Annotated in this window: 55 protein-coding genes, 1 tRNA gene and 1 pseudogene (2 of these 57 only partly in view); 34 read left to right on the top strand and 23 right to left on the bottom strand. The window is 70.1% G+C overall.

The features are described from left to right. Positions 1 to 281, bottom strand: the start of a protein-coding gene (locus tag OG912_RS20600) for a 5-formyltetrahydrofolate cyclo-ligase (RefSeq protein ID WP_327713488.1). 304 nt of this gene lie to the left of the window's left edge; 281 of the gene's 585 nt are visible here — the first part of the coding sequence; the start codon lies at positions 279 to 281; its stop codon lies beyond the left edge, outside the window. 116 nt (positions 282 to 397) lie between these two features. Between OG912_RS20600 and galU the strand changes: the two genes are divergently transcribed. The 7 genes from galU to OG912_RS20635 all read left to right on the top strand — a co-directional run bounded on the left by galU (position 398) and on the right by OG912_RS20635 (position 5,935). After that, positions 398 to 1,300 (top strand): UTP--glucose-1-phosphate uridylyltransferase GalU, encoded by a 903-nt coding sequence (gene galU, locus OG912_RS20605; RefSeq protein ID WP_326736732.1) that lies wholly within the window; start codon positions 398 to 400, stop codon positions 1,298 to 1,300. Between the two features lie 4 nt (positions 1,301 to 1,304). Beyond that, positions 1,305 to 2,615 carry a molybdotransferase-like divisome protein Glp gene (gene glp, locus OG912_RS20610; protein WP_327710648.1) on the top strand — a complete coding sequence of 437 codons (1,311 nt, stop codon included), beginning with the start codon at positions 1,305 to 1,307 and terminating at the stop codon, positions 2,613 to 2,615. Between the two features lie 122 nt (positions 2,616 to 2,737). Continuing rightward, complete coding sequence (gene moaC / locus OG912_RS20615) at positions 2,738 to 3,238, top strand: cyclic pyranopterin monophosphate synthase MoaC (RefSeq protein ID WP_326736730.1); 501 nt, start codon at positions 2,738 to 2,740, stop codon at positions 3,236 to 3,238. Next, positions 3,235 to 3,753 (top strand): MogA/MoaB family molybdenum cofactor biosynthesis protein, encoded by a 519-nt coding sequence (locus OG912_RS20620; protein WP_327710649.1) that lies wholly within the window; start codon positions 3,235 to 3,237, stop codon positions 3,751 to 3,753. The genes moaC and OG912_RS20620 overlap by 4 nt, the downstream gene beginning before the upstream one ends. 17 nt (positions 3,754 to 3,770) lie before the next feature. Beyond that, the gene (locus OG912_RS20625; protein WP_326736728.1) at positions 3,771 to 4,412 is read left to right on the top strand and encodes a GNAT family N-acetyltransferase; all 642 of its coding nucleotides are present in this window, start codon (positions 3,771 to 3,773) and stop codon (positions 4,410 to 4,412) included. A gap of 163 nt (positions 4,413 to 4,575) precedes the next feature. Next, complete coding sequence (gene sepX, locus OG912_RS20630) at positions 4,576 to 5,763, top strand: divisome protein SepX/GlpR (RefSeq protein WP_327710650.1); 1,188 nt, start codon at positions 4,576 to 4,578, stop codon at positions 5,761 to 5,763. 98 nt (positions 5,764 to 5,861) lie between these two features. Then, positions 5,862 to 5,935: transfer RNA gene (locus OG912_RS20635), tRNA-Ala, on the top strand. Between the two features lie 714 nt (positions 5,936 to 6,649). On the opposite strand, the gene OG912_RS20640 is transcribed toward OG912_RS20635, so the two are convergent. Together OG912_RS20640 and OG912_RS20645 are read right to left on the bottom strand one after the other, a co-directional pair. Further along, positions 6,650 to 6,979 (bottom strand): hypothetical protein, encoded by a 330-nt coding sequence (locus OG912_RS20640; protein ID WP_327710651.1) that lies wholly within the window; start codon positions 6,977 to 6,979, stop codon positions 6,650 to 6,652. After that, on the bottom strand, positions 6,969 to 7,127 hold the full coding sequence (locus OG912_RS20645) for a hypothetical protein (RefSeq protein WP_327710652.1): 159 nt from the start codon (positions 7,125 to 7,127) through the stop codon (positions 6,969 to 6,971). The genes OG912_RS20640 and OG912_RS20645 overlap by 11 nt, the downstream gene beginning before the upstream one ends. A 204-nt stretch (positions 7,128 to 7,331) precedes the next feature. Between OG912_RS20645 and OG912_RS20650 the strand changes: the two genes are divergently transcribed. The 4 genes and pseudogenes from OG912_RS20650 (at position 7,332) to OG912_RS20665 (ending at position 10,816) form a co-directional block, all read left to right on the top strand. Next, complete coding sequence (locus tag OG912_RS20650) at positions 7,332 to 7,841, top strand: effector-associated constant component EACC1 (protein ID WP_327713489.1); 510 nt, start codon at positions 7,332 to 7,334, stop codon at positions 7,839 to 7,841. Next, positions 7,834 to 8,556, top strand: a pseudogene (locus tag OG912_RS20655) (caspase family protein); the annotation flags it as partial. The gene OG912_RS20650 and the pseudogene OG912_RS20655, both read left to right, overlap by 8 nt. A gap of 303 nt (positions 8,557 to 8,859) precedes the next feature. Then, on the top strand, positions 8,860 to 10,185 hold the full coding sequence (locus OG912_RS20660; protein ID WP_443061098.1) for a M16 family metallopeptidase: 1,326 nt from the start codon (positions 8,860 to 8,862) through the stop codon (positions 10,183 to 10,185). 211 nt (positions 10,186 to 10,396) lie between these two features. Continuing rightward, the gene (locus tag OG912_RS20665) at positions 10,397 to 10,816 is read left to right on the top strand and encodes a hypothetical protein (RefSeq protein WP_327710653.1); all 420 of its coding nucleotides are present in this window, start codon (positions 10,397 to 10,399) and stop codon (positions 10,814 to 10,816) included. Positions 10,817 to 10,910: 94 nt separating this feature from the next. Here the strand turns inward: OG912_RS20665 and OG912_RS20670 are convergent, their stop codons facing one another. The 4 genes from OG912_RS20670 to OG912_RS20685 all read right to left on the bottom strand — a co-directional run bounded on the left by OG912_RS20670 (position 10,911) and on the right by OG912_RS20685 (position 14,877). Next, on the bottom strand, positions 10,911 to 12,161 hold the full coding sequence (locus tag OG912_RS20670; RefSeq protein WP_327710654.1) for a hypothetical protein: 1,251 nt from the start codon (positions 12,159 to 12,161) through the stop codon (positions 10,911 to 10,913). Continuing rightward, positions 12,161 to 13,027 carry a YwqG family protein gene (locus OG912_RS20675; protein ID WP_327710655.1) on the bottom strand — a complete coding sequence of 289 codons (867 nt, stop codon included), beginning with the start codon at positions 13,025 to 13,027 and terminating at the stop codon, positions 12,161 to 12,163. The genes OG912_RS20670 and OG912_RS20675 overlap by 1 nt, the downstream gene beginning before the upstream one ends. Before the next feature lie 113 nt (positions 13,028 to 13,140). Next, positions 13,141 to 13,674: a hypothetical protein gene (locus OG912_RS20680; protein WP_327710656.1), complete on the bottom strand. Its 534-nt coding sequence runs from the start codon at positions 13,672 to 13,674 to the stop codon at positions 13,141 to 13,143. A gap of 216 nt (positions 13,675 to 13,890) precedes the next feature. Beyond that, positions 13,891 to 14,877 carry an aldo/keto reductase gene (locus OG912_RS20685; RefSeq protein WP_327710657.1) on the bottom strand — a complete coding sequence of 329 codons (987 nt, stop codon included), beginning with the start codon at positions 14,875 to 14,877 and terminating at the stop codon, positions 13,891 to 13,893. 200 nt (positions 14,878 to 15,077) lie between these two features. Here OG912_RS20685 and OG912_RS20690 point away from each other — a divergent pair, with 200 nt between their 5' ends. Then, positions 15,078 to 15,899: an SAM-dependent methyltransferase gene (locus tag OG912_RS20690; RefSeq protein WP_327710658.1), complete on the top strand. Its 822-nt coding sequence runs from the start codon at positions 15,078 to 15,080 to the stop codon at positions 15,897 to 15,899. Next, positions 15,896 to 16,741, top strand: coding sequence for an alpha/beta fold hydrolase (locus OG912_RS20695; protein ID WP_327710659.1), 846 nt, complete (start codon positions 15,896 to 15,898; stop codon positions 16,739 to 16,741). Before OG912_RS20690 ends, OG912_RS20695 begins: the two co-directional genes overlap by 4 nt. Here OG912_RS20695 and OG912_RS20700 read toward each other — a convergent pair. Continuing rightward, a complete protein-coding gene (locus OG912_RS20700; RefSeq protein WP_326736702.1) occupies positions 16,738 to 17,220 on the bottom strand; it encodes a GNAT family N-acetyltransferase in 483 nt (160 codons plus the stop codon). The genes OG912_RS20695 and OG912_RS20700 overlap by 4 nt on opposite strands. Positions 17,221 to 17,269: 49 nt before the next feature. Here OG912_RS20700 and OG912_RS20705 point away from each other — a divergent pair, with 49 nt between their 5' ends. Further along, entirely contained in the window at positions 17,270 to 18,085 is an 816-nt protein-coding gene (locus OG912_RS20705; protein ID WP_327710660.1) for an exodeoxyribonuclease III, read from the top strand. Positions 18,086 to 18,109: 24 nt separating this feature from the next. Here the strand turns inward: OG912_RS20705 and OG912_RS20710 are convergent, their stop codons facing one another. Beyond that, positions 18,110 to 18,751: a MerR family transcriptional regulator gene (locus OG912_RS20710; protein WP_327713491.1), complete on the bottom strand. Its 642-nt coding sequence runs from the start codon at positions 18,749 to 18,751 to the stop codon at positions 18,110 to 18,112. A gap of 194 nt (positions 18,752 to 18,945) precedes the next feature. Between OG912_RS20710 and OG912_RS20715 the strand changes: the two genes are divergently transcribed. The 4 genes from OG912_RS20715 (at position 18,946) to OG912_RS20730 (ending at position 22,613) form a co-directional block, all read left to right on the top strand. Next, a complete protein-coding gene (locus tag OG912_RS20715) occupies positions 18,946 to 20,472 on the top strand; it encodes a flavin-containing monooxygenase (RefSeq protein WP_327710661.1) in 1,527 nt (508 codons plus the stop codon). After that, positions 20,469 to 21,398, top strand: coding sequence for an alpha/beta fold hydrolase (locus OG912_RS20720; RefSeq protein WP_327710662.1), 930 nt, complete (start codon positions 20,469 to 20,471; stop codon positions 21,396 to 21,398). Before OG912_RS20715 ends, OG912_RS20720 begins: the two co-directional genes overlap by 4 nt. Then, complete coding sequence (locus tag OG912_RS20725) at positions 21,395 to 22,297, top strand: SDR family oxidoreductase (protein ID WP_327710663.1); 903 nt, start codon at positions 21,395 to 21,397, stop codon at positions 22,295 to 22,297. The genes OG912_RS20720 and OG912_RS20725 overlap by 4 nt, the downstream gene beginning before the upstream one ends. Before the next feature lie 91 nt (positions 22,298 to 22,388). Then, positions 22,389 to 22,613, top strand: coding sequence for a hypothetical protein (locus tag OG912_RS20730; RefSeq protein WP_327710664.1), 225 nt, complete (start codon positions 22,389 to 22,391; stop codon positions 22,611 to 22,613). A gap of 120 nt (positions 22,614 to 22,733) precedes the next feature. On the opposite strand, the gene OG912_RS20735 is transcribed toward OG912_RS20730, so the two are convergent. The 4 genes from OG912_RS20735 to OG912_RS20750 all read right to left on the bottom strand — a co-directional run bounded on the left by OG912_RS20735 (position 22,734) and on the right by OG912_RS20750 (position 29,202). Beyond that, on the bottom strand, positions 22,734 to 23,117 hold the full coding sequence (locus OG912_RS20735; RefSeq protein ID WP_327710665.1) for an XRE family transcriptional regulator: 384 nt from the start codon (positions 23,115 to 23,117) through the stop codon (positions 22,734 to 22,736). Between the two features lie 504 nt (positions 23,118 to 23,621). Beyond that, a complete protein-coding gene (locus OG912_RS20740; protein WP_327710666.1) occupies positions 23,622 to 24,308 on the bottom strand; it encodes an RES domain-containing protein in 687 nt (228 codons plus the stop codon). 239 nt (positions 24,309 to 24,547) lie between these two features. Next, complete coding sequence (locus OG912_RS20745) at positions 24,548 to 26,860, bottom strand: WD40 repeat domain-containing protein (RefSeq protein WP_327710668.1); 2,313 nt, start codon at positions 26,858 to 26,860, stop codon at positions 24,548 to 24,550. Continuing rightward, on the bottom strand, positions 26,857 to 29,202 hold the full coding sequence (locus tag OG912_RS20750) for an ATP-binding protein (RefSeq protein WP_327710669.1): 2,346 nt from the start codon (positions 29,200 to 29,202) through the stop codon (positions 26,857 to 26,859). Before OG912_RS20750 ends, OG912_RS20745 begins: the two co-directional genes overlap by 4 nt. Before the next feature lie 18 nt (positions 29,203 to 29,220). Here OG912_RS20750 and OG912_RS20755 point away from each other — a divergent pair, with 18 nt between their 5' ends. Continuing rightward, complete coding sequence (locus OG912_RS20755) at positions 29,221 to 30,723, top strand: esterase/lipase family protein (protein WP_327710670.1); 1,503 nt, start codon at positions 29,221 to 29,223, stop codon at positions 30,721 to 30,723. 54 nt (positions 30,724 to 30,777) lie between these two features. On the opposite strand, the gene OG912_RS20760 is transcribed toward OG912_RS20755, so the two are convergent. Further along, a complete protein-coding gene (locus tag OG912_RS20760; protein WP_327710671.1) occupies positions 30,778 to 31,245 on the bottom strand; it encodes an Lrp/AsnC family transcriptional regulator in 468 nt (155 codons plus the stop codon). A 94-nt stretch (positions 31,246 to 31,339) separates the two neighbouring features. Between OG912_RS20760 and OG912_RS20765 the strand changes: the two genes are divergently transcribed. From OG912_RS20765 to OG912_RS20775, 3 genes are all read left to right on the top strand, one after another. After that, a complete protein-coding gene (locus tag OG912_RS20765) occupies positions 31,340 to 32,191 on the top strand; it encodes an LLM class flavin-dependent oxidoreductase (protein WP_327710672.1) in 852 nt (283 codons plus the stop codon). Next, positions 32,188 to 32,619, top strand: a complete 432-nt coding sequence (locus OG912_RS20770; protein ID WP_327710673.1) for a nucleoside deaminase — start codon at positions 32,188 to 32,190, stop codon at positions 32,617 to 32,619. The genes OG912_RS20765 and OG912_RS20770 overlap by 4 nt, the downstream gene beginning before the upstream one ends. A gap of 103 nt (positions 32,620 to 32,722) precedes the next feature. Then, positions 32,723 to 33,289, top strand: a complete 567-nt coding sequence (locus tag OG912_RS20775; RefSeq protein WP_327710675.1) for a hypothetical protein — start codon at positions 32,723 to 32,725, stop codon at positions 33,287 to 33,289. 114 nt (positions 33,290 to 33,403) lie between these two features. On the opposite strand, the gene OG912_RS20780 is transcribed toward OG912_RS20775, so the two are convergent. After that, entirely contained in the window at positions 33,404 to 33,607 is a 204-nt protein-coding gene (locus OG912_RS20780; RefSeq protein ID WP_327710676.1) for a DUF397 domain-containing protein, read from the bottom strand. Beyond that, positions 33,588 to 34,439: a helix-turn-helix domain-containing protein gene (locus tag OG912_RS20785; protein WP_327710677.1), complete on the bottom strand. Its 852-nt coding sequence runs from the start codon at positions 34,437 to 34,439 to the stop codon at positions 33,588 to 33,590. The genes OG912_RS20780 and OG912_RS20785 overlap by 20 nt, the downstream gene beginning before the upstream one ends. A 120-nt stretch (positions 34,440 to 34,559) precedes the next feature. Here OG912_RS20785 and OG912_RS20790 point away from each other — a divergent pair, with 120 nt between their 5' ends. Both OG912_RS20790 and OG912_RS20795 read left to right on the top strand, forming a co-directional pair. Then, a complete protein-coding gene (locus OG912_RS20790; RefSeq protein WP_327710678.1) occupies positions 34,560 to 34,778 on the top strand; it encodes a hypothetical protein in 219 nt (72 codons plus the stop codon). A 5-nt stretch (positions 34,779 to 34,783) separates the two neighbouring features. After that, a complete protein-coding gene (locus tag OG912_RS20795) occupies positions 34,784 to 35,188 on the top strand; it encodes an ATP-binding protein (RefSeq protein ID WP_327710679.1) in 405 nt (134 codons plus the stop codon). Here OG912_RS20795 and asnB read toward each other — a convergent pair. Further along, complete coding sequence (gene asnB / locus OG912_RS20800; RefSeq protein ID WP_327710680.1) at positions 35,178 to 37,007, bottom strand: asparagine synthase (glutamine-hydrolyzing); 1,830 nt, start codon at positions 37,005 to 37,007, stop codon at positions 35,178 to 35,180. The two genes, OG912_RS20795 and asnB, sit on opposite strands and share 11 nt — an antisense overlap. A gap of 284 nt (positions 37,008 to 37,291) precedes the next feature. On the opposite strand from asnB, the gene OG912_RS20805 reads away from it, so the two are divergent. Together OG912_RS20805 and OG912_RS20810 are read left to right on the top strand one after the other, a co-directional pair. Further along, positions 37,292 to 37,414 carry a hypothetical protein gene (locus OG912_RS20805; RefSeq protein WP_327710681.1) on the top strand — a complete coding sequence of 41 codons (123 nt, stop codon included), beginning with the start codon at positions 37,292 to 37,294 and terminating at the stop codon, positions 37,412 to 37,414. A gap of 293 nt (positions 37,415 to 37,707) precedes the next feature. After that, positions 37,708 to 37,977 (top strand): hypothetical protein, encoded by a 270-nt coding sequence (locus OG912_RS20810; protein WP_327710683.1) that lies wholly within the window; start codon positions 37,708 to 37,710, stop codon positions 37,975 to 37,977. A 179-nt stretch (positions 37,978 to 38,156) separates the two neighbouring features. On the opposite strand, the gene OG912_RS20815 is transcribed toward OG912_RS20810, so the two are convergent. Continuing rightward, positions 38,157 to 39,194 carry a MarR family transcriptional regulator gene (locus OG912_RS20815; protein WP_327710685.1) on the bottom strand — a complete coding sequence of 346 codons (1,038 nt, stop codon included), beginning with the start codon at positions 39,192 to 39,194 and terminating at the stop codon, positions 38,157 to 38,159. Positions 39,195 to 39,655: 461 nt separating this feature from the next. Then, complete coding sequence (locus OG912_RS20820; RefSeq protein ID WP_327710686.1) at positions 39,656 to 40,294, bottom strand: TetR/AcrR family transcriptional regulator; 639 nt, start codon at positions 40,292 to 40,294, stop codon at positions 39,656 to 39,658. 72 nt (positions 40,295 to 40,366) lie between these two features. On the opposite strand from OG912_RS20820, the gene OG912_RS20825 reads away from it, so the two are divergent. Beyond that, the gene (locus OG912_RS20825; protein WP_327713492.1) at positions 40,367 to 41,989 is read left to right on the top strand and encodes an FAD-dependent monooxygenase; all 1,623 of its coding nucleotides are present in this window, start codon (positions 40,367 to 40,369) and stop codon (positions 41,987 to 41,989) included. A gap of 36 nt (positions 41,990 to 42,025) precedes the next feature. Here OG912_RS20825 and OG912_RS20830 read toward each other — a convergent pair whose 3' ends face one another. Beyond that, positions 42,026 to 45,310, bottom strand: coding sequence for a S41 family peptidase (locus OG912_RS20830; protein WP_327710687.1), 3,285 nt, complete (start codon positions 45,308 to 45,310; stop codon positions 42,026 to 42,028). A 167-nt stretch (positions 45,311 to 45,477) separates the two neighbouring features. Here OG912_RS20830 and OG912_RS20835 point away from each other — a divergent pair, with 167 nt between their 5' ends. Together OG912_RS20835 and OG912_RS20840 are read left to right on the top strand one after the other, a co-directional pair. Next, entirely contained in the window at positions 45,478 to 46,050 is a 573-nt protein-coding gene (locus tag OG912_RS20835) for a TetR/AcrR family transcriptional regulator (RefSeq protein ID WP_327710688.1), read from the top strand. 164 nt (positions 46,051 to 46,214) lie between these two features. Next, complete coding sequence (locus tag OG912_RS20840) at positions 46,215 to 48,452, top strand: MMPL family transporter (protein WP_327710689.1); 2,238 nt, start codon at positions 46,215 to 46,217, stop codon at positions 48,450 to 48,452. A gap of 201 nt (positions 48,453 to 48,653) precedes the next feature. Here OG912_RS20840 and OG912_RS20845 read toward each other — a convergent pair whose 3' ends face one another. Further along, the gene (locus OG912_RS20845; RefSeq protein ID WP_327710690.1) at positions 48,654 to 49,007 is read right to left on the bottom strand and encodes an SsgA family sporulation/cell division regulator; all 354 of its coding nucleotides are present in this window, start codon (positions 49,005 to 49,007) and stop codon (positions 48,654 to 48,656) included. Between the two features lie 187 nt (positions 49,008 to 49,194). Here OG912_RS20845 and OG912_RS20850 point away from each other — a divergent pair, with 187 nt between their 5' ends. From OG912_RS20850 to OG912_RS20870, 5 genes are all read left to right on the top strand, one after another. Further along, entirely contained in the window at positions 49,195 to 50,295 is a 1,101-nt protein-coding gene (locus OG912_RS20850; RefSeq protein ID WP_327710691.1) for an energy-coupling factor ABC transporter permease, read from the top strand. 1 nt (position 50,296) lies between these two features. Continuing rightward, entirely contained in the window at positions 50,297 to 51,058 is a 762-nt protein-coding gene (gene cbiQ / locus OG912_RS20855) for a cobalt ECF transporter T component CbiQ (protein WP_326736676.1), read from the top strand. After that, complete coding sequence (locus OG912_RS20860; RefSeq protein ID WP_327710692.1) at positions 51,055 to 51,834, top strand: energy-coupling factor ABC transporter ATP-binding protein; 780 nt, start codon at positions 51,055 to 51,057, stop codon at positions 51,832 to 51,834. The genes cbiQ and OG912_RS20860 overlap by 4 nt, the downstream gene beginning before the upstream one ends. Before the next feature lie 66 nt (positions 51,835 to 51,900). Next, positions 51,901 to 53,061 carry a serine hydrolase domain-containing protein gene (locus tag OG912_RS20865; RefSeq protein ID WP_326740639.1) on the top strand — a complete coding sequence of 387 codons (1,161 nt, stop codon included), beginning with the start codon at positions 51,901 to 51,903 and terminating at the stop codon, positions 53,059 to 53,061. Next, positions 53,058 to 53,852: an SDR family NAD(P)-dependent oxidoreductase gene (locus OG912_RS20870; protein WP_327710694.1), complete on the top strand. Its 795-nt coding sequence runs from the start codon at positions 53,058 to 53,060 to the stop codon at positions 53,850 to 53,852. The genes OG912_RS20865 and OG912_RS20870 overlap by 4 nt, the downstream gene beginning before the upstream one ends. A 76-nt stretch (positions 53,853 to 53,928) precedes the next feature. Here OG912_RS20870 and OG912_RS20875 read toward each other — a convergent pair whose 3' ends face one another. Both OG912_RS20875 and OG912_RS20880 read right to left on the bottom strand, forming a co-directional pair. Beyond that, positions 53,929 to 54,375: a DoxX family protein gene (locus tag OG912_RS20875; protein ID WP_327713493.1), complete on the bottom strand. Its 447-nt coding sequence runs from the start codon at positions 54,373 to 54,375 to the stop codon at positions 53,929 to 53,931. Between the two features lie 19 nt (positions 54,376 to 54,394). Continuing rightward, positions 54,395 to 55,478, bottom strand: partial view of a discoidin domain-containing protein gene (locus OG912_RS20880; protein WP_327710695.1) — the 3' portion only. 674 nt of this gene lie beyond the right edge of the window; only the last 1,084 of its 1,758 coding nucleotides appear in the window; its start codon lies off the right edge, out of view; its stop codon occupies positions 54,395 to 54,397.

A 55,478-nucleotide genomic window follows, 5' to 3' on the forward strand; every position in this document is an offset into this window, starting at 1 on the left:
AGGCTGTCCGCCCCCTCGTACGGCGCCCAGTCCAGGTCGTTGTCCGCCAGGAGCACCGGCAGCAGGACGCGTACGCCCCGCGTGTGCAGCGCGTCCAGCAGGGCGCGGGTCCCCGGCTCGCGCCCCACCGAGACGTAGGCGGCGACCGTACGGGCCCCGGCGACCTCCGGCAGTTCGAGTGCGCGACGGGCCAGAACCGCGGCGGCCCGTTCGACGTCCTCACCGGTCAGGAGGCGTCGTGCGGCGAGCAGATCACGCCGCAGCAGTGCCTTTGCGGACATGTCGGTGTTCAACAGGGCACCTATGGCTCTCATAGCTCTCTCGTACCGGCATATTTAAGTACAAAGTTAACCGGAGGCTCACCTTCCGCCCATCTGCGCCGGTTAGGGTTCTGCGCATGACTCAGTCGAACCTCAGGATCAGCAAGGCTGTCATCCCGGCGGCAGGCCTCGGTACCCGCTTTCTGCCGGCCACCAAAGCCACTCCCAAGGAGATGCTTCCTGTAGTCGACAAGCCTGCCATCCAGTACGTCGTCGAGGAGGCGGTCGCCGCCGGACTCTCCGACGTCCTGATGATCACCGGTCGCAACAAGCGTCCTCTGGAGGACCACTTCGACCGCAATTACGAACTGGAGTCGGCGCTGACCCGCAAGGGCGACGCCGAACGGCTGCGCAGGGTCCAGGAGTCGAGCGACCTCGCCACCATGCACTACGTCCGCCAGGGCGACCCGAGGGGCCTCGGTCACGCGGTGCTGTGCGCGGCTCCGCACGTCGGTGACCAGCCGTTCGCGGTCCTCCTCGGCGACGACCTGATCGACCCGCGCGACCCGCTGCTGGCGCGCATGGTGGAGATCCAGGAGCGCGAGGGCGGCAGCGTCATCGCGCTCATGGAGGTCGCGCCCGAACTGATCCACCAGTACGGCTGCGCGGCCGTCGCGCCGACCGCCGAGGGCGACGTGGTGCGGATCACCGGCCTGGTCGAGAAGCCCGAACCGGCCGACGCACCCAGCAATCTCGCCATCATCGGCCGTTACGTCCTGGACCCCGCGGTCTTCGACATACTGCGCCGGACCGAACCGGGCCGCGGCAACGAGATCCAGCTGACGGACGCCCTTCAGCTCCTGGCCGAGGACGAGAAGATCGGCGGCCCGGTGCACGGCGTGGTCTTCAAGGGCCGCCGCTATGACACCGGTGACCGGAGCGATTACCTCCGTGCCATTGTCAGACTCGCGTGCGAACGTGAAGACCTGGGCCCGGAGTTCCGGACCTGGCTCCGCAGTTACGTCACCGAGGAGATGTAGCACCTTGAGCAGCACGATCTGGTCGGTGGACGAGCACCTGGAAGACATCCTCGCCGCGGTGAGGCCGCTCGAACCCATCGAGCTGCAACTGCCCGAGGCGCAGGGCTGCGTCCTGGTCGAGGACGTCGTGGTGGAGATCGCCCTGCCGCCCTTCGACAACAGCTCGATGGACGGTTACGCGGTCCGCGTCGCCGATGTGGCGGGCGCCACCGAGGAGTTCCCCGCCGTCCTCACCGTTATCGGGGACGTCGCGGCGGGCGACGCCGGCCTGCTCGGCGACCAGCGCGTGGGGCCGGGCGAGGCCGCCCGCATCATGACGGGCGCCCCGCTTCCGGCCGGTGCCGAGGCGGTGGTCCCGGTCGAGTGGACCGACGGCGGTACGGGCGAGGGGCCCGCCGCCACGATGCGCGCCCACAGTGATGCCCCCGAGGGCGCGCGCGGCGAGGTCCGCGTCCACCGCCCGGCCGAGGCCCGTGCCCATGTCCGGGCCCGCGGGAGCGACGTGCGGCCGGGCGATCTGGCGCTGCGCGCCGGTTCCGTGGTGGGGCCGCCGCAGATCGGCCTGCTCGCCGCGATCGGCCGCTCGACGGTGAAGGTGCGGCCCCGGCCGCGCGTCGTCGTCATCTCCACCGGCAGCGAACTGGTCCAGCCCGGCGAGGAACTGACCGGCGGCCAGATCTACGACTCGAACAGCTTCGCGCTGACGGCCGCCGCACGCGAGGCCGGAGCGATCGCCTACCGGGTCGGTGCCGTGTCCGACGACGCCGAGACGCTGCGGGCCACGATCGAGGACCAGCTGATCCGGGCCGACATCGTCGTCACCACGGGCGGCGTCAGCGTGGGCGCGTACGACGTCGTCAAGGAGGCCCTGTCCCCGTCCGGCGACGAGGACGAGCCGGGCGGCGGCGTCGACTTCCGCAAGCTCGCCATGCAGCCCGGCAAGCCGCAGGGCTTCGGCTCCATCGGCCCCGACCACACCCCGCTGCTGGCGCTGCCCGGCAACCCGGTCTCCAGCTACGTGTCCTTCGAGCTGTTCGTACGGCCCGCGATCCGCACCCTGATGGGCCTGCCGGACGTGAACCGCCCGACCGTCAGAGCCTCGCTGGTCACCGACAAGGCCCTGTCCTCACCGGCCGGCAGGCGGCAGTTCCTGCGCGGTACGTACGACGCCCAGGAGGGCACCGTCACCCCGGTCGGCGGTTCCGGTTCGCATCTGATCGCCGCGCTCGCCCAGGCGGACGCGCTGATCGTGCTGCCCGAGGACGTCACCTCCGCCGAGCCCGGCGCCGACACCGAGGTGATCCTGCTCCGCTGACCGGCGCCCGGTGGCGGTACGGTATCTGCCGCTGTGCCTTCCGGGGGACACCCCCCGGACCCCGGACCTGCACCCCGGTGCAGCACCGGGGCAACCGGCGCCCTACCGCTAGGCGGAGTTAGTTGAGTACGCAGAACAGGCTGACGCACATCGACGAGGCGGGCGCCGCCCGCATGGTCGACGTCTCCGCGAAGGACGTCACCGCCCGCGTCGCCCGCGCCAGCGGCCGGGTCCTCGTCTCGCCGCGTGTCATCGAGCTGCTCCGGGGCGAGGGGGTCCCCAAGGGCGACGCCCTCGCCACCGCGCGCATCGCCGGGATCATGGGTGCCAAGCGCACCCCGGACCTCATCCCCCTCTGCCACCCCCTCGCCGTCTCCGGAGTCACGGTCGACCTGGCCGTGGCCGACGACGCGGTGGAGATCACGGCCACCGTGAGGACGACGGACCGCACCGGTGTGGAGATGGAGGCCCTGACCGCGGTCTCGGTCGCCGCACTCACCGTCGTCGACATGATCAAGGCCGTCGACAAGGCCGCGGTCATCACGGACATCCGGGTCGAGGCGAAGTCGGGCGGCAAGTCCGGCGACTACCGGCGCAACGCGCCCGGCGGGGCGGACGCATGAGCGCCCCGCAGGCACCTTCCGCCGGCTACCGCGCCCTCGTGGTGACCGCGTCGAACCGGGCCTCCGCCGGGGTCTACGCCGACAAGGGCGGCCCCCTGATCGCCGAGGCACTGGCCGCACTCGGCTTCACCGTCGACGGCCCGCAGGTCGTCGCCGACGGCGACCCGGTCGAGCAGGCCCTGCGGGCCGGAGTGGCCTCCGCGTACGACGTCATCGTGACCACCGGCGGTACGGGCATCTCACCCACCGACCGCACCCCCGAGGCCACCCGCCGCATCCTGGACCACGAGGTCCCCGGCATCCCCGAGGCGATCCGGGCCGAGGGCCGGGACAAGGTCCCCACGGCCGCGCTCTCGCGCGGTCTGGCGGGTGTGGCCGGCCGTACGCTCATCGTCAATCTGCCCGGCTCCACCGGCGGGGTGCGTGACGGGCTCGCGGTCCTGAACCGACTCCTGGTGCACGCCGTCGAGCAGCTCCGCGGCGGCGATCACCCCCGACCGGGGAGCCCGAGCTGAACGTCCCGACCTGGCCGGTGATCCTGGTGGACGGCGACGTAGCCCTCCGGCCGATAAAGGTGCGCGACCAGCGCATGTGGCGCGAAGTCAACCGGCGCAACCGGGACTGGCTGCGCCCCTGGGAAGCGACCGTGCCGCCACCCGCCCCCGGCGGGCCGGTGGCGCAACGCCCCACGTACCGCCAGATGGTCCGTCATCTGCGCGCCGAGGCCAACGCGGGCCGGATGCTGCCGTTCGCCATCGAGTACGAGGGCCGGCTGGTCGGTCAGCTGACCGTGGCCGGGATCACCTGGGGCTCGATGTGCTCGGGCCACGTCGGCTACTGGGTGGACCAGGAGGTGGCGGGCCGGGGGGTGATGCCGACCGCGGTCGCCCTCGCCGTCGACCATTGTTTCCGCGCGGTCGGACTGCACCGCATCGAGGTGTGCATTCGCCCGGAGAACGGGCCCAGCCGACGGGTCGTGGAGAAACTCGGATTCCGGGAGGAAGGGCTCCGGCCTCGCTATCTCCACATCGACGGCGCCTGGCGGGACCATCTGATCTACGCGCTCACCGCGGAGGAGGTGCCCGACGGGCTGCTCAGGAGGTGGCACCGAGCACGTCCGCAGCCTCCGAGGCCTCCGGAGCCTCCGCAGCGTCCGGAGTTTCGCGCGAAATGAAATGTGTGTTCGAAATTGATCGGGCGATGACTGCTAACGAGCGCGTGCAAGCCGACTGTTGATCCGAACAATCACAAAAAAAGTCCGTGATATCAGCCAGATCGTGCGACACACCGCGCCAATTGGCGGATGCCTCCACGCAAACCCCTCTACGGTGTGAGATGTGAGCAGCAGCGGCCTGATCTACGCAGTCATTGTCGGGGCCTGGGCCGCCTACTTGGTACCGATGTGGCTCCGCAGGCAGGACGAGCTCAACGAAGCCCGTCCGACGGAACGCTTCAGCACCGCCATCCGGCTGCTGTCCGGACGGGCGGCGATGGAGCGCCGGTACGCCAAGGAGCTGCGGGAGCGCACCGATGAGGAGGCGGCGCCCGACGCCGACCCGGACTCAGTCACGGACCGAATGGATTCCGTCGACGTCCGGGCCTTTTCCGCGCCTCCGGCGCACACCGAGGCCCGGGTGCACGACCCGGCTCGTACGCCGGAGCTCTCCGCCCAGGAGCGCGCGGCGCAGAAGCGCGCGGCCCGCGAACGGCCCGCGCCCCCCACCGATTCCTCCGAATCCGCCTCCGCACCCGCCTCCGTACCCGCCCGGCGTCCGCGCCCCGGCGGAATCGACGCGGAGCGCGCCCGGCGTGCGCAGCGCCTGCAGGTCCTCGCGCGCCGTCGGCGTACCACCGTCGTCCTCTTCCTCGGCTTCACGCTCGGCGCGGTCGTCGCCGCGGTCGGCGGCCTCCGCCTTCTCTGGGCTCCCGCGGTTCCCGCGGTGCTGCTGAGCACGTACATCGTGCATCTGCGCGCCCAGGAGCGGCGCAGGTTCGCCTTCACCATGGACCGGCGCCGTGCGGAGGTCGCGGCCCAGCGGCTCCGCGAGAGCCGCCCCCGCCGCCACCAGCCGGCCGCGACGGCCCCCGCCGAGTCCGACGAGGACCCCGAAGCCCGTCACCCCGCGCCCGAACCCACCCCCACGGTCTCGCCACAGGAGGCGGGCCGCCGCGCCCTGGTCGAGCAGACGGACCACGCGGAATGGGTCGACCAGCAGCGCGAGCGTGGCCGGGTCCAGGGCGACAGCTGGGAGCCCGTCCCCGTACCGCTGCCGACCTACGTCACCGCCCCGGTCGCCCCGCGCGCCACGGGTGGCATCGAGGTCGGCAACCCGGAGACCTGGAGCGCCGCCCGCTCCAGCACCGCCGAGCCCACCCCGTCGGCCACCCCGCAGACCGCGGCCACGCCGGTGGACCCGGCGCCCCGCCAGCGCTCCGCCCAGTCCCGCCGCGCCCGCGAACGGGGCCGGACGCCGCTCTTCGACCAGTACGACGAGGACGACCGCCCCCGCGCGGCCAACGAGTGAGACGCCCGCCCCGCCCACTGCGACGGCGACTCGGCTGACCAGCGCGGAACGGATTACCGAGCACCCCGGTCGGGGTGCTAAAGTTTCACTCGTTGCAAGGGCCTGTGGCGCAGTCTGGTAGCGCACCTCGTTCGCATCGAGGGGGTCTGGGGTTCAAATCCCCACAGGTCCACCTGCACGACTGTTCTTGAGTCAGCTCAAGAACAGTTCACAAGATCCCGTCCGATCTGATTGATCGGGCGGGATCTTGGCGTTTCCGGGGGTTGTTCGAGGAGTGATCCGAACGCGATCGGTGCCGGAGGCGGTCGTCGACCTGCTCTTTCGGGGTGGTTCGGGTGCGTGGGGCGTTTCTGGGCGGGCGTGCGTGATCCCGGCCCGTACTGCTGGGGGCTCAGACGGTCTCGCGGATCTCCGGCCCTCGGGGCGGCGGCAGCCCGGCCGCGTCGAGGACTGTCCTAAAGATTGGACAACTGATCCCCTCGGTCCTGCTGCGGCTGTTCATCGACCGGCCCTCACGTCACGGAGAGGTGGCGACTTCCGTTACTGCACTCGGTTTGGTGTCAGTCGGCCCGTTGGGCGGTGACGTCCATGCGGAAGAGTGTCCGGGATCCGTCCCCGGTGTGGGCCCGAAGGAGGATGCCGGTGCGGGGCGAGGGGGAAGTGGCAGATGAGCCCTTCTTCAGGGGCCCAGGCGCTGCATGGGAAGGACCGTATCGGCCGTGCCGTGGCCCTCACCGAGGTGGGCTCGGCCGTGGTGACCTCTGCGAGGTGCGACACGACGCGGGCCGGACTGGGCAGTGTTTGCAGCACCCGTCGGCGGGCCGATGACCGCCCCGCCACCCCTCGGGCGGGGCGAGGTTTTCGACGGCCGGGCCGACGGGGGCATTCAGTGTCGCGGTGCCGAGTTCAGGACATCGCGCTTGGCCAGCGTCTCCACTCCGGTTCCTGTGAGCGTCACCTTGCCGGAGTGAACGGTGTCCAATTGCTCGACCTGCTTCCCGTACCACTCAATGGCGGTCAGCAAGAACCCTGGCGCGGCCGTGCCCGGGCCGGCTGCGGGACCCGGGTGCTGGAACTCCATGCCCAGCCGTGCCGTCCCCTCAACGCAGCGGACCACACACACGGCCACGTCGTCCGACGTGCCGGTAACGCCCGGTGCCACGGACTCGATGGATTCGATGCTCAGGGCCGCCTTCTCCGGCACGTTATCCAACACGCCGGTGTGCCTCCTCGACGAAGTTCGCGATCTGCTCGGGGGTGAGCTCGGGAGCATCGTATTCAAGGAGCGGATCGATGCCCCCGTTGCCGATCTTGCGTGGTACGTGGATGCCCATCTCGGAGAGGATCTCCCGCTTCGGGGTCACTCGGGCGCGGGATTACGGGCTCCGTTGCTGCCCAATAAGTGGGGAACGATCACTGCCGTGCCGGGAAGCGATCTCCAGTTCGGCACACCGACTGCTGCAGCTGCCTCAACCGCACTGCCCGCTTGCGCCATGGTGTGTAGGTCCCCCAAGGGGCCCGTCTGAGCGCCATGCTGACCATCCCCCGCCTCCTGCGCCGCCGCCATGATGCGTCTCGGTACAGAGGAAGGAGCTGCCGGTTCAAGGGCCTGGGCCGTTCGGACTGCCGAACATGTGCGTGTGGTCGCCGAGTTGGTGAGACGCAGTAGGGCAGAGATCCAGTCCATTGTGCATGGCACCGATACTCTGGACCAAGAGAAGACGTCACGTCACACAGGGGGCAACGTGGGCAAAGAGGCAACGCACGGGGTCAAGTTGGCTGTGCACCCTCAGAGTGAGTTGAGCTCGCTGCGAAAGTGGTTGACGCTGACTCCGGGAGTGGAAGTTCACCAGGAGGCCGGCACCCCGGGTTCGGGCGAGCAGGGAGCCTTCGACACGCTGAGCGTGGTAGCCGGAAGCACCGGACTCGTCGCCGCGATCAGGGTGTTGCCACAGTACCTGCGGGCCAAGCGGAGCGACGTGGCCGTCACCGTCGAGGTGCGCGGCAAGAAGCTGACCGTCGATGCCAAGAATGTCGAGGAGATCATGCCGATACTGGAGCGACTCCTCGATGACTGACCGGTCATTAGGATTCGACTTCTCGCGTTCACGAGCTGTGTTGATGGGTACGTGGGACTACTCCCACCTCACCTCGGTCGATGCCGCACGACACAGTCTGGATCGCATGCACGGTCTGCTCACCGGTCCGTGGTGCGGATGGCCCGAGGAGCAGGTGACCCTGCTGTCCAACGAGCGCGGCCCCGGCGATCTCGCCGACCAGATGTTCGAGCTCTTCGAGGATGCCACCGACGTGGCACTGTTCTATTACGTCGGGCACGGGCAGATGGATGACGAGGACCAGTTGTGTCTGGGGCTTGTGGATTCTCGGACGGAGCCGCACCGCCGGGCGGCCACCAGCCTGCCCTTTGCTGCCATCCGCCGCGTCCTTCGCCGGAGTCGCGCCACCACGAAGGTGGTCATCCTCGACTGTTGCTTCTCCGGCATCGTCACGGGCGACCCCGACCACACACTCGCCGGGCCGGACGAACACATGCTGTCGCAGGCCGCTGCGAGGGCCGGGGCCTACACCATGACCGCCAGCAGCGCCGATGCCACGGCATGGTTCGAGACCGACCCTCAACTGCCGAAGCCGGAGACCTACTTCACCAAGTACTTGGCCGACTTGGTCGAGTCCGGTATTCCGGGCCAGCCCGTCGAGCTGAAGCTGCACTCGTTGTTCACCTGGCTGCACGACAACCTGGCTCGCGACGGGCGACCGATCCCACAGCAGCGCAGCATCGACGCTGCCCGGAACTTCGTGTTCGCCCGCAACGCCGCGCCGCCGGAGTCGATCGCCGACCCCGATGCGGAAATCGCCCGGTTACAGAGAAGGGTCGCCGACACCGAGGCCCGGGAAGCCGCCCTGTGGGCGGAAGTGCGTGCGTGGGCCCGCCAAGTGGAAGGACTGCAGTCGGCGGGGCACCGTAACCGAACGGGCCCGGAGGCCGAACGTCTCCGGGTCGCAGAGAGACGGCTGGTTGAAGCCGCTGCCGCGCAGGACGAAGCCCAGTCAGCCCGTCAGCGAGCTGCCGCGACCCTGCTGAGGCAGGCCGCTGTTCGTTCCGCATCCACTTTCGCGGGTTTCGACCTTTCGGAGCACCGGCTGGCCAATGGTCTGAGAGTTGTGCTCTCCGAAGACCACAATGTCCCCGTCGCCGCCGTGAACGTCTGGTACGACGCCGGCTCCCGTCATGATCCTCCTGGGCGCAGTGGCCTCGCGCACCTCTTCTGCATGCTGATGTTCCAGGGATCCGCTCAGGTCGAAGGCAATGACCACTTCAATCTGGTGCAGCGCTGTGGTGGGTCGCTCAATGGCTCCACCAGCTTCGAGCGTGCCAACTATTTCCAGACCGTACCTGCTCACCATCTGGAGCTCGTGCTCTGGCTGGAGGCCGATCGCATGGGTTCACTGCTCACTGCGATGAGTAATTACGATATGCAAAACTGCGGCGACATCGTAAAGAATGAGCGTCGCCAAAGGTATGACGCCGTCCAGTACGGCAACGTATTCGAGCGACTCGTCGCCATGGTGTACCCGGACGGTAGCTCTTATCATCACGTTCCTATCGGATCGAATTCCGATCGCGACAAAGTCACACTGAAAGAGGCTCAAGAGTTCTTCCGTACCTACTACACGCCGAACAACACCGTGATGGCAGTTGTCGGCGACATCGATCCGGAGCGGACCCTGGCCTGGGTCGACAAGTATTTTGGATCCATTCCTGCCAACTATGCTTTGCCCGCCCTTCCCGCCAGTGGCATCACGGAAGAGATCATGATGGGTGAGCGGCGCGAGCACGTTGTCGCGGACGTGTCGCAGAGCGCGTTCATGGCGGCGTTTCGGCTGCCTCGCGACGGCAGCCGCGAGTGTGATGCCGCTGACTTGGCCCTCACGATCCTCGGTGGTGGCGAATCCAGCCGCTTCTACAATCGCCTCGTGCGCCAAGACGGTCTGGCAGCCTCGGCCGGATTCGGATTGATGCGGCTCGCCGGAGCCCCTTCCCTCGGCTGGTTGGACGTCAAGTCCATCGACAGCACCACCGAGAAACTCGGCGCCATTGAGAATGCGATCGATGAGGAAATGGACCGCTTCGCCATTGAAGGCCCGTCGCCCGACGAGCTGGAACGCGCCCAGGCGACGCTGGAACGTGAATGGCTGGACCGACTGGGAACCGTCGCCGGTCGCGCCGACGAGTTCTGCCGCTACGCCGTACTCTTCGGTGACGCCCAACTCGCCCTCAGTTCGTTGGGTAACGTCCTCGACGTCTCGGCCGACGAGGTCCGTGCCGTTGCCGCGCGTCATTTGCGCCGAGGCAACCGGGCCGTCGTCACCTACGAACCCTCCATGGCCCGAGGCTATTGAGCTTCCCCAGCGCTGTCCCTCCAGGGGCCTGTACCTCTTCGTCTCCGTCTGCCCAGAGTGCCCGGACATGCCGTACGCACACCGCTACGACTGCTGAGCCGCCTCCGCTGGGGAACGATCAGTGGGCAGACGTGGAAGCGATCTCCAGCGGTTCGGTGCGCCGCTGGTCAGGCCCACTTGTGAACAGACGGCGGTACGCGATACTCCTGCTGTGGAGTGGTTCGAGCGGGCCCGGGCAGCGGAACAGGTCAGCGATTGGGATGCGGCCATCGCGCTCGTGAGCGCCCGCGCCGAGTGCTACTCGGCCGATCACCACATGCACAGCAACCACCTCTGGCACATGGATCTGCTCGGCCGTGCGGGGCGGTTCTCGGAACTCACGGAACTCGCCCTCACGGATGTCCATGCACGGCGGAGACTCAACAGATCGCTTCGTGAACACGGGATGGAGGCGGCCCTTCGCGGCCGTGCGAAAGAGGGCGACAGTGACGCTCTCTACGTCCTTGTTCGGCTGTTGTGCGAGACGAATCGGGTCCAGGAGGCCCATCGCGCGGCACAGGACCTCGGCCCGGAGGATCAGTACGCACACGAGATCGTGGCCGGCTTCCGATCGCCGTCGAGCGGCGCATAGCCACGCGCGACACCTGTGCCGTCGTCGCGCCGGGCGGCGAGGCAGCAGTCGGCTTTGTCATTCTCTAGGTCCAGGTCCAGGTCCAGGTCTACGGCTACGTTGTTGCCGGCTGTGGCAGATCACGCTCTGCTGCGATTCCTGACGTCACGTCTTCGAGAACGAGGCCCGGAAGGATTGCCAGTCCCAGAGTCCGAGGATCCACGTTCGGGCCGGCGGCCTTCTCCGCGATGCCGGGCAACCAGGATGCCAGCCGGTCCAGTGTGGACGCCAAGCCCTCTCGGTCGTCGTGGAGCAGCGCTGCCAGGAGCGATACGGCGTCGGCGCGGGAGCTGCCTGCTGGAGCGGGCACGGCGGTCGGCGCCGAGAGCGCGCGCTGGTCCTGAAGGCCGCAGAGAGCTGTGAGGGCGGCGAGAACGAATCGGGCGGCAGCGCTCTCCTCCTCCCAGCGGGACAGCAGCCTCGGCAGCTCGCTGCCGATGGCTCGTCGTGTCAGGTATTCAGTCGCAGGCTCCTCCCGGACATCCCCGAGTGCGGCGATGCGATCGGCAAGGGCGACCGCTGCCGCCGGCCCCGAAGCAGCAAGCCGCAACAGGTCGCCGAGCAGAACCAACCGGCTGCCGGGCGCGACGCTTTCGTCGCGGAGCAGTTCCACGAGGAACGGGACGGCGTCGACGGTGTCATCGGTGCAAGTGCCCTGGTGGGCCACGGCATCCGCGAGATCGCCGAGGAACTCACCCGTCGACCCGTAGGGCTCGCCGAAAGCGAACTCCTCATCGAGCAGCCACCCCACGGCATCCGGCGCATCCTCCGCGCTGCCGTACATGCGCTCCGCGACCGCCACCACCGCCTGGACCACCGCGGCGGGCTCACCGATCTCGCTGCGCTTCCAGGGCGGACCGGCCGGAGGACGTGCGGGATCCCTGGGCAGAGGGCTCGGAAGGGCGACGTCGGCGCCGGCCTGCTCATGGACCAGGCCGTCCCGTGTGAAGAACTCTTCGAGAGTCGCCGCATGCCCCTCGGCGCATCCCTGCTGAAAGCCGCCGTGGGTACGGGCCACATGGGCGACCCGAAGCCGTTCACTCCGGAGGAACGGCTCAAGATCCATCCGCTCGTACCCGCTGTAGACGGCCAGCGAGAAGACCTGCCACCACCCCTCCAGCTCCGGGTCCATCGACGGCCGGTCGTACGAGGCGCTCGACGGCGCGAACCGGAAGTGATCGTGGACGCGCACTGCCGTCAGACGGTGCCCCATCACGGACAGCTCAGCCGCAGCGGCGCGGGCGGCGGCCTCACTCGGCAGGCTCAGCGTGTACTGGACGCCCCAAGCGGGAGGTGCCGCGGCCATCAGCCGCACTGCCAGGTGAACATCGCCCGCTCGAAGCGCCGCTCCGCCAGGTCCTCCGGGCGGATCAGCCAGTACAGGGCTCCGGCATCGCCCCACATCATGTCCGCGGCGTCCTCGCTGTCGAACTGGGCCAGCAGCACCCAGTTGCCGGTCTCCTCGGACAGCCGCGGGTCGTCCCAGGATGCCTCGCCGTCCAGGACCGCCTCCGCGATCTCGATCTCGACCGGGTTCTGCACCGAGTGGGCGTGGCCGCCGATCCGGTGACCCACCTCGCCGTCGAACTCCCACAGTGCGTCGAGGAACTCCTGGGAGCAGACGGGGTGGTCGTACCGGTTTCCCAGCGGGGCATCCGGCACGAATGCGGCCCGGACGGACGGATGCCAGGGCTCGGTCGCCGTCATCTCCACCCGAGCGGTCAGCGGCACGACCGGATACGGCTTGAGCTCCGCAGGCGTTTCACGCTCCGCCACCTCCTCGTCGGCTGCCACATGGAGCACGCGGGCGCCCGCCCAGCTCTCCCGGTCCTCGGCCAGAACGAGAGCATCGCCGTCGTCCAACTGCCCGTCGAAGTAGAAGAACAGCAGCGTTCCCGCGGCGGGCAGATCGATGTCCAGCGCGGCCGTCGGCAGGCGCGCGCAGTCGATCGAGGCGACGAAGGAGTGCGGACCGTGCCCCTCCCACTCCGGCCACTCCGTGGCAGCCGGCAAAGCCGGAAGGCCACCGAGCCGGCCCACCACGTCGTCGGAGCCGGTTGCCACCTCAAGGCGCACACCAGGGCGAAGCAGGCCGAGCCACTTCTCGGTGTCCTCGGGCGACAGATGCTGCAGGGCGAGAGCGCGAAAGGCATCTCGGGAACCACGTGTCATACGCCCGATCATCCACGGCACCACTGACAGAGACCCCGGCAGCCCTCCAGCAGCGCGCGCAGCAGCTCAGCCTGTGGCCGTTGACGCCTCCAAGCAGCGGTGAAGCACCGGGCCTACTGAGCGGCCGCCCTGTCCACGCGCCAGGCCACCATTCCCGTGGCTCCCGGCAGCGCACCGGCATCGATGCGGAGCTTGCCGGCGGGGGCGGTGAAGGGGTGGCGGAAGGGGACGCCGTCGCAGTCCACCGTTCGGCGGACCGTGGTCTTCGAAGCGATGGAGAGCGTGATCTTCCCTGATCCTGTGCAGACGACCGCCAAGTCGAACGCCTTCCCCCGGGGCAGGTCCGGCACGCTGTGAAAGCCGTCGCCGACCCGCTCCAGGCCGGCCTCCACGAAACGCGGGTCGTCGCTGATGTCCACCGTGCCGAGCGCTTCCTGCGCCTGCCTTCCGAGCTGCTTCTCGGCGTGGGCCTCCGCACCGGAGGGGTTCGGTCGTGGCGTCGCCGGACTGCTTGTCGAGGCGTGCGGTCCGGCGGGGCCGCCGGGTCCGTCGGACTCGCTCGTGCAACCGACGGCGAGGCCGAGGAACACCACGGAAGCGCACGCGAGCGCGCGGCCGCGTCGCGTGGGACAGGTCGAGCTCTGCATTCGAATCCCCGATGTAAAGGCCCAGTCGACTGGTCAGGTCATGGTGGAATCTACGGGCCATCGGTGCCGCCTCCGGGGTTCGCCGGGGTTTCCTGAGGAAGAACTGAGCCTTCGGCCCCACGCCTCGATCAGTCGCGGAGGGGGCCCGTCCGTAGGCAGCCCGTCCGCGTATGGGCGGCCCTTCTGCGCAAGCAGCAACGAAGCGCGCCCCCCACCTCAGTGCGCCCCGTCCAGCCGCGCCCGCTGTTCGGCCGTCAGTTCCAGGTCCACCGCCGCCAGGTTCTCCTTCAGCTGGGCCACCGAAGACGCCCCGGCCAGCGGGATCACCGGGAGCCGGCCGCCGATCTGCCAGGCCAGGACGACCTGGTTGATGCCCGCCCCCGTCTCGGCGGCGACCGCGCGCAGGACCGCCAGGCGGGCGGGGGTGCCCGGGTGGTCGTAGTCCTGGGGGAGTGGCTTGTCCGGGCGGGTGTACGCGCCGGCGAGCAGCGGGGAGTACGCGACCAGGGTCAGGTCCGGTTCGGCGCGCAGGTAGCTGAGCAGTTCGGGTCCGGCGTGGCCCAGGCTGCCGTCCTCGAAGAGAGGGCTGGGCACGTCGAAGCGGGGGCGCAGGTGGCTGTGCTGGTACTGGAGGACCTCGTAGCCGGGCAGCCCGGCCGCGGCGGCGAGTGCGCGGGCGCGTTCCACCCGCCAGACCGCGTGGTTGCTGGCGCCCAGCAGCCCCACCGTGCCGGACGCGCTCAGCTCCCCGAGCGCTTCGACCGTTTCGGCGAGCGGGACGGACCGGTCCTCGATGTGGGCGTAGAGCAGGTCGAGCCGTTCGACCCCGAGGCGTTCGCGGCTGCGCTCCACGGCCACGCGGACCGCCTTCGCCGACAGGCCCTCCGCGTTGTCGACGAACCCGGTGCCGGGGGCGAGCGGTTCGGCGCCCAGTTTGGTGGCGATGACGATCTCGTCCCCGATACCGCGGCTGCGCCGCCACTTGCCGAGCAGCCGTTCGCTCTGGCCGCCGAGGCCGCCCTCGACCCAGTACGCGTAGTTGTCCGAGGTGTCGATGAACGTGCCGCCGGCCTCGACGAAGTGGTCCAGGATCGCGAACGAGGTCTTCTCGTCGGTGACCGACCCGAAGAGCATCGCGCCGAGTGCGAGGACGCTCACCTCGCGGCGGGTGGCGGGATCTGTGCCGATGGTGCGGTACTTCATGACGTTCCCCTCCGGTTCCGGTCACCGTCGTCCGGTGGCCGTGAAGGGGAGTGTGCTTGTTGAAGTGCGCTTCAACGCAAGGGCGTAGGCGGCGTCTGCGGCGTCGGAGAGGTCGCCGGAAGCCCGGTGCCGATCATCGTCACCTACGCTGAAAGCGTTTACCCGCTCGTGAAGTTCTCCGCACCAAGGAGCGTCCTGTGATGGCAGGTATACCTCAGCCTCAGCCCCGGCCCCGGTCCGAGTCCCAGTCCCAGCCCCGGATCGACACGAGCAGGCCGCACCCGGCCCGCGTCTACGACTGGTTGCTGGGCGGCAAGGACAACTACCCGGTGGATCAGCAGGTGGCGGAGACCCTGCCGGAGGAGGCGCGGGGGAACGCCGCGCGGAACCGGGCGTTCATGCACCGGGCCTCCGCCTGGCTGGCGCGCGGCGGGATCGACCAGTTCCTGGACATCGGCACCGGCATCCCCACCGAGCCCAACCTCCACCAGATCGTCCAGGCGATCACGCCGACGGCCCGGATCGTCTACGCGGACAACGACCCGATCGTCCTGCGCCATGCGGAGGCGCTCCTCGTCAGTGCGCCGGAAGGTGCCACCGACTACCTCCACGCCGATGTGCGGGAGCCGGAGGCGATCCTCGAACGGGCGGCTCAGCTGCTGGACTTCGACCGGCCCATCGCCCTGTCGATGATCGCGCTGATGCACTTCATGCCGGACGACCAGGACCCGTACGGCATCACCCGCACCCTGGTCGACGCGCTGCCCACCGGCAGTTACCTGGTCCTCTCGCACGGCACCGCCGACCAGCACCCGGAGCTGAAGCAGGAGACCGAGACGGCGTACAAGAAGGGCGCCATCGCGCTGCGGATGCGTACGCGTGCCGAGGTCGAGCCGTTCTTCGAGGGGCTGGAGCTCGTCGGGCCGGGGCTCGTCCCCGCGACCGAGTGGTACCGGGAGGAGCCCGCGCCGGTCGTCGAGCGCAGTGGCTTCTACGTGGGTGTGGGGAGGGTGGTCCGGTGAGCGGCCGGTTCACGGCTGCGGACGGCACGCTGCTCGTGTACGACGACCTTGGGCCGGCCGGGGAGCTGCCGCCCGTCGTCCTCGTCCACGGGCACCCGTTCAACCGGAGCATGTGGCAGCCGCAGACCGCCGCGCTGGTCGCGGCCGGGTACCGGGTGATCGTGCCCGATCTGCGGGGGTACGGGGACAGCGGCGTCGTCCCCGGCCGCACGGGCCGCACGCTGCTCGCGGACTTCGCCGACGACATCGCCGCCCTGCTGGACCACCTGGGCCTCGCACGGGCCGTCGTCGGCGGGGTGTCCATGGGCGGCCAGATCGCCATGGAGTTCCACCGCGCGTACCCGGAGCGGGTGGCAGCGCTGGTCCTGGCCGACACGTCGCCGGTCGCCGAGACCGAGGACGGCAAGGCGTTCCGTAACCGCCTCGCCGACCGGCTGCTCGCCGAGGGGATGGGCGGGTACGCGGACGAGGTGATCGACAAGATGCTGGCCCCGTACAACGTCACCGGGCTGCCGGACGTCGCCGCGCGGGTGCTGGGCATGATGCGCACCACCGCTCCCGAGGGGGCGGCGGCCGCATTGCGGGGCCGGGCCGAGCGGCCCGACTACCGCGACTCGCTCGCCGGGGCCGGGGTGCCGGTCCTCGTCGTCGTCGGCGCGGACGACGTCTACACGCCCGTCGCGGAGGCCCGGGTTCTGCACGGGCTGATCCCGGGCGCGGAGCTGGTCGTGGTCGAGGGGGCGGGTCACCTGCCCGGTCTGGAGCGGCCGGAGGCGTTCAACGGTGCGGTGGTGCGGTTCCTGACGGGGGTGGGCAGCGCTTCAGGACCGGACAGCGCCTAGGGCTGGAGCGGCTTCGCGAAGCAGCGGCTGCTGTCGTACGTGCGGTAGTGGCCGAACTTCTCGCACGGCGTGTAGCCGCTGGAGAGGTACAGCGCTATCGCCTCGGGCTGCTGGTCGCCCGTCTCCAGCACCATGCGGGTGCGGCCCGCCGCGCGGGCGTCGGCCTCCAGGGCGGCCAGGATGCGGCGGGCCAGGCCCTGACCTCGGCCCTCGGGTATCACGAACATCCGCTTGAGCTCGGCGTCACCGTCCGAGTAGCCCTCGGCGTTGCGCTCCTGCGAGCGCCAGCCACCGGTGGCCACCGGGTGGTCCGTCGCGTCGTAGGCGAGCAGATACAGGCCGTGCGGCGGGTCGAACATGGTGGCGTCCAGCGGTGTGATGTCGCCCTCGTCCCCGTAGCGCTCGGCGTATTCGAGCTGCACGAGATCGTTGAGTTTGACGGCGTCGGGGTGATCGTAAGGGCGAGGCTGGATAAGCATGCAGTAGATGGTACATGTATGCGGACAGTGGGGTCGGTATCGTGCCGGAATGCTCACTGTGACCACCGTGAATGTAAACGGCCTCCGCGCCGCCGCGAAAAAGGGCTTCGTCGAGTGGCTGGCGCAGACCGACGCCGATGTGATCTGCCTCCAGGAAGTGCGGGCCGAGTCGAAGCAGCTGCCCGAAGAGGTGCGTGAGCCCGAGGGCTGGCACACCGTCCATGCCCCTGCCGCCGCCAAGGGCCGGGCCGGGGTCTCGCTCTACTCCCGCCGGGCGCCCGAGCGCGTGCAGATCGGCTTCGGCGGGTTCGGGGTCGCCGGGAGCGAGGAGTTCGACGCCAGCGGCCGGTACGTCGAGATCGACCTGCCGGGCGTCACGGTCGCGAGCCTGTACCTCCCCTCCGGCGAGGTCGGCACGGAGAAGCAGGAGGAGAAGGAGCGCTTCATGGCGGCCTTCCTCCCCTACCTCACCGGCCTGAAGGCGAGGGCCGCCGCCGAGGGCCGCGAGGTCGTCGTGTGCGGTGACTGGAACATCGCCCACCAGGAGGCCGACCTCAAGAACTGGAAGGGCAACAAGAAGAACTCCGGCTTCCTCCCCGAGGAGCGGGAGTGGCTGACCCGGGTCTTCGGTGAGGCCGCGTACGTCGACGTCGTGCGCGCCCTGCACCCGGACGTCGAGGGTCCGTACTCGTGGTGGTCCTATCGCGGGCGCGCCTTCGACAACGACACGGGTTGGCGCATCGACTACCAGGTGGCGACGCCCGGTCTCGCCGCGCGCGCGGTGAAGGCGTGGGTCGAGCGGGCCGCCACCCACGAGGAGCGGTGGAGCGACCACGCCCCGGTGACCGTGACGTACGAGCAGTAAGGGACGTACGCGCAGTAGGGGAGGTCAGGCCGGCGGCTGCGCCGACTCCGCGTCGCGGCGCAGTCGCCGGTCCAGGGCCATGGAGAGTTCCGCGTCCACCACCGCGCGGGCCAGCGGGCGCAGTTGGGGTGGTTCGGCCTCCGTGCTGTGGGCGCGCAGGGTGGCGACGAAGAGGTCGGCCAGGGCGTCCGCGTGCTCGCGGACCCGGCGGCCGGAGGCGAGTACCTCGGCGAGCGGGACCCCTTCGCGTACGAGCTCGGCCGACACCTCCAGCAGGCGGCGGCTGATGTGCACGATCTCGTCGCCGTCCGTGCCGAGGTAGCCCAGCTCCATGGCCGTCGCCAGGTTCTCCGGCGTGGAGTCGTCCTTGAAGTAGTCCGCCAGTTGCTCGGGTGTGAGCCGGACCGGGGTCTCCTCGGTCGGTTCGCCCAGGCCCAGCACCTCGGCGACGTCCCGGCCGCTGTCGAAGGTGCGGGCCAGGTCGGCGATCCCGGTGAGGGTGTGGCCGCGCTCCAGCAGGCCGGAGATCGTGCGCAGTCGGGCCAGGTGATGGTCGTCGTACCAGGCGATGCGGCCCTCGCGCCGGGGTGGCGAGATCAGGCCGCGTTCCCGGTAGAAGCGCAGGGTCCGGACGGGGATGCCGGCCTCCTTGGCCAGCTCCTCCATGCGGTATTCGCGGTGCTCGCGTCCTTCTGCCACCCCCGCACCCTACCGGCCTCTCCGTGAGCGGGGCCGCATGTTGTACCGCCGGTAACTTTCCCTCGCCGGACCCCTACCCATCGGTACGAAGCTGCTCTACTCTCCCAACAATGCCAGTGATTGCTGGCAGAGTCGTGTGACGTATCGCGGGAGGCGGCAGCATGGCCCAGCACGAGCATGTACGCGTGGCGGTGATCGGATCCGGATTCGGGGGACTTGGGGCCGCCGTCCGGCTGCGTCGTGAAGGGATCACCGATTTCGTGATCCTGGAACGGGCCGACTCCGTCGGTGGCACCTGGCGTGACAACAGCTATCCGGGCTGCGCCTGCGACGTACCGTCCCACCTCTACTCGTTCTCGTTCGCCCCCAACCCCGAGTGGCCGCGCACCTTTTCCGGGCAGGAGCACATCCGCGCCTACCTGGAGCACGTAGCGGACACCTTCGGGCTGCGCCCGCACCTCAGGCTGAACCACGAGGTGACGATGATGCGTTGGGACAACGACGCGCTGAACTGGGTCATCGAGAGCGCCAACGGCACGACCGTCGTCGCCGACGTCGTCGTCTCCGCGACCGGCCCGCTCTCCGACCCGAAGACGCCCGACATACCGGGGCTCGCCGACTTCCCCGGCAAGGTCTTCCACTCCGCCCGCTGGGACCACGACGCCGACCTGACCGGCAAGCGCGTCGCGATGATCGGCACCGGGGCCTCCGCGATCCAGATCGTGCCGGCGATCCAGCCGAAGGTCGGCAAGCTGACGCTATTCCAGCGCACCCCGCCCTGGGTCATGCCGCGCATGGACCGCGCCATCAGCGGCGCCGAGCGCTGGCTGCACCGCACGCTCCCCCTCACCGGCACCGCGCGTCGCGGACTGCTGTGGGGCATACGGGAGTTGCAGGTCAGCGCCTTCACCAAGCACCCGAACGAGCTGGGCCTGATCGAGCGGATAGCCAAGTCCAACATGGGCCGGTCGATCAAGGACCCGGCGCTGCGGGCCAAGCTGACCCCCTCGTACCGCATCGGCTGCAAGCGCATCCTGCTCTCCAGCGCCTACTACCCGGCCCTCGCCCAGCCCAACGTGGACGTGGTCGCCTCCGGTCTGAGCGAGGTGCGCGGCTCCACGGTCGTGGCGTCCGACGGTACGGAGACCGAGGTCGACGCGATCATCTTCGGCACCGGCTTCCACGTCACCGACATGCCGATCGCCGAGCGGGTGGTGGGCGCGGCCGGTATCACGCTCGCCGAGGCCTGGAAGGGCGGCATGCAGGCGCTGCGCGGTGCGAGCGCGGCCGGCTTCCCCAACTGGATGACGATCATCGGCCCCAACACCGGCCTCGGGAACTCGTCCATGATCCTCATGATCGAGGCCCAGCTGAACTACATGGCCGACTACATGCGCCAGTTGGACGTGCTGGGCGGCCGCGTCGCCCTCGACGCGCGCCCCTCGTCCGTCGGGGCCTGGAACCGCCGCGTCCAGGAGCGCATGAAGCGCACCGTCTGGAACACCGGAGGCTGCGACAGCTGGTACCTGGACGCAAACGGCCGCAACACCACCGTCTGGCCCGGCACCACCGCCGAATTCCGCAAGGTCACGCGGAACGTCGACATCGCGGAGTACGAGGTCGTACGGGTCACCGCGCAGCGCGACGCGAAGAAGGCCGTCGCTGTCACCGAGGAGGTGGCGGGATGAGCCGGCAACTTCCCGTACGGGAGCTGATGGCCGTCTCCGCCGACGGCTCCCGCATCCATGTCGAGGTGCACGGACAGGACGGCGCCCCCACGGTGGTCCTGTCCCACGGCTGGACCTGTAACACCCGCTTCTGGGACGCCCAGATCAGGGACCTCGCCGTGGACCACCGCGTCGTCGCCTACGACCAGCGCGGCCACGGGACCTCGCCGGCGGTGGGGCGCGACGGATACGGCACCGAGGCGCTGGCCGACGACCTCGAAGCCGTCCTTGCCGCCACCCTCGCCTCGGGGGAGAAGGCCGTACTGGCCGGGCACTCCATGGGCGGCATGACGATCATGTCCGCCTCGCGCCGGGCCGGGCTGCGTGAACACGCGGCCGCCGCCCTGCTGTGCAGCACCGGCAGCTCCCGGCTGATCGCGGAGTCGCTCGTCGTGCCGATGCGGCCCGGCGCCGTGCGGACCCGGATGACGCGTGCCATCCTCGGGGCGCGGGCGCCGCTCGGACCGGTCACGCCGGTCTCCCGCCGCATTCTCAAGTACGGGACGATGGGGGCGGGTTCGGCCCCGGACCGGGTCGACGCCTGCGCGCGGATCGTGCACGACTGCCCGCGGGCGGCCCGGGTCGCCTGGGGGCAGGTGCTCGCGGACCTCGATCTCGACGAGGGCGTACGGGAGCTTCGGGTGCCCACCGCGGTGATCGCGGGTACGGACGACCGGCTGACGCCGCCCGTCCACGCCCGTGCGATCGCGGCGGCGCTGCCCGACTGCCTCGGTCTCACCGAGCTGGCGGGTATGGGTCACATGACGCCGGTCGAGGCCCCGGAGGCTGTCACGGCGAAGATCCGCGAACTGGTGGCCACGTACCTCCCGGTACGGGGTACGACAGATGGCGAAGGCAAGGCCGGGAGCAAGGAGGAGGTCGCATGAGCGGCAGGCGCAGTCTCGAAGGACAGGTCGTCGTCGTCACGGGCGCGGCACGCGGCGTGGGTGAGCTGCTGGCGCGCAAGCTCTCGGCGCGCGGAGCGAAGCTGGCGCTCGTCGGCCTGGAGCCGGACGAGCTGAAGAAGGTCTCCGAACGGCTGCACGGGGACAGCGACCACTGGCACGCGGACGTCACCGACCACGAGGCGATGGCCCGGGTCGCGCAGGAGGTCAAGGAGCGCTTCGGGAAGATCGACATAGTCGTCGCCAACGCGGGCGTCGCCTCCGGCGGACCGTTCGTCGACTCCGACCCGGTGGCCTGGCGGCGGGTCATCGAGGTCAACCTGATCGGCGGCGCGGTGACCGGCCGGGCGTTCCTGCCGATCCTGATGGAGAGCCGCGGCTACTTCCTCCAGATAGCGTCGCTCGCCGCGATCACCCCGGCCCCGATGATGACGGCGTACTGCGCGTCCAAGTCGGGCGTCGAGGCGTTCGCCCACAGCCTGCGGGCCGAGGTCGGCTACCGGGGCGTGAAGGTCGGCGTCGGCTACCTCTCCTGGACCGACACCGACATGGTGCGCGGCGCGGACGAGGACGACGTGATGCGCGAGCTGCGCCAGCGGCTGCCGTGGCCGTCCAACCGCACGTACCCGCTGGGCCCGGCCGTCGACCGCATCGTGGCCGGCATCGAGCGGCGCTCCCCGCATGTGTACGCCCAGTGGTGGCTGCGCGGGATGCAGTCCGTGCGCGGCTACCTGCCGAGCCTGATCGGTGCGGTGGGCCAGCGGGAGATGAAGCGGTTCGGGCCCCGGCTGGAGGGCGTCGGCAAGGGGCTCGTGGGCGCCGGTGGTGCGGCTGACCAGGACGAACGGGCTTCGCGGGCGGCGTCGGATACGCAGCGTTAGTGATCGAAATGCGTTGAATGTGCTGCCGTGTAAGTCTGGTCGAGGCCCCGACGGGGCCATCCCCACGCACCCCCACATAGGAGTGAACAGCATGGGCATCGCCGACCAGTTCAAGGACAAGGCGCAGGAGCTTGCCGACCAGGGTCAGAAGAAGATGAAGGACGGCAAGGGCCAGGCCCAGGGCCAGGCCCAGCGCCAGGGCCAGAGCCAGGACCGTCGTCAGGACGCGTCCGACCGGGCCCGCCAGGCGTCCGAGCAGGGTCGCGACCGCGCCCAGGGTGCGGCGGACGACGTGCGTGAGAAGTTCGACCGCTGACGCATGTACGGCTGACGCGTTCTTCGCGTCACATGGTGAGGGGCGCGCCCGGTTCTTTCTGGGCGCGCCCTTTTCCGTACAGCGGATGCGTCGTATGGCCGGGCGAAGGCCGGTCAGAAGTCAGAGGTCGCCCTGAAGGTAGGCGCGAGCCGCGGTCATGACTTCCTTGTAGCGCTCACCGGCGATCGCCTCAAGCGGCGAGTCGTCGTCGAGTTGGGGATTCATCCCGATCATCCAGGCCCGAGCGGTGTGGAGATTCTCGGCACTCTCGATGAACTTGAAGATCTGGTAGGCCGTGCGCAGGCGCATTTCGGAGTCGAAGCGCGGAGCATTCTGCTCCCTGCACCACTTTCCGACCTGCTTGGGATCTTCGATGCCTGCGATGTACGCGACGACGCGCTGGCTGAAGGTGTCCTGCAGGAAGCGTGCGATGCCTGCGATGGACTGTTCCGTCTGGTCGCGCAGTGCGCGGGCTTCGGCGGTGGTCTCTCGCTGAGTTTGCATGGTCTCCTCGTTTCCTCGTCGCTCGCCGGTGAGGCGTCAGCGGAGGATGGGTGCGCTGGATGCGCGAAGGCTGGGAGTGGGCGCGAATCGCTGCCGTTCGTCAGCCATGTCTGTGGGGTGCTTGCGGCGGGTGGGCAAGGGGTATTGCCGTGGCCGTGGTGTGCACCACTACAGGCGGGAGGAGGTGACCGGAGTGCCGGGGCGAGCTGATCGCTCTGCCTCTGCGGATGGGCGCAGCACTCGCTAAACGTAAGTGGCTGGTGGTCAACATTGCATCCCCCCTGTGGTGTTGAGCAAATGCTACCCGTTTACACGCAACTTACTCCATAGATTTCCCCCCTTGAAAGGGTGGTAAATCCCCCCTCATGTTGCCGGTCGGGCCTGTGAGCTGCATGTTCTTCGGGGTGTCTGTGAGTGCGGACTCACAGGTGGCATGCCGTGCGAATCACTCAGACACCAGATCGGGGGACATTTCGCACGGCCAGTCGGTCGATCGTGCGACGGTCACCAGACGGTGAGTCCGTACTCGCGAGCCACTTCCTGCAGTTCGACGGACTCGGCGAGGATCGGGCGGCGTTCCGCCTCGGTGTATTCGGTTCCGCTCAGGACGGCCCAGCAGCGGCGTCCGCCGAATCCGGACCGGTAGACGATGCCCTGGGCCAGTTGGTGGCCTTCGGCATTGCGCTGGGCGACGGTCCAGGCGGCGATCTGGCGGGCGACGCGGCGGTCCTTGCCATGGATGTGGTCGTCGGTCAGTTCCCCGTCGATTCCCCATTCGCTGAACTCGTTCCGGAGCTCGTGCGCGAGTACCTCGCGGGTGATGTCCGCGTCGACGTCCAGGAACCTTGCCTCGGCCGCCGGCTTCAGCCGGACCAGAATGTGGGCGTCGCGCCAGCCGGACGCCAGATGGCCGATTCTCATGTGGCCGGGCTTGTGGGGTTCGTCGGCGAGGAGGCTTCGCACCTCCGGATGGACGCGGAAGTAGGCGAGCGCTTCGGCGTAGCAGCCGGTCGGTTCGGAGGCGCAGTACAGCATGCCGTAGGTGAAGAGACTGAAGCGGCCGGCCGAGGAACCTCCGATGGTCTCGGGCTCGACGCGGTTGAACCTCAGCGGTGCGCCCGCCTTGCCCAGGCGCCATACGCCCCGGTCGGGGGCGCGGGCGAGTACGACGGGGGGAACGGAGACGGTCATGCCTGCTGCCTCCGTCCCGCGGGGCCGGTGGTGGGAGCTAAGACAGCGGTCATGGATCCTCGACAAGGCTTTTCTCGACGGTCGTTGGGCAGGGCCGGGCGGCGGGTTCGGGCGGGCCTGTCCGGCCGCCGACGCGGCTGATCATTGTTGCGCAGGTGAGTATCGCGCGGCAGCCCGCGCGCCGGGACCGAACGGGCGCAAAGGCGTCGCTCCGAGGCGCGCAGACGGCGCATCCGGCCTCACAGGCGGTCGTGATGGATACGGAAGATCATGGTGCCTGCCTCTCCCGTCGCCAGGAGGACCGTGGAGGGCTCACCGGGTTGCTGCGGGGCGGTGCGCAGCGCGTTGACGCGGTACCCGGTGACGATCTGAAGGAGGTGCCGGTCGGCCGCCGGGTCCCACAGGTGGATGCTGGTGCTGCCGGCCGCCGCGAAGGCGACGCGCCGGCCCTGGACCGGGAAGGCCGTCACCGCGTTCAACTCGCCGTCACCCGGGTCGAACTCGTGCAGGGCCTCGGCTGCCGTGTCCGGCTCCCAGAATCTGAGGGTGCCGTTCTGTCCGGCGGTGACGAGCTGCGGGCCGGCCGCACCGAGCCCGGGGGCGAAGGCGACATCGTTGACGATGTTCTGCCCACACCGGATGGTGCGGCCGTACTGGGTCAGATCTGCCGCGTCCCAGATGCGGAGGTTGCCGTCGCTGCCGCCCGACGCGAGAAGGACACCGCCTTCGGCGCTCCTGGAGGCCAGGCACCGGACGCTGAACTTGTGGTCCTTGCGAATCGAGACGGCCTGCTCGGTGTCGAGGTCCCACAGGCGTACGGACCCGTCGGCGCTCGCGCTCGCCAGCCGGGCGGACGCACCGGTGCCCTCGATGGCCACGAGTGCGAGGGCGGGGGAGTAGTGACCTCGCAGGGTCGCCACGGGAGCCGAACCCCTGGGGGCGGAGGCATCGAACAGGGCGATGCTGTTGTCGCTGCGAGCGGCGGCCAGCAGCACGCTGTCACGCCGCCTCACCCAGGCCAGGGCGGTGACCGGTTCGTCGTCGATGACGGGTTGCTTCATGCCGGTGTCGATGTCCCACGCCAGGGTGCTGCTCCCCTCGGTGACCGCGAGCCGGTGCGGAGGCCCGGGTGACAGCGCGCTGGCGGTGACCGGGGTCCAGGCGGCGCGGCCGTGCCGGAACGTGCCACCGGCCAGGGGCCAGTTCCGGACGGTGCGATCGGCTCCGGCCGTGATGAGGCGGGCGCCCGGCCGTTCGGTGAACGAGGAGAGCGCGGTGACCGGGGCGGAGTGCGCCTGGATCGACTGACCGAGCGGCTCCAGCGTGTCGGTCCGCCACAGGCGTACGGTGCCGTCCGCCCCGGCACTGGCAAGCGCCCGCCGGGCCTCGACCTCGACCAGCGTCAGCGCGGTCACGGCACCCTCGGACGTTGCGTCGGTGCTGACGACGCAGGCCCGCGCATCGGCGGACACGTCGTGTACGGACAGGGTGCCGTCGCCGTCGCCCACGGCATAGTGCCCGGCCGCGGGCAGGGCGACGAGGGTGCGGACGGCCGCCGGATGACGGGAGCGCATGACGGCTGTGCGCCCGTCGAAACTGCTGACGGTGTCGTGCTGGGCGTAGAGCAGGAGTCCGGACCCGTCGGCCCGGGTCGTCCCGCGCAGAATGGCCGCCGCTCGTTCGAGCCGGGGGAGAGGTATGTCGACCTGCTGGAACGCCGCGGTGTTGAACGCGGCGACGTAGCCGTCACTCCACGCGGCGAGCAGCACCTGGGCCCGGTCCCGCGGCCGGTGGAGCGTCAGCGAACTGACCCAGGTTCCCGGGCGCTGGAGCACCGGCACGATGGTGCGGCCGCGGAGCGCGTCCAGGACCGAGACGGTGCCGTCGGTGGCGCCCGTGGCGAGCAGGCCCTCGTGCAGCGTGACCAGGTGCTCGATAGCGCCGTCGTGTACGGCGATCGGCGGCGCGGCGGCGGACCCGTCGTGCCGCAGGATACGGATGACACCGTGGTCGTCCCCCGTGACCAGCAGCGGCTGCACCCGGGCCCGCCGGCCCGCGTTCACCATGGCCAGCGAGGTGACGGCGGCCTCGGTCACGGCCCACACGTTGTCCGGACTCGCGCAGTCGCTCCAGAGCGGGGTGACCGGCGACCCGGCGAGCACCGGATCCTCCGGGGGCGAGGGAGGCAGGGGCTGGTGGCGCGCCGTGGCCGCGTGGTGGGCCAGATGCAGGCTGGTCAGCCGCGACAGCGGAGTGAGCCCCCGGGAGAAGGGTTCCAACTTCGCCCAGGCCTGGAGCCATTGCTGACGGTCCGACGGGTTGTTCCCGCCCGCCAGCAGCCGGCCGAGACCGGAGCTGGACTCCCACGGCAGCAGGGCAGGGGGCACGTGCACGTCGTCCAGCACACGTCCCTGAGCGGCGTGCTGCGCCAGATGGCGTCGCAGGTAGGGGTGCGGGGGGATGCCGGGATCGTCGGGAACCAGCTCGGCCAGGGCCTCGGCCAGCCGGCGGTGGATCTCGGCATGCCGGTCACCGCCCGGCCGCCGGTTCATTCGGCCACGCCGGGGGTGAGCGGATCCACGCCGGGGGTGAGCGGATCCGTGCCCGGGGTGCGCGGGTCCTTGGCGGCGCCGAGCGGATCCACGCCCGGGGTGCGCGGGTCCACGCCCAGCTGCTGTACGAGACCGGCGGCGCCGAGCGGGTCCGTGCCCGAGGCGCCCGAGGCGCCCGAGGTGCCCGAGGCGAGGGGGGCCAGGGGGTCTCTGCCGGCATCGAGCCCGTCCTCGGCGGCATCGAGCAGGTCCGCGTCAAGGTCGCAGAGCACCTCGGCCACCGCTTCGTGAGCCGGCCGGTAGACCCGCCGGTCATCCTCGTGATCGTGCGCGAGATAGCCGTTCAGGCGGCTCTTCAGCAGCTTTCCGATCATGTCGTCCCAGTCGGGTAACTGACGGCCCAGAAACACCCGCCCCATCTGCGGCCAGATGTTCGACCAGGGGATTCCCGCCCCTGCGGCGAAGGCCGATGCCCGCAGGAGCGCCAAGGCCACGTCGGACGGAAGGCCGTCCCCCGCCACGAGCACGAGATCGCGTCTGAGGAGCCCCGTCATCCCCCGCTGAAGCATCGCCAGCCACTCAGGATCCCGCGCGACCGCTGCGGGATCCTCGGTGCAACGCAGCTGCTCCCCGGCCAGGCGGGCCGAGATGAACGACGGCCACACCTCGGGAGCCACCAGGGCCGCCGCCTCCTCGGCCGTGTCGCGATGCCCGCCCTCGCGGACGAGCGCGTGCAGATACTGCTCGATGTCCTTCACACTGCCCTCGCCGTCCGTCCGCTGCTCCTCAGCGGTCGGGAACGCGGCCTGCAGGGCCTCACTCAGTCCCTGCTCCGCGTCGGGCAGCTCCACCGGGGAGTCGCTGAGCGGCAGGCTGGAGCGCACGCCGATGAGCAGGCGCAGCCCGGCGGGCGCGGAGGGGGAAGGCGGACCGTCGTCCTGCCGGGGGGCGGGCACCTGACCGAGCTGCGGGGAGCAGAACTCGCTGAGCGGGGCGAGGACATCGTCGATGACGCGGGAGAGCTCGACCGCCTCGTCGAGACCGTCGATGACCAGCGTGACCGGCTCGCCGCGCCCGCGGAGGGTCTCGATGATCTGCTGCGTGCAGGTGACGACGGGATCCTCGGTCGAGGCCGGCCGCGCGGGTTCGGCCCCCAGCGTCCGCAGGATGTCGCGGGCCAGGTCCGCCGGGCCCCGGTGCCGCGCCAGAATCGCCCCGGTGATGGAACCGGGAGCGGGCACGGTGCCGTCCGCGGCCAGATCGACCGCGGTCTTGAGGACGGGTTCGTCCTGGAACGACGGATGACCCAGCACCACCGCTCTCGCCAGCACGGCGGACTTGCCGCTGCCGGCGGTCCCCGTGATCAGCAGGACTCCCCGTGCCCGCGCGGGGCTCAGGAACTCGGTGACGCTGCGGTTGATGTCGTCCCGCCCGCGGAAGTACCACCCCGGATCGCTGTCCTGGGTACGTCCGGTCGCCCGGTCGAGCCAGTAGTCGGCAGGGGTGCCTGCCAGCCCCAACCCCGCTCCGGCCAAGCCATGGGCGTAGTGGTAACCCGGGTTGGGGATACAGGGCGTCGCGGTGAGAATGCCGCTGCCCTCGACCACCCGTTGCAGGCGGTGCTGTTTCCGCTCAGCCTCCGTACCCAGTCCGCGCTCGAACTCGGCCATGAGTTCGGCGACCGTGAGATAGGGAGTGGTGATGCCCGCGGTGGTCCGCAGCCGCTGAAAGGCACTGCGCAGCAGCGTGGGAAAACGCCTCACCTGAACCCGCTTGTCGTGCCCGCACGTGACCAGGACATCGAGACTGCACTGGCTACGCCGCTCCGCGCGGATGTCCTCCATGACGTCGTCGAGCTCGCTGCGGATCTTTCCCGCGTAACAGGTGTTCACGATCACGAGGACGTTCCGGACGTGCGAGTCGAGGGCGGCGGTGATCAGTTCCGTGGTGCGTACCGAAGTATTGAGATGCCGCTTGTTGACGGAGCCGGGCAGCTTGAGGAAATGGGTCCGAACGCCGGAGACACCATGTCCGGTGATGAACATGACGAGTGCCTCCCCCTCCATCTCCCGCACCCCGTGCTCCCGCAGGAAGTCCTCGACGTCTTCACGCTTCTCCAGATCGGGGGGAGGGATCCGGCGGAAGGCGGACTCGGCCCCCTGGCCGGACCACCATTCCGTCACGACCTCCAGTTGCTCGTCGATCCCCTCGGTGAAGTCGTCGTTCCCGTCGCCGTAGTCACGCACCGCCAGGGTCAGCAGAGTCCGCTGCGATCCGGAATCCGCATCGGTGTCCGCCCCGGCTACCTGCGTTTGCGTGAACTCCCCCGCCCTGTTCTGCATCTCTTTAGTGTTTCAGGCATGACTGAGCAGCCGCAGACGAATCCGCCGGGCCGCGTCCCCGGCGGCCGTCCCCGTACAACTCCGGGACTGACCCCCGCCGTCACGCACGACGCCGTCGTTCTCGTACCGGGAATCATGGGGAGCGAGCTGTACGACACCGGCACCGGCAAGGTCCTCTGGGGCCTGGCACATCCCACCTGGCTGGCGAAAGCCTGGCTGACCAAGGGCGGGCTCGCGCCCCTGCACCTCACCGCCGAGGAACAGGCCGGCGACCACGGCCGGATCAAGGCGCGCAGGCTCCTGCAGATTCCGGCGTGGAGCCCGGTCCTGCGAGGCATCGAGCCGTACCACAAGATGACCGCGGCCATCGAGAACGCCGTCGCCCATCCCGCCGCCGTCATGCCGTTCCCGTACGACTGGCGGCTGCCGGTCGAGGTCAACGCGCGACGGCTCGCGAGCGAAGCGCGCGAGCACCTGGAACGGTGGCGGGAGCACCCGGCCCACACGGCGGCCCGGCGCCAGGCGGTGGACGAGCGCGAGGCCCGTCTCGTCTTCGTCGCCCACTCCATGGGCGGCCTCGTCACCTACGCGGCCCTCACCCTCGGCTTCGACTCCGACCTCGAAGCGGACACCCGCGGCGTCATGACCCTGGGCACGCCCTTTCACGGTTCGGTCGTCGCGGCGAACATCCTCAACACGGCCCAGGGCGCCCCCCTGCCGCTGCCTCACAGCCGCCTTGCCGCGCTCGCCTCCGCGATGCCCGGCGTCCACGACCTCCTGCCGGGCTTCCTCTGCGTCGAGGAGGGCCTCGACGTCCGCCGCCTGACCCCCTCCGACGTCGGCGCGCTGGGCGGTGACAAGGATCTGGCCCGAAGCTCCCAGGAGTTCTTCGAAAGGCTCCGGTCGAAGCCGTTCCCGCACCACCGCCCGGTCGTCGGGATCCGTCAGGAGACCGTGCAGTCGATGCGGCTGGAGAACGGCACGGTCATCGCCTCCGAGTACTGCTTCCGGACCCACACGGACGGCGAGCTGATGCGCGACCCCGACGGGGCCCCGCGCCGCTTCCAGGTCGGTGGCGACGGAACGGTCCACCGCGAATCGGCGTCCCTGACACGTCGTACGGTGCCCCTCGCCCTGCAACACGGTGCGCTGGCCAGCGACAGGGCAGCGCGGCAGGCCGTCGTCGACTTCCTCCTGGAGGACGACCACTTGGGCCCCGACCAGGCGGATGACGGCCTCGGCCTGACGGTCCCGGACTATGTGGTGCCGAACGCCGAATGGTCGGTGCGCATCACGGGGACGGACGACCCGTCGGGGATCGACTGCACCGTGACCGCCGTCGACGGCGGCTTCCAGCGGGAGGCCGCCCTCTACGCCGGTGACGACGATGCGCTCGGAGCGGATCTGGAGGTCCCCGACGCGGGCCTCTACCGGGTCACGGTGGAGGCGGACCACCTCTCCAGCCCCCTCACCCAGCTGGTGTTCGCCGGCCCGGGAGGCACGACGCCGCTGGATGACTGACCGGGTGGTGCCGGCCGGGGGCGGCGGCGACTTCGAGGCAGTCGCCGCCGCGTCTCACCGTGCGGTGAGGTCCGCGTGGGGCTCCCGCGGGCCGCGCAGCGGCAGCGTCCGGCTGAAGACGAGGTTGGTGGTCGTGCTCCCGAACTCGGCCAGCCCGTCGACGACTTCCTCCAGGTGGGCCATCGAGGTGGCCGCCACCTTCAGCACGTAGCAGTCGTCCCCGGTGGTACGCAGGCACTCCAGGATCTCCGGCCGCTCCCGGAGCATCCGGCGCAACGGCTCGTGCCGGCTCCCCGGGTACTTCAGCCGGACAACCGCCAGGGCCACATACCCGGCCCGCTCCAGATCCACTTCCGCCCGGTACCCCGTGACGACCCCGGCCGCCTCCAGCCGCCGCACCCGCTCCGTCGTCGCCGACGCGCTCAGGTTCACGCGCCGGGCCAGCTCCGTGAAGGCGATCCTGCCGTCGCGCTGGAGCTCGTCGAGGATCGCCCAGTCGGTCGTATCAAGATTCTCGGCCATTCGCGCAGATTACCGGGGGATCCACGGGTGAACTGCGCCCGGACAGGCAGGAATCCCTTCTGCCGCCCGGTACGGCCTGGCTAGGCTCGGCAGCGTGAAGATCGGAGTGAACGTCCTCAATTTCGGACCCGGCACCGACCCCGGAGTCCTGCACAGCTGGGCCCGGACCGTGGAGGGACTGGGCTTCGACCTGCTGATGGTCTCCGACCACATCGCCATCACGCCCGACGTCGCCGAGCAGTATCCGGCCCCTTTCTACGAGCCCTTCACCACCCTGTCCTGGCTTGCCGGTCTCACCACCCGGATCCGGCTCGGCACGACGGTCCTCATCGCCCCCTACCGGCACCCGCTGCTCGCCGCCCGGATGGCGGCCAACCTGAACGCACTCAGCGGCGGACGGCTGGTCCTCGGCGTGGGGGTGGGCTGGGCCCGGCAGGAGTTCGCTGCCCTCGGCATCCCCTTCGAGCAGCGGGGACGGCTGACCGATGCCGCCCTGCGGGACATGCGGGCGGCCTGGGCCGACACGGCCGCGTACGGGAACGGGAAGATCCCGGTGTGGGTCGGCGGCAACAGCGACGCGGGCATACGCAGGGCCGTGCGACTCGGTGACGCCTGGCACCCGCTGCGCTGCACGATGCCCTGGCTGCGGGAGGCCGCGGACCGGCTGAAGTCGACCGCGTACGAACAGAACCTTCCGGTCCCCGCCTTCGCTCCCCGGATCGTGCTCCGCCCCACCGCGACCCCGGTCGACGGCCCGCAACGCCTCGCCGGCGAGGGAACGATCGACCAGATCATGGACGACCTCGACCAACTGCGCCTGCTGGGCGCCGAAACGGTCGTCCTCGACACGTACACCGGCGACCCCCACGAGACCAGTCACCCGCAGCCGGCCCGACAGGCACTCGCCACGGTGGCCGCGCACCTCCACCTGAAGGAGAAACCATGACCACGCCCGACGCCCACCACACCCTCCTCAGGCGCGCCATCGCCCTCGCGGCCGAGGCACGCGAAAGCGGCAACCCGCCGTTCGGCTCACTGCTGGCGGGACCGGACGGGGCGATCCTCGCGGAGGACCGCAACACGACGCTCACCGACCGGGACATCACCGCGCACCCGGAACTGAAGCTCGCCCGGTGGGCCGCGAGAGAACTGGACGCGGCCACGGCGGCGGCCACCACGATGTACACCAGCTGCCAGCCGTGCTCGATGTGCGAGGCGGTCATCCAGCAGGCGGGGCTGCGCCGCGTGGTGTACGCCCTGTCCGGCGAACAGCTCCTGGACATCAGGCCGGGCAGCGGCCGCCCGCCCGTGCCGCAGGAGGGGCCGGCGCTGCTGGAGGAGGTGCGGGCGGTGATGGAGCCGTACTACGGCTGACCAGGTTCGTTCGCTGACCCGGGAAAACCGTTGGACCCGCCGATGGGGGCGCGTCGTATGGTTCGGGGCCGCGAAGACGCGGTCGGCGGAGAAGGAACGGTGGATGGCGGGACTGTACGAGATCTGGCAGCAGGCGGAGGTGTCGCGCAGGCTCGACGTGTTGTCGGGCTTCGTCGCGATGTGCGTGGCGGGGGACGAGGACGCGCAACGGCGTCTCGCCCAGCTGGTTGCGGGCGCGGAGAGGGCCCTCTCCGCCTCGCCCCCGGATCTGGATGTCGCCTCGGAGTACGTGGACGAACTCGTCCGGTGGGCTGACACGGAGTGGGCCGATCACCCCTACCGCCCCGTGGACGCCCGGCCCGAGGAGGTCGACCGGCAGACGCGTGACTACGCCAAGGATCTCCGGCACGCCGCGGTCCCGGCGCACGTCGGGTGCGAGATGGGCCGCATCGAACTCGGTCTTGAGGTGGGGTTCCTGGCCCTCTGCCGCCAATCGGGGTTGGAGTGTCGGACCCGCCAGGACATCTTCTACGTGGCCGGGCGTGCCGCGATGGCCCTCGACCTCGGGCACTTGGAGGTGGCGGAGCTGGAGATCCGGCGCATGAAGCAGGTGGGTTCGGTGGAGCCACGGGACAGCTGTCGCTGCGAGGGTCGGTGCTCTGCGGCGTAGGCGGATTGAGCCTGCGCATGCGGGCCAACTACCCGCCTGGGCAAGGGCGTTCTCGGCCCTGGCTTTTGATATCCGTGTAGCGCCGCATACGGGATCGGACCGGTCCCCTGGTGGTCAGGATGCCTTGATGGCCTCCACGAACGGGGCCCACGCGGCGGCGCTCACGACGAGCGCGGGACCGTGGGGGCGCTTGGAGTCGCGTACGGGGACGAGGCCGGGGTGGCCTTCGGCGACTTCGAGGCAGTTACCACCATCGCCATTGCTGTGGCTGCTCTTGTGCCAGGTCGCAGCGCTGAGATCAAGATCTGTGCTGGCCATGCCGGTACTCCTCAGCCGCTCTTTCGATCAGAGTGAGGGACGCCTCTGGCGGCAATGCGGCGGCCCTCAGGCGATCGTAGGCCTTGCGATACCGCATCACGAGAGCTGGATCATCGATGGTCTGACCGTGGTAGGGACCCTCTGTGTAGAGCAGGGGTGGCTCGTCGTCAAAATCCATGAGGAAGAGCGGTAATTCAGTCAGCGCGCGGGTGGGGCCATTCCACGGAAGGATCTGCGCAACGATGCGGCGGCGTTGCATCAACGTGGCGATGTGGTCCAACTGTTCCGCCATTTCGGCAGGCGGGAGGATGGGGTGGTCCACCAGGGACTCGTGCAGGATCACCCAGTACTCCGGCCGCTTGGGGTTGCCGAAGAGCCGCGCTCGCCCCAGTCGGCCGTCGATCTTGGCCTCGACCTCCTCCGGGGTGTCCAATGAATGCGCAGTGTCGACGAGAGCGTGGGCATACGCCCTGGTCTGTAGGAGCCCTGGGATCAGGGTGCCGGACCATTCGCTGATGGACCGGGCCCGCGTCTCGGCCTCCGTGACCCCGGCGAAGTACGCGGCGTGAGCCCCTTGCTTGGCCTTCCGTACATCTTCACAACGCCGTTGGAAGAACCCGTCCGTCCCCAGCACCAGGTCCACATGCCGCGCCAGTTCCACCGGCATCCGCCGATGCCCGTGCTCGATCTCGCTCAGGTACGTGATGCCGAAGAAGCTGCCCTCGACCAGCTTCTCCAGGGTCAGGCCCGCTTCCTCCCTCTTGAAGCGCAGCTCCTTCCCGTAGAACTGCGGGACTCCCGCCGATCCGTCGATCTCCTTGCGTGTGGCCACTCTGCCGACCGCCTTTCGCGCTGTGCTCTGTGGAGCGGGAACCCCTTTCACGGTAGAGGTCCGTACGGCAGCGTGTGAGGCGTTCGTCACAGTCAGCAACGAAAGGTGTACGGGCCCCTCATGGACGACTCGCAGCACGTCACGTACGACATCGGCGCGGAGATCGACGCTCTCCGCGCCGCGCTCACCGCGCACGGCATCACCCTCCCCTCGCTCGGTGTCGACCCCCTGACCCTTGCCGCGCGTACGACCCGGCCGCCGCTGATTGCGCTCGGCAACTGCAACGCGGTCACCGCGCGTCGGCTGGCCGAGGCGCTGCGCCTGGCGGCCGGGGGGTGACGGCCGTGCTGCCGATCTCGGTGGACCTGTTCGCCGTACCGAAGGCCGTACCGGAGGTGCGGCGGATACTGCGGGCGCGGTTCGGGGCTGCGGATGTGGGGGATCTGGCGCTGTGCGTAAGTGAGTTGCTGTCCAACGTGATCGAGCACCTCGGTGAGGGGACGCCGGTCACGCTGCGGATCAGCGGTACACGGGCCGGCCGTATCCGTGTCGCGGTGAGCGATCCCGCGCCCGGTGTCTGGCCGGTGCTCCGGTTCGCCGGTGCCGACCGCACGTCCGGGCGGGGGCTGCTGCTCGTGGATGCGCTGGCGCTGGGATGGGGCGTGGAGCAGGGGCCGTACAGGAAGACCGTGTGGTGCGAGCTGAGGGCCCCTGCCGGGCCGGGCCTTGTCGTCGGGGTCAGATCTTGACCGTCGGACGGTGGAGGTCGAACCATGCGCCCAGGTCGAGGGTCCGTTCCAGGAGCATGCGCTGCTGCTGGTTCAGGTCGGCGGCCGGGAGGCTGGTGGCTTCGGTGAGGCGCTCACGGTTGACCAGGTCAGTCGCCGCGTGCCCGGTTCGCAGCAGGCCGGCTCCCTGGGACTGGATGGCCTCGACATAGGCGGGGTCGAACGTGCCCGGATATCCGCTCTTCTTGCGGTTGGCGACCGATGCGGGCAGGACGTCCCGGGTGGCGGCGCGCAGCAGGCTCTTCTCGCGGCCGTCGAAGGTCTTGAGGGACCAGGGGGCGTTGAAGACGTACTGCACGAGACGGTGGTCGCAGAACGGGACGCGGACCTCCAGGCCGACGGCCATGCTCATCCGGTCCTTGCGGTCCAGGAGGATCTGCACCATACGGGTCAGATGGAGGTAACTGACCACCCGCATACGCTGATCGAGGCCGGTCTCACCGTCCAGGACGGGGGTCTCCGCGACGGCCGTGCGGTAGCTCTCGGTGATGTACTCGCCCAGGCCGAGCGCGGGCTTGAGGTCCTCGCTGATCTGGCCGCCCGATTCAACCAGTGAGTGCGGGCCCGCCAGCCAGGGGAACGTCTCGGCGTAACGCCGCTCGTCGTGGAACCACGGATAGCCGCCGAACACCTCGTCCGCCGACTCGCCGGAGAGCGCCACGGTGGAGTGGCGGCGGACGGCGGCGAAGAGCAGATAGAGGGAGTTGTCGCGGTCGCCGATGCCGGTCGGCAGGTCACGGGCGCCGACGGCCGCGCGGCGGACCTCGGGGGCCGACAGTGCTTCCCCGTCCAGGACGATGTCCTGGTGGGCGCAGCCGACGTGTTCGGCGAGGGCGTGGACGTAGGGGGTGTCCTGCGTGGGCGAGACGTCGATGGCCTGGAAGTGCTTGTCCTGATCGGGGAAGTCGACGGCGAAGCTGCGTACCGTCTCGCCCTGGGGTGCGAGGTGGATCTGTGACAGGGCGGTGAGCGCGGAGGAGTCCAGGCCGCCGGACAGCAGGGTGCAGCGGGGCACGTCGGCGACGAGCTGGCGCTGGACGATGTCGTCGAGTAACTCGCGTACGTGCGCGACTGTTTGGTCCTTGGTGTCGGTGTGCGGCTCGGAACGCAGCTGCCAGTAGGTGTGGCGGCGCAGGCCGCCGCGGTCGAGGACGATGATCTCGCCGGGCCGCACCTCGTGCATGCCTTCCCAGACGGCGGCGCCGGGGGTTTTGGCCCCGGCGAAGAGCTCGCGCAGTCCGTCGAGGCCGACGACGGGGGCGACAGTGGGGTTGGCCAGAATGGCCTTGGGCTCCGAGCCGAAGATGACGCCGTCCTCGGTCTCGTAGTAGTAGAAGGGCTTGATGCCCATCCGGTCGCGGATCATCACCAGGCGCTCGGTGCGGGTGTCCCAGATGGCGAAGGCGTACATGCCGTTGAGGTGTTCCACGAGCTTCTCGCCCCACACGACGTAGCCACGCAGCACTACTTCGGTGTCGGAGTCGGTGTCGAACCGCTGTCCGGCGCGGCGCAGTTCCGCGCGCAGCTCGGTGAAGTTGTACGCCTCGCCGGAGTAGACCATGCAGACCGCCCCGTCCGGGGTGTCCACGGTCATCGGCTGTGCACCGCCCGGCAGGTCGATCACGGCGAGCCGCCGGTGGCCCAGGGCGGCGTGGGGTGCCACCCATACGCCCGCGGCGTCGGGGCCGCGGCACGACATGGTCTGCGTCATGGCGTCGATGTCGTCCCGGTGCTCCGTCAGATCACGCCGGTAGGAGACCCAGCCAGTGATTCCGCACATGCGAACCTCGATTCACTCGATCGAAGATGGTTGCCTCGGACGACTGTTGCTCTATGCATGCAGTGCGTCCACGTCGAGTCGCCAATTGCTTGTGTGGTATTTCAGACAGGTAAATTCCTGTTAACGACAGGTTTCGCGGGGGCCTGGAAACTTTGAGCCAATCACGCGACGAGAGCGGAATGCGCCGGGCGGGCTGCATCGGTGAGTGAGCCGGCCCCGGGTCGGGCGTCGCTTCGCTACGCGTCGCGTTGCGTCCGGCCGTGGATCGTGGACGAGGCGAGAGGATGCGTCAGTTCGGTGAGGAGAACGACTACCCCGTCCTCCGTTGGCCGGACTTCAAGAACGACCCCGAACTCGTCACAGAAGCTCGGATGGTCGCGGCCTCCGTACTCGACGCGAGGGACTGACTGCGGGGAGAGGCCATGGACGACGTGCAACTCCACTTCGCGATCCACGACATGGCGCTCGCCACCGAGCGACAATGACGGCTCCGAGGATCACCGGGCTGCTGGTGTCAGCCCCATCAAGGCGCCCGGTATGGCGCCATCCGGCGGAAGGCAACGGCCGAATGCCGAAGGCAGGAGCATCGATGCGTCGTCACCATCACTCTGCCCAGCCCGACCCCGCCAGTCCTGAGTCGGCTGCTAGCCTCCGGGCGGATTGAGCCGCACCATCCAGAGTGCGCGCGTCAGGGGGGAACATGTTCGGCGTCATGGCGGGGCTGGTCGTTGCGTTGGTCTTCGCGATAGGTGGCACTCGGGTCGCCCTCAATATTCGAGGTGCCGCCACCTCGATGGCGCGGCGCCGCGAAGAGAACGTGGACTTGCAACGGCAGGCCCAGGGAATGCTCGGCGCCGCACCCGTCATCTGGCCTGTGGCGGTCTTTCGCTGCGTAGGCGCGGCCGCCGGGTTGGTCGGCCTGGCGGGGGTGCTGTTGGCGGTGTTGTTCCTCGCCCCCGCCATCGCCTGAGCTCGCACGAACTCACGTCGCCGGGACAACACCTCGCGAACCCCCGCCTCAACTGGCCTCATGGGTGAGCTGGTTCTCCGTAGGCGCCCCAGTTCAGGAGCCGGACGAGGTCCCCATGAGGGTCATCGGACAGGCCCTGGAGTGGAGCCAGCCCGGAGAGCCACTGGCGGGAGGGACGGTCAGCGCAGCTTGAGTTGTTCGCGGAGTCGATTCACGTGTGCCTGGATGTCGCGCTCGATGCTGGGGGCATCGGCGGATGTCGGATGGGCTTCGGGGCGCCGGGAGGGCCGGCCGCAGGGTGCGCACAGGCCGTCGCGGAAGGCGTCGGCCTTGCCGGGGGCGCCGCAGTCGGTGCACTCGACCATCAGGCGGGGTGTGGGAGTGCCGGGCGGTGCGGGTGCCGGGGTGGCGGGCTGTCGGGGCGGGAGCTTGGTGATGAGGCGCTTCCTGACGAAGCCGAGGGGCGAGTCGACGGTCGCGGGAAGCCCTGCGGTAACGGTGTGGACGAGGTAGTCGGCATCCACACCGCGTGCGAACCATGTGGCGGCCAGATCCTCCAGCTCCCGGCAGTCGTCCTCGGAGAGCCCCAGGCGCTTGTCGGCGGGGCCCAGCCGGGTCAGGGCGAGGTAGGCGGGTGACGAGTCTCCCGGCGTGGTGGGCTGCGGCTGCTCGGTACGCTGGGGTGGTACGACCGGCGCCGACGCGGGCGTGACGGGCTCTACGGGTACCGCCGGGGCGGCGGGCTCGGCCGGGACCCACGGCGGCGGGGGCGTGGCCGACGCGATCACCAGTTGCGGTTGCGGCAGGCGGTGGCGCGCCTCGGCGGTGAGGAAGGTGTTCCACCACTCGTTGTCGCGGGCCGTGCGCGACCAGAAGGTGCGGGTGACCCAACGGAGGTTGTCGCCGTCCCCGACCGCGCACCGCGCTTGGCGGAGGTGCCCGGCCACGCCTAGGGCCCGCAGCGCACTGCCGACGGCCATCTGTCCGTACAGCGGCTGGCATTTGGCGAGCGACTTGATGTTCATGGCCGCACCCTCGGGGAGCGCGTCGACGTATCCGGCGATGTACCGCTCCCGCACCGGCAGAAACGCGAAGTCGTCGGCGCGCGCCGGGAGCTGGTCCGGGACGGACCGTTTGCCGTAGCCGGGGCTGGCCTTCGGGCACGGGGCCGGGACTGCGGGGGGCGGCAGGGCAGGACTAAAGTTCTGGGTAGCCACGAGATCGCCTTTCTGGGTTGCGATCTTGGGTGAGACCCCGGCCGGTGCTTTCAACGCCGCGTCGGGGTCGCTTCGTTGAGGGGCACGGTAAGCAGCCGCGACGCGGTGCCGCAAGTCGGTCACAAATGGTCACACTTGCTCGCCGTTACGGGGTTGGGAGGTGGGTAGGTTTTCCCAACCTTCTTCATTTACCTACCGGTTGTAGGGCATCGCTCGAATCTCGAAACCCGGAACTCGACGCACGGATCCCGAGGCCCAAGACTCGGGTGGAACCCCCACCCTGTACCCACGAAAGAGTGAACAGGGCCTTCCGGGACTCGAACCCCGAACCCCGAGCCTCGAATCCCGAATCCCGAGCCTCGAATCCCGAATCCCGAATCCCGAATCCCGAATCCCGAATCCCGGACCCCGGAGCCAGGGAGCGTCCGGGCGTCGACGGCGCACCAACCGCCCGCGCACCCCTACCTCAGCGCCGCCTCCAGCGCGTCGAACGTCGCGCACACCCGTGTCCTGTGGTCGTCCACCAGTGCCTCGGCGGCCTCCCCCGCCAGCAGGCGGCGGGCGGTGGTGACGTAGGCCGAGCGGTAGGCGGCGACGATCAGGGCCGCCGCGAAGGCCGGGTCGGCGGATCCGGAGTCGGTCTCCGCGAGGGCTCGGGCCAGGGCATCCTCCACCTCCTCGACGGCCTCGCGGGCGCGGGCGCGCAGGGCGGGCGACGCGATGACGATCCGCCAGAAGGCGGGGAAGTCGTCGTCCACTGCGGACAGTGGGTGGCGCTGATCGATGAGTTCGAGTGCCAGGTGGCGCAGTGCGCCCAGCGGGGACTCGTTCGGCCCTCGCAGCCGCACGGCCCCGGTGAACAGTTCGATCGCCTGGGGGGTGCGGTCGAGGAAGAGGTCCTCCTTGCGCGGGAAGTAGTTGAAGACCGTCATGACGGAGACCTCGGCGGCCCGGGCGACATCCGCGACCGTCACATCGTCGAAGCCGTCCGCGAGGAACAGCCCCGTCGCCACATCCGAGATCCGCTGCCGCATCGCCCGCTTCTTGCGCTCCCGCAGGGGCAGTGCGGCTGCTTCGCGGGCTTCCGGTTCCTTCGTCATGACGGAAAGCATATCGAGAAACCTATAGCGAATACATAGTTTTAGTGACTACAGTTACCTGTCATGGATCTCATGACGCACTACGACGTGGTGGTCGCCGGTGCCGGGCCCGTAGGCCTGATGCTCGGCTGCGAACTTCGACTCGGCGGGGTGACCCGCGTATTGGTCGTCGAGCGCCTGGCCGAAGTGGACGAGACGATCAAGGCGGGGGCCATCAACACCCCCACCGCCGTGGCCCTCGACCGGCGGGGGTTTCTGCCCGCGCTGGTGAAGGTCCATCAGGAGGCTATGGACCGGTTTCGGGAGTTCCAGCGGGCGCGCGGCGGGGACGGGAGCGCTCCGCCGCCCCCGAAGTTCGCCGGGCACTTCGCCGGGATCATGCTGGATGCGGCCCTGCTCGATGCGGCGGATCCGGCCTTCGCCGACGTCGGTCCGGCAGGGGACGTGGGCATGGTGGCGCAGTCCTCGCTGGAGCGGCTGCTCGCCGGCCGCGCCGGGGAGCTCGGCGTCGAGCTGCGTCGTGGGGTCGAGTTGACCGGTTTCGAGCAGGACGACGACGGGGTGACGGTGCACCTGTCGCCGGTCGACGGCTCGGCGCCCGAGTCCGTACGGGCGGGCCGGCTGGTCGGCTGCGACGGCGGACGCAGCGTCGTGCGCAAGCTCGCCGGATTCGACTTCCCCGGTACGCCGCCGGAGATCACCGGTTACCAGGCGCTGGCCGGTCTGACCGGCGCCGAAGGGCTCGCGGCAGGCTGGACCGCGACGGACACAGGCGTGTACACGCACGGACCGGTGCCCGGTCGCATCCTCACCGTCGAGTTCGACGGGCCGCCCGTCGACCGCACGGCGCCCGTCACCGCCGCGGAGTTGCAGGCCAGTCTGCGCCGGGTCTCCGGCGTGGACGTCACCGTGACCGAGGTGCGCACGGTGACGCGGTTCACCGACAACTGCCGTCAGGCCGCGAGCTATCGGGCCGGCCGTGTGCTGCTCGCGGGCGACGCGGCCCACGTGCACTCGCCGTTCGGCGGGCAGGGGTTGAACCTCGGCATGGGGGACGCCATGAACCTGGGCTGGAAGCTCGCTGCCGTGGCGTGCGGCCGGGCGCCGGAGAGCCTCCTCGACTCGTACACGAGCGAACGGCATCCGATCGGCGCATGGGTGCTGGACTGGACGCGCGCCCAGATCGCGCTCATGCGGCCGGAGTCGCACGCGCGCAAGCTGCGCGAGGTGTTCACCGATATGACTCGTACCGTCGACGGCACCACGCACCTGGTCAAGAAGATCTCCGGTGTCTGGCAGCACTATGACCTGCCGGGCGGCCATCCGCTGGTCGGCAGCAGCGCCCCCGACCTGGAATTCGCTGACGGCACCCGGCTCGCCGACCACCTTCACGGCGGCCGCGGCCTGCTTCTCGACCTGGCCGACGATCCGGGGCTGCGTGCTGTGGCCGAGGGCTACGGAGACCAGGTGGACGTCCGGACCGTCGGCTGTCCCGGGCGGCCGGAGCTGTCCGGACTGCTGGTGCGACCGGACGGGTTCACGGCATGGGCTGCGGATCGCCTCGGGGTGGGCGCCCCGGGCAAGCCGGAGGACGCCTTGGCCGACGCGCTGGAGCGGTGGTTCGGGGCGCCTGCGGGGGGTGGCGCGGGGGCTCCGTCCCCGGACCGCCGCTCCTCAATCGTCGGAGGGGCTTGAGGCAGGGCCTTCGCAGGAGTGTGAGGAGCGGCCCCGTTACCGCGGCGGCAACACCGGCCGCCTCAGGTCCGGAGCCGTGTCATAAGTAGGCGGCGTAGCCGGCGGGTGCGCATCCAACAGGTCCAAGGCGACCCGCACCGCGTCGTCCAGCACCGCGTGCCGCCCCTCCGCCCAGTCCAGGGGGGTGCGCAGGGCCTCCAGGTCCGGTTCCACGCCGTGGTTCTCCACCGACCAGCCGTACGTGTCGAACCAGGCGGCGTTCATCGGGACCGTGATCACCGTGCCGTCGCCCAGGCGGTGGCGGCCCGTCATGCCGACGACCCCGCCCCAGGTGCGCTGGCCCACCACCGGGCCCAGCTTCAGCAGCCGGAACGCGGCGGTGATCATGTCGCCGTCCGAGGACGTCGCCTCGTCGGCCAGCGCGACCACCGGGCCCCGGGGGGCGTTGGAGGCGTACGAGACGGGCTGGGCGTCTCGGGTGAGGTCCCAGCCGAGGATGGTGCGGGTGAGTTTCTCGATGACCAGTTCGCTGATGTGGCCGCCCGCGTTGCCGCGTACGTCGACGATCAGGGCCGGGCGGGAGACCTCCAGGCGGAGGTCGCGGTTGAACTGGGCCCAGCCGGAGCCGCCCATGTCGGGGATGTGCAGGTAGCCGCAGCGGCCGCCGCTCAGGTCGCGTACGACTTGGCGGCGTTTGGCCACCCAGTCCTGGTAGCGCAGCGGGCGTTCGTCGACCAGCGGGACGATCGCTACGCGGCGGGAGCGGCCTCCGCCCTCGGCGGGGCGGAAGGTCAGCTCGACCGTGGTGCCGCCCGCCGCGGAGAGCAGGGGGTAGGGGCCGGCGACCGGGTCGACCGGGCGGCCGTCGATGTGGGTGAGGACGGCGCCCTCGCGGATGCCCGTACCGGCCAGCGGGGAGCGGGCCTTGGAGTCCGAGGAGTCGCCGGGCAGGATGCGCAGGAGGGTCCATTCGCCGTCCCGGCACGTGAAGTTGGCGCCGAGCAGGCCGATCGCCCGCTGGTAGTGCGGGGGGCCCTCGTTGCGGCGGGCGGGGGAGACGTAGGCGTGGGACGTGCCCAGTTCGCCCAGGACTTCGCGCAGGAGGTCAGCGAACTCGTCGGGGGTAGAGACGCGTTCTACCAGGGGGCGGTACTGGTCGAGGATGGCCGGCCAGTCGATGCCGCACATGTCCGGCTCCCAGAAGTAGGAGCGGATGAGGCGGCCGGCCTCGGCGTACGCCCCTCGCCACTCCGCCGGCGGGTCGGCCTCGTGCAGGATGCGGCGCAGGTCCAGGTAGACCGTGGAGTCGTTGTCGCCGGGCTCGGTCGCGGGTACGGCGCGCAGCTCGCCGTCGTCCATGACGACGAGGCGGGAGGCGTCGCCGCTGACGGCGAACCAGTCGAGGTGGTCGACGAGTTCGGTCTTCTTCGCCTTGGCGATGTTGAAGTACTCCAGGGTCGGGCGTCCCGACATGTCCGCCGGGTTGGCGAACGTCTCGCCGAGCGCGCCGGAGATCGGCCAGCGCAGCCAGACCAGGCCGCCGCCGCTGACCGGGTACAGCGCCGAGTACTTGGAGGCCGAGACCGGGAAGGGAGTGACCCGGCTCTCCAGGCCCTCGAACTCGACGGAGACCGTGGAGCCCTCGGCCGTCTCCGCCTCGTCGGAGTCCACCGGGTCCAGGCCGCCCGCGGCGGGACGGCCGTCGGGGGAGAGGGCGAAGGGGGAGGGCGTCGCCGAGGAGAGCGGGACGAGGTACGGGCGGCAGCCGAGGGGGAAGGAGAGGTCGCCGGTGTGCACGTCGTAGACCGGGTCGAAGCCGCGCCAGGAGAGGAAGGCGAGATAGCGGCCGTCGCCCGTGAAGACGGGGTTCTCGTCCTCGAAGCGGCCGTTGGTGACATCGACGATCGTGGGGGCGCCGGGGCCCTGGATGCGGGCGAGCTTGATCTTGCGCAGCGAGCGGCCGATGCCGGGGTGCGACCAGGTCAGCCAGGCGCCGTCCGGGGAGAACGCCAGATCGCGGACCGGGCCGTTGACGGAGCGGATCAGTTCGGTGGGCTCGCCGGTGGACGTCTCCTCGTCGGTGTCCAGGAGGAGGAGACGGCCGTCGTGGGAGGCGATGGCGAGCCGTTCGCCGTCCGGGTCGGCGATCAGTTCCTGGACCCGGCCGACCCGGCCGGAGGCGAGCCGGCGCGGTACGCGGTCGCCGCTGGCGCGCGGCAGGGAGGCGATCTCGATCGCGTCCTCGCCCTCCGCGTCGGTGACGTACGCGACCTGGCCGCCGCTGCCGAGCATCTCCGGCAGCCGGACGCGGACACCGGGGGTGTCGGCGATGGTGCGGGCGGGGCCGTCGCGGTGGGTGAGCCAGTAGAGGCTGCCGCGTACCGCGACGGCGCTGGCCCGGCCGGTCTCGTCCACGGAGAGGGAGTCGATGTTGCTGGCTGCCGATACCTGGTAGGTACGCCGGCCGGCGCGCGGGCCGCCCAGCCGGACCTCCAGCTTGCGGGGCACGGCGTCGGGCGACCGGAGGTCGTCGACCAGCCACACCTCGCCCGCGCACTGGTAGACGACACGGTGTCCGTCGCTGGAGGCGTGCCGGGCGTAGAACGCGTCGTGGTCGGTGTGGCGGCGCAGGTCGGTGCCGTCGGGGAGGCAGGAGTAGAGGTTGCCGACGCCCTCGTGGTCGGAGAGGAACGCGATGCGGCCGCCGACGAACATCGGGGAGTCGAGGTGCCCGCCGATGTCCGGGAGCAGCCGCTCGCCGTGCAGCCACAGGCGTCCGGTCGCACCGCCGCGGTACCGCTTCCAGGCGGCCGGCTCGTGCGGCGGCTTTCCGGTGAGCAGCAGGGTGCGGCGTTCGCCGTCGATGTCGGCGACGGCGATGTCGGAGACCGGGCCCCAGGGCAGCCGGCCGCCGGGGCTGCCGTCCGTGGGCACGCTGTAGGCCCAGGAGAAGTACGAGAACGGCTGCCGGTGCGAGGACACGGCGAGGATCTGCGCGGCGTCCCCGGGGTCGGGCGTCCAGCCGCAGACCCGGGCGTCGGTCGAGCCCCAGTAGGTGAGCCGGCGGGCCGGGCCGCCGGAGACGGGCGCCAGATGGATCTCCGGGTCGAGGGTGCGCCAGGTCGTGTAGGCGATCCGGGTTCCGTCGGGGGAGAAGCGTGGATGGCTGACTCTGGTGCGGTCGACGGTCACGCGCCAGGCGCGTCCGGGCACCTCGCCCTCGGGGACGAGGGGGGCCACCCAGAGATCGTCCTCCGCGGCGAAGCAGAGCAGATCGTCGTGGAGGTGCGGGAACCGGAGATACGAGACGTCGTCACTCACCCCCCAATGCTTTCCGCGTGAGGGTGCCGCGGCAACTTGTGGTGCGGAACACAAGCGAAACGATTTCGTTTCGCTGGGTGCGCGGGGTACCGTCGATGTGTACGAAACAGTTTCGTTCGATTGACTGACGTACGAATCACCCGAGCTCAGGGAACAGGAGGTCGACCATGGCACGCACACGGCTCACGCCCGAGCGTGAGAGCGAGCTGTACGCCGCCGTGCTCGACCTGCTCCGCGAGGTCGGCTACGACGCCCTCACGATGGACGCCGTCGCCGCGCGTACCCGTTCCAGCAAGGCCACCCTCTACCGCCAGTGGGGGAGCAAGCCCGAGCTCGTCGTCACGGCCATGCGGCACAACAAGCCCGTTTCCCTCAGCGATGTCGACACCGGCTCGCTGCGCGGTGACTTCCACGCCGTCCTGGGCCGTAGTGACGACTGTCAGATGGAGAAGGACTCCGCGCTGATGCGGGGCCTGAGCCATGCCGTCCATGAGAACCCCGATCTTCTGCAGGCCCTGCGTGAGCTGCTGATCGAGCCGGAGATGACCGGTTTCGACCAGCTGCTGCGACGGGCCGTGGACCGAGGGGAAGTGCGTCCGGACAATCCGGCGCTGAAGTACCTGCCTCACATGCTGATCGGCGCGTTCGCCGCCCGGCAGATCGTCGAGGACCGCCCGGTGGACCAGGCGTTCCTCTTCGAATACGTCGACTCCGTGATTCTCCCCGCTCTCGGAGCCTGACCCCGCCGTCCCCACGGCACCCGCCGTCCCCACGGCACCCGCACGGGCGCCGTCCCCACGGCACCCGCACGGCCTCTCCCCAAGCTCCACCTGACACGCCGCTCTCGTCGTCGGGCTGGTTCCTCACGCCCAATTCCACTCGACCTGACCGGGAGTACGCCTCCGTGGCCACATTCCTCTACAAGCTCGGACGGCTCGCCTTCCGGCGCCGCCGCTATGTCGCCCTGATCTGGGTGGCACTGCTGGCGCTCGCCGGATTCGGCGCGGCCTCCGCGTCCACCGCCACCTCCAGCTCCTTCTCGATCCCGGGTACGGAGGCCCAGAAGGCCTTCGACCTGCTGGAACAGCGATTCCCCGCGTCCAGCGCCGACGGCGCGACCGCGCGCATCGTCTTCAAGGCCCCCGAGGGCGAGAAGATGACGGACCCGGCCAACAAGGCCGAGGTCAACAAGATCACCTCCGGGCTGAAGTCGGGCTCGGACCAGATCGCCTCGGTCGTCGACCCGTACGCGGGAAAGGCCGTCTCCAAGGACGGCTCGACCGCGTACATCTCGGTGACGTACAAGGTCAACTCGATGGAGCTGACCGACGCGACCCGGGAGGCCCTGGAGGACTCGGGTGAGGCGGCGCAGAAGAGCGGGATGACCGTGGAGATCGGCGGTGACGCGCTCCAGGTGATGCCGGAGACCGGTGCCACCGAGATCATCGGTATCGCGCTGGCCGCGGTGGTGCTCGTCATCACCTTCGGCTCGCTGATCGCGGCGGGGCTGCCCCTGCTCACCGCACTGATCGGGGTCGGCATCGGCGTCTCGTCGATCACGGCACTGGCCAATGTGCTGGACCTCGGTTCCACCACCTCGACCCTCGCGATGATGATCGGCCTCGCCGTCGGCATCGACTACGCGCTCTTCATCGTCTCCCGCTACCGCGCCGAACTGGCCGAGGGCCGGGAACGCGAGGAGGCGGCCGGCCGTGCGGTCGGCACCGCGGGTTCCGCGGTCGTCTTCGCCGGGCTCACCGTCGTCATCGCCCTGGTCGGCCTCGCGGTCGTCAACATCCCGATGCTGTCGAAGATGGGCTTCGCCGCGGCCGGCACGGTCGCGATCGCCGTCCTGATCGCCCTCACCCTCGTCCCGGCCATGCTGGGCTTCGTGGGCAAGCGGGTCATGGGACGCAAGGCGCGCAAGGCCGCCGAGGCCGAGAACAAGCCCGACGCCAAGCCGAACATGGGCACCCGCTGGGCGCGGTTCGTGCTGCGCAAGCCGGTGTGGGTGCTGCTGGTCGGTGTGATCGGCCTGGGCACGATCGCCGTACCGGCCGCTTCGCTGGAGATGGGTCTGCCGGACGACGGCTCCCAGCCCACCAGCACCACCCAGCGCCGCGCCTACGACCTGCTCTCCGAGGGCTTCGGCCCCGGCTTCAACGGCTCGCTCCTGGTCGTCGTCGACACGGCGAACAGCTCCGACGGCAAGACCGCCGCGAAGCAGGTCGGTGACGAGATCTCCGGCATGAAGGGTGTCGTCGCCGTCACCCCGGCCACCTTCAACAAGGCCGGCGACGCGGCGATGATCACCGTCGTCCCGAAGGACCGGCCGAGCTCCGTCGACACGGAGAACGTGGTCCACGCGATCCGCGACGCGGGCAAGGACATCAAGGCCGACACCGGCGCCGAGGTGCTGGTCACCGGTGCCACCGCGATGAACATCGACTTCTCGCAGAAGATGAACGACGCGCTGCTGCCGTACCTGGCGCTCGTCGTCGGCCTCGCCTTCCTGCTGCTGATGGTGGTCTTCCGGTCGATCCTGGTGCCGCTGAAGGCGGCGCTCGGCTTCCTGCTCTCGGTCGTCGCGGCCCTGGGCGCGGTCGTCGCGGTCTTCCAGTGGGGCTGGCTCAGCGGACTGTTCGGGGTCGAGCAGACCGGTCCGATCATGTCGATGATGCCGATCTTCATGGTGGGTGTGGTCTTCGGTCTCGCGATGGACTACGAGGTCTTCCTCGTGACCCGGATGCGTGAGGCGTACGTCCACGGCGAGAAGCCCGGCCAGGCCATCGTCACCGGCTTCAAGCACGGTGCCCGGGTCGTCACGGCCGCGGCCGTGATCATGATGGCGGTCTTCTCCGGATTCATCGGATCCAGCGAGTCGATGATCAAGATGATCGGCTTCTCGCTCGCCATCGCCGTCTTCTTCGACGCGTTCGTCGTCCGCATGGCCATCGTGCCCGCGGTCCTCGCACTGCTCGGGAAGCGTGCCTGGTGGCTGCCGCGCTGGCTGGACCGGGTGCTGCCCAACGTGGACGTCGAGGGTGAGGGGCTGCGCAAGGAGCTCGCGGACCCCTCCGACGCAGGTCCGGGCGACGCCGGTCCGGACACCGGCGACGAGCGTGAGCTGAGCCGGGTCTGAGCCGGTCGGGCGGCTCGTCCAGGACGAGCCGCTTCATGAGCCGCTGACCTCCGGGGCCGTGTCTGAGCGGAACGCGGCCCCGGAAGCGCCGGTTACCTGTGGGGACGGGGGACCGGAGCGACCAGAGCCCCCGTGTACCAGTGGAATCCACTGGTACACGGGGGCTCTCGGCATGAGGTGGCGGCGGTGGCGGCGGGTGGATCAGGCGCGCGCGGCCTCGGTTCTGGTGGCCCCGCTGTGTGTGCGCCGCAGGAAGCGGATCAGCGGCGCGCTGTCGAACTGCACCACCTCGACGCCGCCCGCGGAATGGTGTTCGACCACGAGCTGGGCCCGGCCGCACGGCCAGATCCGGAAGCTGTCGCGTTCGACGGGGGAGCGCAGTCCGCGCTCCAGCAGATCGCGGGTGACGACCCACTCCGTGCCGCCGGGGAAGGCGACATGGATCGTGTCGGGGACATCGGCGGTGTCGTAACGCAGCTCGACCCTGACCACGGGCAGGTCGCGGGCGTCGGTGACGAGCCGGGCGCGGGCATGTTCTTTGATCACGGGGGACATGGGCCGGCTCCTCCTGTGTATACGTCTTCGTCCTCCAATGTCCCATATTTTCGTAAAAGAGCACGGTGACATGGCTTAGTAGTTGTGACATGGCCGCTCTTGCGAAGGGTTCGCAACAAGGCTCTATCATTGAGAGGTTCATGACCCCGCGCAGCAATGCAGGAACGCAGGAAGCGGAGCCTCCCCCATGCATGTACCCGACGGATTCATCAACGCACCCGTCTCCGCCGTCGCCGGAGTCGTGGCCGCCGGAGCCGTGGCCGTCAGTCTGAAAGGGGCCCGGCGCGAGCTAGGGGGCACCTCCCGCTTGAGCGGAGCCGAGAGTGGGGGAGAGCGCACCGCGCCGCTGGCCGGGCTGGTCGCCGCCTTCATCTTCGCCGTGCAGATGCTGAACTTCCCCGTCGCGGCCGGCACCAGCGGGCACCTGCTCGGCGGGGCACTGGCCGCGATCCTGGTCGGGCCGTACACCGGGATCCTCTGTATATCCGTCGTCCTGCTGATGCAGGGCATCCTCTTCGCCGACGGCGGGCTCACCGCGCTCGGCGTGAACATCCTCGACATGGGCATCGTGACCACCGTCGTCGCGTACGCCCTCTTCCGCGGCCTGGTCGGCGTGCTGCCCCGCACCCGCCGCTCCATGACCGCCGCGTCCTTCGTCGCCGCACTGGTCTCCGTACCGGCCGCCGCCGCCGCGTTCACGCTCCTGTACTGGATCGGCGGCACCACCGACATCCCGATCGGCAAGGTCTTCACCGCGATGGTCGGGGTCCACGTCCTGATCGGCATCGGTGAGGCCGCGATCACCGCGCTGACCGTCGGCGCCGTCATCGCCGTCCGCCCCGACCTGGTCCACGGCGCCCGCGGCCTCACCGCCCCGCTCAAGCTCCGTATCGACGGCGAACTCGTCGACGCCCCCGCCCCCGCCCGCGAGACCGCCGTCGCGCACCGCTCCACCAAGGGCCTGTGGGCCACCGGCCTGGTCACCGCCCTCGTCCTGGCCGGCTTCGTCTCCTTCTACGCCTCCGCCAACCCGGACGGCCTGGAGAAGGTCGCCACCGACCAGGGCATCGACAAGGAGGCCAAGGACCACGCCGCCAAGGACTCCCCGCTCGCCGACTACGGCGTCAAGGACGTCTCCGACGCCCGGCTCTCCGGCGGACTGGCCGGCATCATCGGCGTCGGCGCCACCCTCGTCGTCGGCAGCGGCGCCTTCTACGTGGTCAGCCGCCGCCGTCGTACGGACGACGAGCCCGCGCACAGCGACTCCCGCACCGACGAGAAGGTCTGACATGGGCGCGGGCCACGCACACAAGCTCTACCGGCACGGGCACTCGCCGGTCCACGACCTGCCGCCGCACTGCAAGCTCGCCGCGGTCTTCGCCTTCGTCGTGGTCGTCGTCACCACCCCGCGCGAAGCCGTGTGGGCCTTCGGGCTGTACGCGCTGCTGATCGCGGGCGCCGCCGCCGCGGCCCGTATCCCGGCCGCCTTCCTCCTCAAGCGGCTGCTGATCGAGGTGCCGTTCGTCGCGTTCGCCCTGCTCATGCCGTTCGTCGTACCCGGCGAGCAGACCCAGGTCCTCGGGCTCTCCGTCAGCGTCCCCGGACTCTGGGGCGCCTGGAACGTCCTCGCCAAGGGCACCCTCGGCGTCGCCGCCTCCGTGCTCCTCGCCTCCACCACCGAGCTGCGCTCCCTGCTGCTCGGCCTCCAGCGGCTGAAGCTGCCCCCGCTGCTCGTCCAGATCGCCTCCTTCATGATCCGGTACGGCGATGTGATCACCGACGAGATGCGCCGGATGTCCATCGCCCGCCGCTCACGCGGATTCGAGGCGCGCGGGATCCGGCAGTGGGGTGTCCTCGGCAAGTCGGCGGGCGCCCTGTTCATCCGGTCGTACGAGCGCGGCGAACGCGTCCACCTCGCGATGGTCAGCCGCGGCTACACCGGCTCCATGCCCGTCATCGACGAGGTGACGGCCTCGCGCACCCAGTGGGCGTACGCCTCGGTACTCCCCGTGCTCGCCCTTGTCGTCTGTCTGCTGGGATGGACCGTATGAGCCAGCCCTCCGCCACGTCCGTACCGCCCCCCTCCCTGGAGGTCAGCGGTCTCGCCTACGCCTACCCCGACGGCCACCAGGCGCTCTTCGGCGTCGACCTGACCGTCGCCCGCGGCGAGCGCGTCGCCCTGCTCGGCCCGAACGGCGCCGGCAAGACCACCCTCGTCCTCCACCTCAACGGCATCCTCGACGCCGGAGCCGGCAGCGTCCGGGTCGCCGGGCTCCCCGTCGAGAAGCGCAACCTCGCCGAGATCCGCCGCCGCGTCGGCATCGTCTTCCAGGACCCCGACGACCAGCTCTTCATGCCCACCGTCCGCGAGGACGTCGCCTTCGGGCCCGCCGCCGGCGGAATGCGCGGCGCCGAACTGGAGGAGCGCGTCACCGAAGCGCTCAAGCAGGTCGGCATGGAGGAGTACGCCAACCGGCCGCCGCACCACCTCTCCTTCGGCCAGCGCCGCCGCGTCGCCGTCGCCACGGTCCTCGCCATGCGGCCGGAGATCCTCGTCCTGGACGAGCCCTCCTCCAACCTCGACCCGGCCTCCCGCCGCGAACTCGCCGACATCCTGCGGTCCTTGGACGTCACCGTGCTGATGGTGACGCACGACCTGCCGTACGCCCTGGAGCTCTGCGGCCGCGCGGTCATCCTCAGCGAAGGCGTCATCGCCGCCGACAACCGCACCCAGGACCTCCTGTGCGACGAGGAACTGATGCGCGCCCACCGGCTGGAGCTCCCCTTCGGGTTCGACCCGCGTTCCGTGACGGTGAACATCGGGTGACCCGCCCCTCGTCCGACCTGCGGAGCAATGCACCATGGGGGGATGAGCGGGAGCGCAGGAACAGGCGTGGACGTACGGGGAACGGCGGCGCCCGGATTCGAACCGGTCCGGGATGCTTTCATCCGTAACTTCGAGCAGCGCGGTGACCGTGGGGCAGCGGTCACCGTCTACCGGCACGGGCGCAAGGTCGTCGACCTGTGGGCCGGAACGAGAGACGTCGACGGCGTCGAACCATGGGCCGTCGACACCGTGCAGGTCGTCCGCTCGGCCGGAAAGGGCATTGCCGCCGCCGTCCCGCTGCTGCTGCACCAGCGCGGCCAGATCGACCTGCACGCCCCGGTCGGCACGTACTGGCCGGAGTTCAAGGCGAACGGCAAGGAACGCGTCCTCGTCCGCCACCTCCTCGCCCACCGGGCCGGAATCCCGGCCCTGGACCGGCCGCTGACCCCCGACGAGGCGGCCGACGGGGTGAGCGGTCCGCAGGCGGTCGCCGCGCAGCGCCCCGAGTGGGAGCCCGGTACGGATCACGGCTACCACGCGCAGACCTACAGCTGGCTCGTCGGCGAACTGGTGCGACGCGTCACCGGGCGGACCGTCGGCCGCTGGGTCGCCGAGGAGATCGCCCGCCCGCTCGGCCTGGACTTCTGGTTCGGGATCCCGGCGGACGAGGCGCACCGGGTCGGCCGGATCGGCCCGGTCGAGGCGCCCGCGGGCGACGGCGCGGGCGCGCTGCGGATGCGCCCCAAGCGCTCGGTCGTCGACGCCTACCGCGACCCGGAGTCGCTGACCCGCCGGGCGTTCGGCGCCATCGACCCGTTGCCCGACGAGAACGACCCCGGCTACCGGGCCGCCGAACTCCCCGCGTCCAACGGCACCGCCACCGCCCGCGGCCTGGCCCGCTGTTACGCCGCGATGATAGGCCCGGTCGACGGCCACCGGCTGTTCGCCCCGGCCACCCTCACCCTGGCCCGCACCGAGGAGTCGGCGGGCCCGGACCGGGTCCTGGTCGTCAACACCCGTTTCGGGCTCGGCTACATGCTCCACGGATCGGGCTCCCCGCTCCTCTCCCCGGGCTCCTTCGGGCACCCGGGCCGGGGCGGTTCGCTGGGCTTCGCCGACCCCGAATCCGGCATCGCCTTCGGCTATGTGACGAACGGTCTGCAGAAGGGAGTCACCGCCGATCCCCGTGCCCAGGCGCTGGTACGCGCAGTACGTTCGGCGCTATGACTTCTCCCGCGCTCTCTCGATTCGACGGATACGGCGTTCTCCTCACCGGGGCCGGCCAGGGCATCGGTGCCGCGACCGCCCGCCGGCTGGCCGCCGAGGGCGCCCGCGTCCTGGTCACCGACCTGGACGGCGAGCGGGCGGGGCGCATGGCGGCGGAGATCCGGGAGAGCGGCGGCGAGGCCGAAGCGCTGGCCTGCGACGTGGCCGACCGGGCAGCGGTCGAGGCGGCAGTGGCGCACGCGGTCTCGGTGTTCGGCGGGCTCGACGTACTGGTGAACAACGCCTACGCGTGCACGCCGGACGCCGCGCTCTTCGAGGACGAGCAGGACGAGACCTGGCAGCGCGACCTGGACGTCACGCTCAGCGGCGCCTACCGCTGCTCGCGTGCCGCGCTTCCGCATCTTGCCGCGTCCGGACGGGGTGCGATCGTGAGCATCGGCTCGGTCAACGGGGTGCAGGACTTCGGCAACCACGCCTACAGCGCCGCCAAGGCGGGCCTGGCCAGCCTCACCCGTACGCTCGCGGGCCATGCCGGACCGCGCGGAGTGCGGGTCAACCTGGTCGCGCCCGGCACGATCCGCACCGACGCCTGGGCGGGCCGCGACGCCGAACTGTCCCGGGTCAGGGGCCTCTACCCGCTCGGCCGGGTCGGCGAACCGGAGGACATCGCCGCGGCCGTAGCCTTCCTCGCCTCGCGCGACGCGGCCTGGGTCACCGGCACGACGCTGTGCGTGGACGGCGGGCTCACCGCCGCGAACACGGGCTTCCGGCAGGCGGTCGCGCGGGCTTAGACCGAGACCGTACGCAGACGACACCGGCCCCCCGGGGGCAGTCCCGGGAGGCCGGTGGTCGGACGTACCCGTCCCCTCAGGCGGGTACGCCCAGGTACTGCTCCTGCCGTGTCCCCGCGCTCTCCCGGGTGGCTCCGCGGAAGACCGCCAGCCGGTCCACGGCCAGCACACCCGGACCGGAGAAGACGAGCAGCAGCAGCGTCCAGCAGAAGAAGGCCGCCGCCTCGCCGCCGTTCTGCATGGGCAGCAGTCCCGCCCGCTGGTGGACGTCGAAGTACGCGAACGCCATGGAGCCGGAGCCCACGAGTGCGGCCGTTCTCGTACCGAGGCCGAGCAGCACCAGGGTGCCGCCGGCCAGTTGGATGACGGCCGCGTACCACCCCGGCCAGGTGCCCGCGGAGAGCATCGGCCTGCTGAGCACGCCGAAGAGCGACGCGACGCCATGGCAGGTGAAGAGCAGTCCGACGACGATCCGGAACAGACTGAGCGCGTAGGGCTGAGCCCGCCCGAGGCGCGTGACCATCATGAGTGCCCGCCTCCTGTCAGCTGTAGACGCCGAACTCGTAGAGCGAGTAGCCGTAACCGGAGCCGCGCGCCGTGCCGTTGATCCGCACGTAGCGGCCGGTGCCGTTGACGTCGATGTCGTCGATGTCGCCGTTGCCGTCGGTCACCGACTTCACCGTGTTCCAGTTCTGTCCGTCATCGGACGTCTGGATGTCGTACGCCTTGCCGAACGCCGGGTCCCAGGCGAGCTGGACGTGCTTGAACGTCGTCGAGGCGCCCAGGTCGACCTGGAGCCACTGCGGGTCGCTCCAGTCACTGGCCCAGCGGGTGTCGAACTTGCCGTCCACCGCGTTGGCCGCACCGCACGGGCAGCCGCCGGTCGGGTCGGTCTGGGAGGTGGACGCGGTGGCGGTCTTGCCCTGGGACACGTTCGTCCCGTCCACCTTCGGGGGGATGACCTTGATGGACTTGGTCTCGATGCCCTCGTTGCCCTTGCCGTCGGTGGCCTTCACATAGACCTTGTAGACGCCCGTCTTGCTCGGCGCCTTCGCGGTCAGGGTGCCGTCGCCGTTGTCCTTGGTCTCGGCCGGGACCAGCGCCTTGTTCTGGTCGATGTAGTTGCTGCTGAAGAGGACCTGGTAGGTGATCGCGTCGCCGTCGGGGTCACTGGTGCGGGTGCTGATCCTGACATCGCCCCCGGTGGGGACGCCGGTGGTGGCACCTTCCACCGCCATGTCCGTGATCACCGGCGGGGTGTTGTCGCCGGAGGTGTCGGCCCCGTAGGCCTTCTTCACGGCGTAGTACGAGAGCCGCTTCTCGCCGCCGGGCAGCAGGTTGAACCAGACGCCGCCGAAGTCGTCCTCGACGCCGTAGTGGAACATCGTGGCGCCGAGCGCCACCCCGGTGTGCCCGGTGATGCAGCCCCAGGCCTTCTGGTAGCCCTCGGCCTTGGCGACGTCGGTCGGCTCGGTCGGGACGCCGTTCGCGTCGTCGTCGACCTCCCACTCACCGGCCGGACCGGTCTCGGTGACGATGTAGGGCTTGTCGTAACCGCCCTGCTCCCAGTCGGACTTGATGTTGCACACCGCGTTGTAGGCGTTGACGGCGTACAGGTCGAGGTCG

It is taken from the genome of Streptomyces sp. NBC_00464 (assembly GCF_036013915.1).
Taxonomy (GTDB): Bacteria; Actinomycetota; Actinomycetes; order Streptomycetales; family Streptomycetaceae; genus Streptomyces.

Excerpts from the sequence above, each read along its gene's own strand:
- galU (WP_326736732.1), top strand. The coding sequence starts at position 398 with ATGACTCAGTCGAACCTCAGGATCAGCAAGGCTGTCATCCCGGCGGCA.
- OG912_RS20620 (WP_327710649.1), top strand. The coding sequence starts at position 3,235 with ATGAGCGCCCCGCAGGCACCTTCCGCCGGCTACCGCGCCCTCGTGGTG.
- OG912_RS20650 (WP_327713489.1), top strand. The coding sequence starts at position 7,332 with ATGCGTCTCGGTACAGAGGAAGGAGCTGCCGGTTCAAGGGCCTGGGCC.
- OG912_RS20670 (WP_327710654.1), bottom strand. The coding sequence starts at position 12,161 with ATGGCCGCGGCACCTCCCGCTTGGGGCGTCCAGTACACGCTGAGCCTG.
- OG912_RS20675 (WP_327710655.1), bottom strand. The coding sequence starts at position 13,027 with ATGACACGTGGTTCCCGAGATGCCTTTCGCGCTCTCGCCCTGCAGCAT.
- OG912_RS20680 (WP_327710656.1), bottom strand. The coding sequence starts at position 13,674 with ATGCAGAGCTCGACCTGTCCCACGCGACGCGGCCGCGCGCTCGCGTGC.
- OG912_RS20685 (WP_327710657.1), bottom strand. The coding sequence starts at position 14,877 with ATGAAGTACCGCACCATCGGCACAGATCCCGCCACCCGCCGCGAGGTG.
- OG912_RS20690 (WP_327710658.1), top strand. The coding sequence starts at position 15,078 with ATGGCAGGTATACCTCAGCCTCAGCCCCGGCCCCGGTCCGAGTCCCAG.
- OG912_RS20700 (WP_326736702.1), bottom strand. The coding sequence starts at position 17,220 with ATGCTTATCCAGCCTCGCCCTTACGATCACCCCGACGCCGTCAAACTC.
- OG912_RS20705 (WP_327710660.1), top strand. The coding sequence starts at position 17,270 with ATGCTCACTGTGACCACCGTGAATGTAAACGGCCTCCGCGCCGCCGCG.
- OG912_RS20710 (WP_327713491.1), bottom strand. The coding sequence starts at position 18,751 with ATGGAGGAGCTGGCCAAGGAGGCCGGCATCCCCGTCCGGACCCTGCGC.
- OG912_RS20715 (WP_327710661.1), top strand. The coding sequence starts at position 18,946 with ATGGCCCAGCACGAGCATGTACGCGTGGCGGTGATCGGATCCGGATTC.
- OG912_RS20720 (WP_327710662.1), top strand. The coding sequence starts at position 20,469 with ATGAGCCGGCAACTTCCCGTACGGGAGCTGATGGCCGTCTCCGCCGAC.
- OG912_RS20725 (WP_327710663.1), top strand. The coding sequence starts at position 21,395 with ATGAGCGGCAGGCGCAGTCTCGAAGGACAGGTCGTCGTCGTCACGGGC.
- OG912_RS20730 (WP_327710664.1), top strand. The coding sequence starts at position 22,389 with ATGGGCATCGCCGACCAGTTCAAGGACAAGGCGCAGGAGCTTGCCGAC.
- OG912_RS20735 (WP_327710665.1), bottom strand. The coding sequence starts at position 23,117 with ATGCAAACTCAGCGAGAGACCACCGCCGAAGCCCGCGCACTGCGCGAC.
- OG912_RS20740 (WP_327710666.1), bottom strand. The coding sequence starts at position 24,308 with ATGACCGTCTCCGTTCCCCCCGTCGTACTCGCCCGCGCCCCCGACCGG.
- OG912_RS20745 (WP_327710668.1), bottom strand. The coding sequence starts at position 26,860 with ATGAACCGGCGGCCGGGCGGTGACCGGCATGCCGAGATCCACCGCCGG.
- OG912_RS20750 (WP_327710669.1), bottom strand. The coding sequence starts at position 29,202 with ATGCAGAACAGGGCGGGGGAGTTCACGCAAACGCAGGTAGCCGGGGCG.
- OG912_RS20755 (WP_327710670.1), top strand. The coding sequence starts at position 29,221 with ATGACTGAGCAGCCGCAGACGAATCCGCCGGGCCGCGTCCCCGGCGGC.
- OG912_RS20760 (WP_327710671.1), bottom strand. The coding sequence starts at position 31,245 with ATGGCCGAGAATCTTGATACGACCGACTGGGCGATCCTCGACGAGCTC.
- OG912_RS20770 (WP_327710673.1), top strand. The coding sequence starts at position 32,188 with ATGACCACGCCCGACGCCCACCACACCCTCCTCAGGCGCGCCATCGCC.
- OG912_RS20775 (WP_327710675.1), top strand. The coding sequence starts at position 32,723 with ATGGCGGGACTGTACGAGATCTGGCAGCAGGCGGAGGTGTCGCGCAGG.
- OG912_RS20780 (WP_327710676.1), bottom strand. The coding sequence starts at position 33,607 with ATGGCCAGCACAGATCTTGATCTCAGCGCTGCGACCTGGCACAAGAGC.
- OG912_RS20790 (WP_327710678.1), top strand. The coding sequence starts at position 34,560 with ATGGACGACTCGCAGCACGTCACGTACGACATCGGCGCGGAGATCGAC.
- asnB (WP_327710680.1), bottom strand. The coding sequence starts at position 37,007 with ATGTGCGGAATCACTGGCTGGGTCTCCTACCGGCGTGATCTGACGGAG.
- OG912_RS20805 (WP_327710681.1), top strand. The coding sequence starts at position 37,292 with ATGCGTCAGTTCGGTGAGGAGAACGACTACCCCGTCCTCCGTTGGCCG.
- OG912_RS20810 (WP_327710683.1), top strand. The coding sequence starts at position 37,708 with ATGTTCGGCGTCATGGCGGGGCTGGTCGTTGCGTTGGTCTTCGCGATA.
- OG912_RS20820 (WP_327710686.1), bottom strand. The coding sequence starts at position 40,294 with ATGACGAAGGAACCGGAAGCCCGCGAAGCAGCCGCACTGCCCCTGCGG.
- OG912_RS20825 (WP_327713492.1), top strand. The coding sequence starts at position 40,367 with ATGACGCACTACGACGTGGTGGTCGCCGGTGCCGGGCCCGTAGGCCTG.
- OG912_RS20835 (WP_327710688.1), top strand. The coding sequence starts at position 45,478 with ATGGCACGCACACGGCTCACGCCCGAGCGTGAGAGCGAGCTGTACGCC.
- OG912_RS20845 (WP_327710690.1), bottom strand. The coding sequence starts at position 49,007 with ATGTCCCCCGTGATCAAAGAACATGCCCGCGCCCGGCTCGTCACCGAC.
- OG912_RS20850 (WP_327710691.1), top strand. The coding sequence starts at position 49,195 with ATGCATGTACCCGACGGATTCATCAACGCACCCGTCTCCGCCGTCGCC.
- cbiQ (WP_326736676.1), top strand. The coding sequence starts at position 50,297 with ATGGGCGCGGGCCACGCACACAAGCTCTACCGGCACGGGCACTCGCCG.
- OG912_RS20860 (WP_327710692.1), top strand. The coding sequence starts at position 51,055 with ATGAGCCAGCCCTCCGCCACGTCCGTACCGCCCCCCTCCCTGGAGGTC.
- OG912_RS20870 (WP_327710694.1), top strand. The coding sequence starts at position 53,058 with ATGACTTCTCCCGCGCTCTCTCGATTCGACGGATACGGCGTTCTCCTC.
- OG912_RS20875 (WP_327713493.1), bottom strand. The coding sequence starts at position 54,375 with ATGGTCACGCGCCTCGGGCGGGCTCAGCCCTACGCGCTCAGTCTGTTC.